Annotated in this window: 56 protein-coding genes and 1 tRNA gene (1 of these 57 only partly in view); 18 read left to right on the top strand and 39 right to left on the bottom strand. The window is 66.5% G+C overall.

The window, feature by feature from the left end; all coding sequences use genetic code 11:
• Window positions 1-1577 carry the 3' portion of a PAS domain-containing sensor histidine kinase gene (locus tag FG94_RS28520; protein WP_051995928.1) on the top strand. It extends 28 nt beyond the left edge of the window, so 1577 of the gene's 1605 nt are visible here — the last part of the coding sequence; the start codon falls outside the window, past its left edge; its stop codon occupies window positions 1575-1577.
• On the top strand, window positions 1550-1888 hold the full coding sequence (locus FG94_RS28515; protein ID WP_051995927.1) for a response regulator: 339 nt from the start codon (window positions 1550-1552) through the stop codon (window positions 1886-1888). The genes FG94_RS28520 and FG94_RS28515 overlap by 28 nt, the downstream gene beginning before the upstream one ends.
• Here FG94_RS28515 and FG94_RS00750 read toward each other — a convergent pair.
• Both FG94_RS00750 and FG94_RS00745 read right to left on the bottom strand, forming a co-directional pair.
• On the bottom strand, window positions 1885-3546 hold the full coding sequence (locus FG94_RS00750; RefSeq protein ID WP_152570794.1) for a PKD domain-containing protein: 1662 nt from the start codon (window positions 3544-3546) through the stop codon (window positions 1885-1887). The genes FG94_RS28515 and FG94_RS00750 overlap by 4 nt on opposite strands.
• A gap of 125 nt (window positions 3547-3671) precedes the next feature.
• Window positions 3672-4091 (bottom strand): DUF1810 domain-containing protein, encoded by a 420-nt coding sequence (locus FG94_RS00745; protein WP_036205854.1) that lies wholly within the window; start codon window positions 4089-4091, stop codon window positions 3672-3674.
• Between the two features lie 73 nt (window positions 4092-4164).
• On the opposite strand from FG94_RS00745, the gene FG94_RS00740 reads away from it, so the two are divergent.
• The 7 genes from FG94_RS00740 (at window position 4165) to FG94_RS00710 (ending at window position 10636) form a co-directional block, all read left to right on the top strand.
• Entirely contained in the window at window positions 4165-4377 is a 213-nt protein-coding gene (locus FG94_RS00740; protein ID WP_027863848.1) for a DUF3820 family protein, read from the top strand.
• 70 nt (window positions 4378-4447) lie between these two features.
• A complete protein-coding gene (locus FG94_RS00735) occupies window positions 4448-4846 on the top strand; it encodes a response regulator transcription factor (RefSeq protein ID WP_036205852.1) in 399 nt (132 codons plus the stop codon).
• The gene (locus FG94_RS00730; RefSeq protein WP_051995926.1) at window positions 4843-5901 is read left to right on the top strand and encodes a HEAT repeat domain-containing protein; all 1059 of its coding nucleotides are present in this window, start codon (window positions 4843-4845) and stop codon (window positions 5899-5901) included. Before FG94_RS00735 ends, FG94_RS00730 begins: the two co-directional genes overlap by 4 nt.
• The gene (locus FG94_RS00725; protein WP_036205850.1) at window positions 5898-7313 is read left to right on the top strand and encodes a glycosyltransferase family 2 protein; all 1416 of its coding nucleotides are present in this window, start codon (window positions 5898-5900) and stop codon (window positions 7311-7313) included. Before FG94_RS00730 ends, FG94_RS00725 begins: the two co-directional genes overlap by 4 nt.
• Window positions 7314-7350: 37 nt before the next feature.
• On the top strand, window positions 7351-9021 hold the full coding sequence (locus FG94_RS00720; RefSeq protein ID WP_152570793.1) for a hypothetical protein: 1671 nt from the start codon (window positions 7351-7353) through the stop codon (window positions 9019-9021).
• Window positions 9018-9782 carry an NAD-dependent deacylase gene (locus FG94_RS00715; protein ID WP_036205847.1) on the top strand — a complete coding sequence of 255 codons (765 nt, stop codon included), beginning with the start codon at window positions 9018-9020 and terminating at the stop codon, window positions 9780-9782. Before FG94_RS00720 ends, FG94_RS00715 begins: the two co-directional genes overlap by 4 nt.
• A 101-nt stretch (window positions 9783-9883) precedes the next feature.
• Window positions 9884-10636: a hypothetical protein gene (locus tag FG94_RS00710; RefSeq protein ID WP_152570792.1), complete on the top strand. Its 753-nt coding sequence runs from the start codon at window positions 9884-9886 to the stop codon at window positions 10634-10636.
• On the opposite strand, the gene FG94_RS00705 is transcribed toward FG94_RS00710, so the two are convergent.
• Window positions 10633-12921: a sensor histidine kinase gene (locus FG94_RS00705; RefSeq protein ID WP_036205845.1), complete on the bottom strand. Its 2289-nt coding sequence runs from the start codon at window positions 12919-12921 to the stop codon at window positions 10633-10635. The two genes, FG94_RS00710 and FG94_RS00705, sit on opposite strands and share 4 nt — an antisense overlap.
• A 162-nt stretch (window positions 12922-13083) precedes the next feature.
• Between FG94_RS00705 and ribA the strand changes: the two genes are divergently transcribed.
• The 6 genes from ribA (at window position 13084) to FG94_RS00675 (ending at window position 19458) form a co-directional block, all read left to right on the top strand.
• Entirely contained in the window at window positions 13084-13743 is a 660-nt protein-coding gene (gene ribA / locus FG94_RS00700) for a GTP cyclohydrolase II (protein WP_036205844.1), read from the top strand.
• 110 nt (window positions 13744-13853) lie between these two features.
• Complete coding sequence (locus FG94_RS00695; protein WP_036205843.1) at window positions 13854-15314, top strand: serine protease; 1461 nt, start codon at window positions 13854-13856, stop codon at window positions 15312-15314.
• A complete protein-coding gene (locus FG94_RS00690; protein ID WP_036205841.1) occupies window positions 15311-16273 on the top strand; it encodes an FHA domain-containing protein in 963 nt (320 codons plus the stop codon). The genes FG94_RS00695 and FG94_RS00690 overlap by 4 nt, the downstream gene beginning before the upstream one ends.
• Window positions 16274-16343: 70 nt before the next feature.
• Window positions 16344-17408: a sensor histidine kinase gene (locus tag FG94_RS00685; RefSeq protein ID WP_036205839.1), complete on the top strand. Its 1065-nt coding sequence runs from the start codon at window positions 16344-16346 to the stop codon at window positions 17406-17408.
• Window positions 17396-18115 (top strand): LytTR family DNA-binding domain-containing protein, encoded by a 720-nt coding sequence (locus tag FG94_RS00680; protein WP_036205837.1) that lies wholly within the window; start codon window positions 17396-17398, stop codon window positions 18113-18115. The genes FG94_RS00685 and FG94_RS00680 overlap by 13 nt, the downstream gene beginning before the upstream one ends.
• Window positions 18116-18228: 113 nt before the next feature.
• Window positions 18229-19458 carry an acyltransferase family protein gene (locus tag FG94_RS00675; RefSeq protein WP_036205835.1) on the top strand — a complete coding sequence of 410 codons (1230 nt, stop codon included), beginning with the start codon at window positions 18229-18231 and terminating at the stop codon, window positions 19456-19458.
• Window positions 19459-19476: 18 nt separating this feature from the next.
• Here the strand turns inward: FG94_RS00675 and FG94_RS00670 are convergent, their stop codons facing one another.
• The 34 genes from FG94_RS00670 to FG94_RS00505 form a co-directional block, all read right to left on the bottom strand.
• Window positions 19477-20055: a phasin family protein gene (locus FG94_RS00670; RefSeq protein ID WP_036205833.1), complete on the bottom strand. Its 579-nt coding sequence runs from the start codon at window positions 20053-20055 to the stop codon at window positions 19477-19479.
• Window positions 20056-20188: 133 nt separating this feature from the next.
• A complete protein-coding gene (locus FG94_RS00665; protein ID WP_229445803.1) occupies window positions 20189-21004 on the bottom strand; it encodes an ion transporter in 816 nt (271 codons plus the stop codon).
• Window positions 21005-21099: 95 nt separating this feature from the next.
• Window positions 21100-21561 (bottom strand): VOC family protein, encoded by a 462-nt coding sequence (locus FG94_RS00660; RefSeq protein ID WP_051995923.1) that lies wholly within the window; start codon window positions 21559-21561, stop codon window positions 21100-21102.
• A complete protein-coding gene (locus FG94_RS00655) occupies window positions 21551-22105 on the bottom strand; it encodes an NADPH-dependent FMN reductase (RefSeq protein WP_036205831.1) in 555 nt (184 codons plus the stop codon). The genes FG94_RS00660 and FG94_RS00655 overlap by 11 nt, the downstream gene beginning before the upstream one ends.
• 78 nt (window positions 22106-22183) lie before the next feature.
• Window positions 22184-22492, bottom strand: coding sequence for a hypothetical protein (locus tag FG94_RS00650; protein WP_036205828.1), 309 nt, complete (start codon window positions 22490-22492; stop codon window positions 22184-22186).
• A 4-nt stretch (window positions 22493-22496) separates the two neighbouring features.
• Window positions 22497-23753, bottom strand: coding sequence for an MFS transporter (locus FG94_RS00645; protein WP_036205825.1), 1257 nt, complete (start codon window positions 23751-23753; stop codon window positions 22497-22499).
• Window positions 23754-23832: 79 nt separating this feature from the next.
• Window positions 23833-24351, bottom strand: coding sequence for a 2-C-methyl-D-erythritol 2,4-cyclodiphosphate synthase (gene ispF, locus FG94_RS00640; protein WP_036205823.1), 519 nt, complete (start codon window positions 24349-24351; stop codon window positions 23833-23835).
• A 6-nt stretch (window positions 24352-24357) separates the two neighbouring features.
• Window positions 24358-25098: a 2-C-methyl-D-erythritol 4-phosphate cytidylyltransferase gene (ispD, locus tag FG94_RS00635; RefSeq protein ID WP_036205822.1), complete on the bottom strand. Its 741-nt coding sequence runs from the start codon at window positions 25096-25098 to the stop codon at window positions 24358-24360.
• A complete protein-coding gene (locus tag FG94_RS00630) occupies window positions 25095-25793 on the bottom strand; it encodes a hypothetical protein (RefSeq protein WP_036205819.1) in 699 nt (232 codons plus the stop codon). The genes ispD and FG94_RS00630 overlap by 4 nt, the downstream gene beginning before the upstream one ends.
• Window positions 25794-25796: 3 nt before the next feature.
• Window positions 25797-26354 carry an NUDIX domain-containing protein gene (locus tag FG94_RS00625; RefSeq protein ID WP_036205817.1) on the bottom strand — a complete coding sequence of 186 codons (558 nt, stop codon included), beginning with the start codon at window positions 26352-26354 and terminating at the stop codon, window positions 25797-25799.
• Between the two features lie 33 nt (window positions 26355-26387).
• Window positions 26388-26714, bottom strand: coding sequence for a DUF2818 family protein (locus tag FG94_RS00620; protein WP_036205815.1), 327 nt, complete (start codon window positions 26712-26714; stop codon window positions 26388-26390).
• A gap of 13 nt (window positions 26715-26727) precedes the next feature.
• The gene (gene nuoN, locus FG94_RS00615) at window positions 26728-28221 is read right to left on the bottom strand and encodes an NADH-quinone oxidoreductase subunit NuoN (protein WP_036205812.1); all 1494 of its coding nucleotides are present in this window, start codon (window positions 28219-28221) and stop codon (window positions 26728-26730) included.
• 27 nt (window positions 28222-28248) lie between these two features.
• A complete protein-coding gene (locus tag FG94_RS00610; RefSeq protein ID WP_036205811.1) occupies window positions 28249-29748 on the bottom strand; it encodes an NADH-quinone oxidoreductase subunit M in 1500 nt (499 codons plus the stop codon).
• A 37-nt stretch (window positions 29749-29785) separates the two neighbouring features.
• Window positions 29786-31849, bottom strand: coding sequence for an NADH-quinone oxidoreductase subunit L (nuoL, locus tag FG94_RS00605; RefSeq protein WP_036205810.1), 2064 nt, complete (start codon window positions 31847-31849; stop codon window positions 29786-29788).
• Between the two features lie 39 nt (window positions 31850-31888).
• Window positions 31889-32197, bottom strand: coding sequence for an NADH-quinone oxidoreductase subunit NuoK (nuoK, locus tag FG94_RS00600; RefSeq protein WP_027863874.1), 309 nt, complete (start codon window positions 32195-32197; stop codon window positions 31889-31891).
• A complete protein-coding gene (locus FG94_RS00595) occupies window positions 32194-32862 on the bottom strand; it encodes an NADH-quinone oxidoreductase subunit J (RefSeq protein WP_036205808.1) in 669 nt (222 codons plus the stop codon). The genes nuoK and FG94_RS00595 overlap by 4 nt, the downstream gene beginning before the upstream one ends.
• Window positions 32863-32879: 17 nt before the next feature.
• On the bottom strand, window positions 32880-33368 hold the full coding sequence (gene nuoI / locus FG94_RS00590) for an NADH-quinone oxidoreductase subunit NuoI (protein WP_027863876.1): 489 nt from the start codon (window positions 33366-33368) through the stop codon (window positions 32880-32882).
• Between the two features lie 14 nt (window positions 33369-33382).
• Entirely contained in the window at window positions 33383-34471 is a 1089-nt protein-coding gene (gene nuoH, locus FG94_RS00585) for an NADH-quinone oxidoreductase subunit NuoH (protein WP_036205805.1), read from the bottom strand.
• Window positions 34471-36801, bottom strand: coding sequence for an NADH-quinone oxidoreductase subunit NuoG (nuoG, locus tag FG94_RS00580; protein WP_036205803.1), 2331 nt, complete (start codon window positions 36799-36801; stop codon window positions 34471-34473). The genes nuoH and nuoG overlap by 1 nt, the downstream gene beginning before the upstream one ends.
• A 21-nt stretch (window positions 36802-36822) precedes the next feature.
• Window positions 36823-38118: an NADH-quinone oxidoreductase subunit NuoF gene (nuoF, locus tag FG94_RS00575; protein ID WP_036205801.1), complete on the bottom strand. Its 1296-nt coding sequence runs from the start codon at window positions 38116-38118 to the stop codon at window positions 36823-36825.
• Complete coding sequence (gene nuoE / locus FG94_RS00570; RefSeq protein ID WP_036205799.1) at window positions 38115-38591, bottom strand: NADH-quinone oxidoreductase subunit NuoE; 477 nt, start codon at window positions 38589-38591, stop codon at window positions 38115-38117. The genes nuoF and nuoE overlap by 4 nt, the downstream gene beginning before the upstream one ends.
• A 17-nt stretch (window positions 38592-38608) precedes the next feature.
• Window positions 38609-39862, bottom strand: coding sequence for an NADH-quinone oxidoreductase subunit D (locus tag FG94_RS00565; protein WP_036205797.1), 1254 nt, complete (start codon window positions 39860-39862; stop codon window positions 38609-38611).
• Window positions 39862-40458, bottom strand: a complete 597-nt coding sequence (locus tag FG94_RS00560; RefSeq protein WP_036205795.1) for an NADH-quinone oxidoreductase subunit C — start codon at window positions 40456-40458, stop codon at window positions 39862-39864. The genes FG94_RS00565 and FG94_RS00560 overlap by 1 nt, the downstream gene beginning before the upstream one ends.
• A 15-nt stretch (window positions 40459-40473) precedes the next feature.
• Window positions 40474-40950 carry an NADH-quinone oxidoreductase subunit B family protein gene (locus FG94_RS00555; protein WP_020654624.1) on the bottom strand — a complete coding sequence of 159 codons (477 nt, stop codon included), beginning with the start codon at window positions 40948-40950 and terminating at the stop codon, window positions 40474-40476.
• 3 nt (window positions 40951-40953) lie between these two features.
• Window positions 40954-41313, bottom strand: coding sequence for an NADH-quinone oxidoreductase subunit A (locus tag FG94_RS00550; RefSeq protein WP_027863883.1), 360 nt, complete (start codon window positions 41311-41313; stop codon window positions 40954-40956).
• A gap of 182 nt (window positions 41314-41495) precedes the next feature.
• A tRNA-Leu gene (locus FG94_RS00545) sits at window positions 41496-41580 on the bottom strand.
• A 224-nt stretch (window positions 41581-41804) separates the two neighbouring features.
• Window positions 41805-42296 (bottom strand): preprotein translocase subunit SecG, encoded by a 492-nt coding sequence (gene secG / locus FG94_RS00540; protein ID WP_036205791.1) that lies wholly within the window; start codon window positions 42294-42296, stop codon window positions 41805-41807.
• Between the two features lie 93 nt (window positions 42297-42389).
• The gene (gene tpiA / locus FG94_RS00535) at window positions 42390-43139 is read right to left on the bottom strand and encodes a triose-phosphate isomerase (protein ID WP_036205789.1); all 750 of its coding nucleotides are present in this window, start codon (window positions 43137-43139) and stop codon (window positions 42390-42392) included.
• Between the two features lie 203 nt (window positions 43140-43342).
• A complete protein-coding gene (locus tag FG94_RS00530) occupies window positions 43343-44329 on the bottom strand; it encodes an NAD(P)H-quinone oxidoreductase (RefSeq protein WP_036205788.1) in 987 nt (328 codons plus the stop codon).
• Window positions 44330-44398: 69 nt separating this feature from the next.
• Entirely contained in the window at window positions 44399-44917 is a 519-nt protein-coding gene (locus tag FG94_RS00525) for a hypothetical protein (protein ID WP_152570791.1), read from the bottom strand.
• A gap of 40 nt (window positions 44918-44957) precedes the next feature.
• Window positions 44958-45176 carry a hypothetical protein gene (locus FG94_RS00520; RefSeq protein WP_152570790.1) on the bottom strand — a complete coding sequence of 73 codons (219 nt, stop codon included), beginning with the start codon at window positions 45174-45176 and terminating at the stop codon, window positions 44958-44960.
• Window positions 45177-45237: 61 nt separating this feature from the next.
• Window positions 45238-46239 (bottom strand): MYG1 family protein, encoded by a 1002-nt coding sequence (locus tag FG94_RS00515; RefSeq protein WP_051995922.1) that lies wholly within the window; start codon window positions 46237-46239, stop codon window positions 45238-45240.
• Between the two features lie 57 nt (window positions 46240-46296).
• A complete protein-coding gene (fdhD, locus tag FG94_RS00510) occupies window positions 46297-47148 on the bottom strand; it encodes a formate dehydrogenase accessory sulfurtransferase FdhD (RefSeq protein WP_051995921.1) in 852 nt (283 codons plus the stop codon).
• The gene (locus tag FG94_RS00505) at window positions 47145-49448 is read right to left on the bottom strand and encodes an FdhF/YdeP family oxidoreductase (protein WP_036205781.1); all 2304 of its coding nucleotides are present in this window, start codon (window positions 49446-49448) and stop codon (window positions 47145-47147) included. The genes fdhD and FG94_RS00505 overlap by 4 nt, the downstream gene beginning before the upstream one ends.
• Window positions 49449-49718: 270 nt before the next feature.
• Between FG94_RS00505 and FG94_RS00500 the strand changes: the two genes are divergently transcribed.
• The gene (locus FG94_RS00500; protein WP_081925698.1) at window positions 49719-51083 is read left to right on the top strand and encodes an SGNH/GDSL hydrolase family protein; all 1365 of its coding nucleotides are present in this window, start codon (window positions 49719-49721) and stop codon (window positions 51081-51083) included.
• Between the two features lie 92 nt (window positions 51084-51175).
• Here the strand turns inward: FG94_RS00500 and FG94_RS00495 are convergent, their stop codons facing one another.
• A complete protein-coding gene (locus FG94_RS00495; protein WP_036205779.1) occupies window positions 51176-51787 on the bottom strand; it encodes a tetratricopeptide repeat protein in 612 nt (203 codons plus the stop codon).
• 92 nt (window positions 51788-51879) lie between these two features.
• Entirely contained in the window at window positions 51880-52665 is a 786-nt protein-coding gene (locus FG94_RS00490; RefSeq protein ID WP_036205777.1) for a GIN domain-containing protein, read from the bottom strand.
• Between the two features lie 317 nt (window positions 52666-52982).
• On the opposite strand from FG94_RS00490, the gene FG94_RS00485 reads away from it, so the two are divergent.
• Together FG94_RS00485 and FG94_RS00480 are read left to right on the top strand one after the other, a co-directional pair.
• Window positions 52983-54413, top strand: coding sequence for a pitrilysin family protein (locus tag FG94_RS00485; RefSeq protein WP_229445800.1), 1431 nt, complete (start codon window positions 52983-52985; stop codon window positions 54411-54413).
• 12 nt (window positions 54414-54425) lie between these two features.
• Entirely contained in the window at window positions 54426-55838 is a 1413-nt protein-coding gene (locus tag FG94_RS00480; protein WP_036205775.1) for a pitrilysin family protein, read from the top strand.
• Window positions 55839-55998 lie beyond the last annotated feature (160 nt).

Genomic DNA, 55998 nt, shown 5'->3' with positions numbered 1-55998 from the left:
CGTTCAATAGTTCGCCGATCGGCAAGTACCTGCTGTCGCCGACGCCCGAGGCCGTGATCCTCGCCGTGAACGATGCCTTCCTGAAAGCGTCTTCGCGCCGGCGCGAGGAGCTGGTGGGCACGAGCCTGTTCGTGGCCTTCCCTTCCAATCCCGACGACCCCGCCAGCAGCACCAACGAGGCCGAGCTGCGCGCATCGTTCGCCAAGGTGCTGGCGACCCGCGAGCCGGACATGCTTCCGGTGCAGCGCTACCCGATACCCCTGGAAGGACCCGACGGCACGGTCAGCTTCGACGAGCGGTTCTGGAGTGCCTACAGCGCACCGGTATTCGACGAAGACGGCGCCATCGCCTGCATCTCGCACACGACCAAGGACGTTACCGAGCAGATCCGTTCCGAACGGGCGCTGCGCGAAAGCGAGAGCCGGTTCCGGGCGCTGACCACGGCCGGCCAGGTGGTGTACCGGATGAACGCCGACTGGACCGAGCTGCGCGAGCTCGACGGGCGCGGCTTCCTGAAGGATACCGCGGGTCCGCGCGCGTTCTGGCTCCAGGACTACATTCCGGCCGACGAGCAGGCGCGTGTGCACGCAGCCGTGCTCGAAGCGATCCGCACCGGCTCCGTGTACGAGCTGGAGCACCGGGTGCGCCGCATCGACGGCAGCGACGGCTGGGCATTGTCGCGCGCCGTGCCGATCCAGTATGCGCACGGACGGGTGGTGGAATGGATCGGCGCGGCCAGCGACATCAGCGAGCGCAAGGCAGCCGAGGAGAAGCTGCGCGAGTCGGACCGGCGCAAGGACGAATTCCTCGCCATGCTGGCCCACGAGCTGCGCAATCCGATCGCGCCGATCAGCGCCGCGGCCGCCCTGCTGCAACGCATGAAGCCGGACGAGGCGCTGGTGCGGCGCACCAGCGAGATCATCGCGCGCCAGGTCGGCCACATGACGGCGCTGATCGACGACCTGCTCGACGTATCGCGGGTCACCCGCGGCCTGGTCGAACTGGAGCAGGCGCCGGTCGACCTGCGCGACGTGCTGCAGGATGCGGTCGAGCAAGTCACGCCGCTGGTGCGCGCACGCCGCCACGACCTGTCGCTGGCGCTGCCGCAAGGCGCGGTCATGGTCAGGGGCGACAAGAAGCGGCTGGTGCAGGTGGTCGCCAACCTCCTCAACAACGCGGCCAAGTACACGCCGGAAGGCGGACGCCTGGTGCTGCGCGCCCATGCCGCCGACGGCAATGCCTGCATCGACGTCAGCGACAACGGCATCGGCATGGCGCCCGAGCTGACCGGGCGGGTGTTCGAGCTGTTCGCGCAGGCCGAGCGCAGCGTCGACCGCTCGCTGGGCGGCCTCGGGCTGGGACTGGCCCTGGTGAAAAGCCTGGTCGAACTGCACGGCGGCTCGGTCGCCTGCGCCAGCCCGGGACTTGGACTGGGCAGCACCTTCTCGGTCTGCCTGCCCTGCTGCACCGGGAATGCCGCGCCGTGCGAAGATGCCGCCCCCATTGCCGCGGATGCGGCCGCCAGGGGGCTGCGCTGCGGGTCCTGGTCGTGGACGACAACGTCGACGCGGCCGTGACCCTGGCCATGGTGCTGGAAGCGGCCGGCCACCAGACACTGGTGGAACACGGCGCGCTGGCCGCCCTCGAACGCGCACGGGCGACGCCGCCGCAAGTCTGCCTGCTCGACATCGGCCTGCCGGAGATGGACGGCAAGGAGCTCGCGCGGCGCCTTCGCGCCGACCCGGCCACGGCGGGCGCCCTGCTGGTCGCCGTCACCGGCTATGGTCAGGACAGCGAACGCCAGCAGATCATGGCCGCCGGCTTCGACCACCACCTGGTCAAGCCGGTGGACATGGAGCGGCTCGGGGCGATCCTGGCCACCGTCTAGCGGAGCAGCTGCGTCGGCCCGTGGCCCAGCCGGGCCGCCAGGGCGCGCGCCTGCAGCTGCCGGTGCGCGGCCGCGCCCGCAGCGTTCGCAAGCGCACCCTGGCCTTGCGCGCCGGGCGTGCCGAGGTCGAGGATCGTGAGCTGCTCGAACAGCTGCGTGGCCTTGCCGGTCGAGTCCCTGACGCGCACGACGATGGTGTAGTCGCCGTTGGAGGTATAGGTATGGCTGGCGCGCACCTCGCCCTTGCCCCGGTATTCGCGCAGGCCCACCACCTGGGGGCCGCTGCCGTCGCCCCAGTCGACTGTCGCGCTGTGTGTGTCGCCCACGTTGCGGTCGCGGAAGGACAGCGTGATCTCGAGCGGCTGGTTCAGGCGCGGCTGGGCGTGCCGGATCGGCCCGAGCACCGGCGCATCGGTGCCGCCGCCGTTGGCGCGCAGGAGCACCACCCCGGCGTTGGAACTGGCCACGATATCGCCGTTGTTCGAGACCGCAAGCGCCGAGTGCAGCACCAGGCCCGTGGGCGGGTTGAGCAGGCGCGTATTCAGGTCGACCGCGCCGCCGTGGGTCCAGCGATACGCGATATTGTCGCCCGGAGCGCGCTGCCCCAGGCCGACCACCACGCCGCGCTCGTTGGCGGCATTGGCTTCGGAGACCTGGAGCCCGCGCGGGTGCAGGTCGACCAGGCCGCGCGCCCGGGAAAACAGGAAGGCGCGGGGCGCGGGGTCGGAATTCCCGCTGACCCTGCGGCCGACCACTTCGCCGTTGCCGTTCAGCCCATGCGTGATGGTGCGCGCGCCGATACGCACCGCGCCCTTGCCTGGACTCCACAGGAAGGCGCTGAGCTCGGAGCTCAGCGTGTCGAGCATCCCGGCGATCTCCCCGCGGTTGTTGCCCGTCGAAGCGAATGCGAAGCGCTTGCCGAAGGGACCGAGGTCCATCGTCCGGCCGGCGGCGTCCCAGGCCAGCACGTTCGGCGCCCCGCCCGCCGCGTCTCCGGACCCGACGGTGACGTTGCCGTCGTTGATGTGGCTGGCATAGGTCGCGCCGATGTCCGCCGGCGCGGGCAGCTGGATCAGGCGGTTCGCCGCGGTCCAGCGCACGGCGCGGTCGGCGCCGTTCTCGGCCGAAAGCGCGGATCGTCCGACGATCTCCGCGTGATTGTTGATGGCCGTGACGAAGGTGGAACCGTCGCTGCTCAGGCTCGGCAAGGGAAGCAGGCCGCGTGACGCCGACCAGCGGAACGGCCGGAACGGGGTGCCTTCAGGCATCGCCGGCTCGACGACGCTGGCCGAGAAGGCGACTTCGCCCTTGTCGTTGAGGTCGCCGAGAAAGGCGGTCCGGTTGTTCGGCGGCGAGATGTCGATCACGCGCGCACCGTCGAAATAGCCCACGTGCAGCAGGCCATCGAGGCCGAAGTATTCGAACGCGGCCTGGCCGCGGGCATTGATGTCGGCCACGAAGCCGAAGGTCCCGCCTGCAAGATTGACGATGCCATAGACGTCCCGGCCCTGGCTCCCGGCCTTGTGCCCTTCCTGCTCCCCTGGCGCGGCAAGGACCTTGCCGCTGTTCTCGCCGGCACGGCTGCCGGCGGCCACCGCGCTCGCCAGCACCACCATGCCTGTTATCGTGGAAAAACGCCCTATCGAGAAATGTCGCATTGTCTGTCTCCGGTAGTGGGCTCATGCGCCTGCATGAGGCAGGACGAATGTAGAACGCCCACCGGGCGGACAGGACGAACTACCGCAAACGCGTTCGATGGCGCGACAGGAATGGACGCCGGCGTTTACAGCCGCGCCAGGGTAGCATCGTCCGGCTCGCCATCGAAATACTTGTCGATGCAGTCCTGGAAGACCGCTTCGTCCGGCGCGACGTCGGCAAACAGGGTCATCGACGAGCGGAACTTGAGGTCGTCGGGGTGGCCAAATATTTCTTCAGCCGTCAGCCCGTCACGCTTGGCCACGATGCCCGCGCACTCGCGCAGGCGCGCGCCCAGCACCGGATGCGCCAGGTAGGCGGCGGCCTCATCGCTGGACGCGATCGCGTAGCGCTGCGCCATCTCGCTGCGGCCGAGCCCGGCAATCTGGGGAAAGATGAACCACATCCAGTGGCTGTGCTTGCGGCCGGCGCGCAGTTCGGCGAGCACCGTGGCGTACACCGGTTCCTGGGCCTGGACGAAACGTTCCAGGTCGAATTCATTGTCCATTGCATCACCTCCAGCTCCGACCATGCTACAACTTTGAGATTGTTTGCTAAAGTGCGTTCCATAGGACGCGCCAATGGACACCCATCATCTCTCTCTACTGCTCGTGCGCGACATGCCGTACGGGAAATACAAAGGCCACAAGATTGCCGACCTGCCGGGCCACTACCTGGGCTGGTTTGCCCGCGAAGGCTTTCCACGCGGCGAGCTGGGCCAGTTGCTGGCCCTGATGTACGAGCTCGACCATAATAATCTGCGCAGCCTGCTCGACCCGCTTCGTAGCCGCTGAGCAACAGCGCCAGGCACCACAGCAGTGCTTGTCGGCTATACTGGCGGCGCCACCGTCTAATCGGAATTCGATGGAAAACGAACACGCTTCCCCTCCCCTCGTGCTGGTCGTCGAGGACGACGAGCACATCGCCCAGGTCCTGCGCTTCATGCTGGAGCGCCAGGCTTACCGCGTCGTCCACCTGGCCGACGGCCGCGCCGCGAGCGAACATTTCCGCGCTGCCGCCGAGCGGCCCGACCTGGTGCTGCTCGACGTCATGCTGCCCTACGTCGACGGCTTCGAGCTGGTACAGCTGGCGCGCGAACGCAGCGACTGGGCCGGCTTGCCGATCCTGATGCTCACTGCCAAGAATACCGAACGCGACACCGTGCGCGCGCTCGACGCCGGCGCCAACGATTTCGTCATCAAGCCTTTCCAGCCGAATGAACTGCTGGCGCGGGTCCGGCGTTTCCTGAAGACGGGCCCATGACCCCGAGCGCCTTGCCCGCAGGCGCCGGCAACACCTTCATTACCGTCGCGGTCTGGACTGGGACGGTCGCCCTCGTCCTGACCCTGTTGCTGGCCCTGCAGATCGTGCTGCTGCGTATCAGCCTGCGGCGGCGCGAGCGGCGCGCGGCGCGCGCCGTCGCCCGCTGGCGCCCGCTGCTGAACCAGGCCATCGTCGGGGAAGAACCCGAGCTGCCGTCCTTGCGGCCGAACGAGCGCCTGCCCTTCCTGCACCTGTGGGCGCACCTGCAGGGTTCGCTGCGCGGCGAGGCCAACGAAGCGCTCAATGGCGTGGCGCGCCGGCTCGGCGTCGATACCCTGGCCCGCGGCATGCTCGCACGCGGCGCGCGCAATGAACGCCTGCTGGCCACCCTGGTGCTGGGACACCTGCGCGACCGCGCCGCCTGGCCGCAGCTGCTGCCGCTGGCCAGCGCCGCCGACAGCGTGCTCTCGCTCAGCGCGCTGTGGGCGCTGGTGCGGGTCGATCCGGAAGCCGCGGCCGACTACCTGACACCGCTGTTCATCGAGCGCGAAGACTGGGCGCTGTCGCACGTGGCCGGCATCCTGCAGCAGGCCAGCGGCCCGGTGGCGCAGGTGCTGGCGCGCATCCTGCCGGGCTTGCCCGAGGATCGGCTGCCGCGCGCATTGCGGATCGCCGAATCCCTGCGGGTCACCCTTCCGGCCGGGGTGCTCGCCGAGGCCCTGCGCAGCCCGTCAAGTAGCGTGGTGATCGCCGCCCTGCGCGGCGTGCTGACACCTGCCACGCTGTCTGAAGTGCGCACCCTGCTCGGCCATGAAGACTGGCAGGTGCGGGTGCAGGCCGCGCGCGCCCTGGGCCGGGTCGGCGAGCGCAGCGACGCCGCCCGCTTGACCCGCCTGCTGGGCGACCCGCAATGGTGGGTGCGCTACCGCGCGGCCCAGGCGCTGCGCGAACTGCCGCTGCTGGCACAGGCCGACCTGGACGCGGTGCGCGCCTCGCTCACCGACCGCTTCGCGCTCGACATGCTGGACCAGGTACTGGCGGAGGAGCAGGCATGACCGATTTCATCACCTGGTTCGTGTTCTGCTACTTCATCGCGCTCAACGGCGGATACCTGCTGCTGAACGCGATCGCGCTGCGGGCCCTGCGCGTCAAGGGCCAGGAACTGTTCATCGCCGACCTGCCGCGCGCCTATTCCGGCCTGGAGCCGCCAGTGAGCATCCTGGTGCCGGCCTATAACGAGGAAGCCACCATCGCCGCCTCGGTCCGCTCGATGCTGCAGCTGACCTACGCCGAGTTCGAGATCATCGTCGTCAACGACGGCTCCAAGGACGGCACGCTGGAGGTGCTCAAGCGCGAGTTCGCCCTGCTGCCCTTCCCGGAAGCCTACCGGCGCCAGATCCCGACCGCCGAGGTGCGCGGCATCTACCGCTCGACGCGCTACCCGAACGTGCGCGTGATCGACAAGCTCAACGGCGGCAAGGCGGATTCCCTGAATGCCGCGATCAACGTCTCGCGCTATCCGCTGGTATGCGGGGTCGACGCCGATTCGATCCTGCAGCGCGACAGCCTGGCCAAGGTCACCGAGCCCTTCCTGCGCGACCCGACCGTGGTGGCGGCCGGCGGCACGGTGCGGGTGGCCAACGGCTGCACCGTCAGCGGGGGCTTCCTCACCAGCGTCGGACTGCCGAAGAACATCTGGGCCCTGTTCCAGGTGGTAGAATACCTGCGCGCCTTCCTCTTCGGACGGCTGGGCTGGTCGTCGATGAACGGCATGCTGATCATCTCCGGCGCCTTCGGCGTGTTCCGCAAGGACGCGGTGGTGCTGGCCGGCGGCTACCGGCGCGACACCATCGGCGAGGACATGGAACTGGTAGTGCGCATGCACCGCCTGCTGCGCGAGAAGCGCCAGCCCTACCGCATCGAATTCGTCCCCGACCCGGTGTGCTGGACCGAGGCGCCCGAGGACTACCGTACCCTGAAGAACCAGCGCATCCGCTGGCAGCGCGGACTGGCCGAGAGCCTGAACGCCAACTGGGGCCTGGTCTTCTCGCGTAACGGCGGCGTGCCGGGCTGGGTGGCCTTCCCCTTCATGCTGCTGTTCGAGTGGCTCGGTCCGCTGGTGGAGATCGGCGGCTATGTGTTCATGATCTGGGCTTACTTCAGCGGCATGATTTCCTGGGAGGCCTTCGGCGCCTTCCTGTTCGTCGCCATCGGCCTGGGCATCCTGCTGTCGGCCTCCGGCCTGCTGCTGGAAGAGATGTCCTTCCACATCTACCCGCGCGGCAGGCAACTCTTGATGCTGGGACTGGTGGTGATCCTGGAGAACTTCGGCTACCGCCAGCTCAATTCCATCTGGCGCCTGACCGGCCTGTGGCGCTGGGCGATGCAGAAGGAGTCGAGCTGGGGCACGATGAAGCGCAAGGGCACTTGGCAAAGCCAGGACGGCCAAACGCCAAGCGGCAAATGAGCGCGGCAAGCCGGCCGTCATCGCTACACTGAAGGCCATGTTACGGCTTGCCTTACTTTTTCTCCTGTCGATGAGCGCTCCCGCCCACGCCGCGTTCCTGCACCTGTGCCCAGCGCAGTCGGCACCTAGCGGCGTCCCTTCCGCCAAGGCCCGCGGGGCCGACGGCAAGGAACTGCGCTTCGTCGTCACCGGCGCAGCAGCGCTGCCCGGCTGCCGCTCGCTCGCCCTCGGCGCCGCCCAAGTCGAAACCCTGCACGTGCTGGGCGCGGACGCGACGCCGACGCCCACCATCCTGCTCCAGGGCGAAGCCAGGGATGGAAGCTTCGCCGTCAGCGAACAGACCCTGGTGCCTGAAGGCGATGGGCAGCCATCGAAGCCGGCGTCGATGCCGCTGCGGACCAACCTGCTGGACCGGATGCAGGTCCGCGCCTATGGGGTCGAAGAGCGGGTCCAGGCGCGCCTCGACCAGGGCCGCCTGCGCATCGATTGCCGCGCCGGCTCGCGCCCGGCGGGCGTGCTGCTCACGGGCCCGTGGACCATCCCGCGCCTGCGCGCGCAGCTGGTGGCCAGGCATTCCGGCAAGGGACAGTTCACCTGGCAGGCTGCGGACGCGGCAGGGGCGGCGCGCGAATCGGCGCTCGACATGGGCCAGCTTTCCGCCAAGGGCGGCGCCGGCAGCACACGCCTGGCCCTGCCGGCCGCCCTCGACCGGGGCAACTGGCGCCACTTCGTGCTCGCCTGCCCGGCCGCCGGCGGCAGCCTGGCGCTGGATTCCCTGGTGCTGGAACCGGATGCCCCGGACGCCGCGCCGCGCTCGACCTGGATCTGGGACCGCAGCGCCTGGCTCGAACGCGGCGAGGAACTGCTCGACTGGGCCGCGCGCGAGCGCATCGGCGAGCTGTTCATCGTGGTGCCGCTGGAACAAGGCCGCATCAAGGATCCGGAGCTTCTCTCCGCCTTCGTGCGCCGCGCCGGGCAAAGGGGCATCGGCATCAGCGCGGTGGAAGGCGACCCGCACATGGTGCTGCCGGGCGAGCGCGCCGCCACCGCCGCGCGCGCCCGCGCCTATGCCGCCTACAATGCCGCGGCCGAACCGGCAGCGCGCTTGAAGAGCATCCAGTTCGACATCGAACCCTACTTGCTGCCCGAGCACGTGCTGCCGGCCGCGCGCCTCGATGCAGAGTATGTGGCCACCCTGGCGGCGCTGCGCGAAGCGGCGGGCGGCATGCCGCTCGAGTTCGTGGTGCCCTTCTGGTGGGGCGAGCGGCAGGCGCTGCTGGACGGCCTGGCGCGGCATGCCGATGCGGTCTCGGTGATGGACTACCGCACCGATCCCGAGCAGATCCTCGCCTTCGCCATCCCCTTCCTGGATTGGGGAGCGGCCAGCGGCAAGCGCGTGCGCATCGCGCTGGAAGCCGGCCCGCTGCCGTTCGAGACCCAGCGCCGCTACCGCCGCGCACCGATTGGCGCCGCGAGCGACATGCTGCTGTTCACGATCGAAGGCCAGCAGGTAGCGGTGCTGCTGCGCCAGCCGCTCGCGCATCCGCGCGCCCTGCCCTACCAGTTAATAGATAGCCGCCCGATCGACGGTTCGGCCACCAGCTTCCACAAGAACAAGGACGCGCTGCGCGCCCTGCTGCCCCGCCTGGAGGCCGATTTCGGCGCCTGGCCAGGGTTCGCCGGGATCGCGCTGCACGAGTGGCGATGACGACGACTGATGTCGATCCCAGCCTGCTCGCCGCGCTGCGCGAGGCGCGCAAACTCATGGTGCTGACTGGCGCGGGGATGTCCGCCGAAAGCGGCATTCCCACCTTCCGCGACGCCTTGACCGGCCTGTGGCGGCAGTTCGACGCGGCCTCGCTTGCCACGCCGGACGCCTTCCGGCGCGATCCCGCCCTGGTCTGGGGCTGGTACGAATGGCGGCGCATGAAAGCGCTGTCGGCCCGGCCGAACGCGGGACACGTCGCGATCGCGCGGCTCGCCAGCCGCATGGAACACCTGTCCCTGTTCACCCAGAATGTCGACGACCTGCACGAGCGTGCCGGCAGCCATGACGTGCAGCACCTGCACGGCAGTCTCCATCATCCACGCTGTGCCGACTGTGCGCGTCCCTTCTCCCTGCCGGCGGCCGCGCCCGTGGAGCCCGAAGGCGGCCGGCGCCTGGCGCCGCCAAGCTGCCCGGCATGCGGCGGCCCGGTCAGGCCCGGCGTGGTGTGGTTCAACGAAGCGCTTCCCGAAGACGTCCTCGCGCGTGCATTCGATGCATGCGCCAGCTGCGATCTGCTGATCGTCGTCGGCACCTCGGGCACGGTCTATCCGGTGGCGCAGCTTCCCGAGGTAGCGCGCCGGGCCGGCAGCCGGGTCGTCCAGGTCAATCCGACTGCCAGCGAGCTGGATCGCGTGTGCACGTGGAACCTGAGGGGAAGCGCCGCGCAGGTGTTGCCGGCCCTGCTCGACCGCACATGGTGAGCCCGGGCACGGGGCAGCGCCGTGAGATTTGGTGAACTTGTCCGACCTGTTTAGGGGTAGAGTCGAGGCTTTGCGCCCCCCCGAACGCCCCTGAGGCACCGATGCGTATTCCACCTGCCCACCCCCGCGTGGCCACGCGCGCCACGGCGGTACAACTCATGCGCGCCCGCCTGCTGCGCGAAGGCTTCCCGCGCGTCCAGATGTTCATCCTGGTGTCGCTGACCGGGCTGGCCGGTTTCGGCGCCTCGGTGGCGATGCTCGCGGCCGGGGTCGACGCGATGGCGCTGCGCTATACGCTGGCGATGGGCGTGGCCTACATCGTCTTCCTCCTGCTCCTGTGGCTGTGGCTGCGCACCAGTGCGGCGGACTACCTCGACCCCGGATGGGTCGGCAATGCCGACCGCAGCGCGGCGGCAAAGGATGGCGCGGCCGACTTCAGCGGTGGCGGCGGCAGCTTCGATGGCGGCGGCGCCAGCGGCAACGTCGACTTCGGTACGCAGGACAGCGCCATCGGCGCCATCGCGGACAATCCGCTCGGGCTCGTGGCCGAGGCCGAGGAAGCCGCGGTTCCCCTGGTCGTGATCCTGCTCGCCGTGGGCATCGCGCTGTCTTCCCTGTTCGTGATCTGGTCGGCGCCGATCCTGTTTGCCGAGATCCTGGTGGACGCCCTGCTGGCCGCGGGCCTGTACCGGCGCCTGCGGATGCTGGAGCCGCAGCACTGGATGCTCGCCGCCTTGAAACGCACCATCGTCCCCTTCGTGCTGACCACCCTCACGGTGGCCGCGGCGGGATGGGGCATGCAGGCCTATGCGCCCGAGGCCAGGTCGCTGGGCGAGGTCCTGTCCAGCCGCTAGATCGCTGCCGGCAGTTCCACCACGAAGCGCGTGCCGCGGTCGGGCGCGGTGCTAAATCCGATGGTCCCGCCGTGCTCCTCGATGATCGCCTTGCTGATCGCCAGTCCCAGGCCGGTGCCGCCGCGCGTGCGCGAGTCGGCCCCGTCGGCCTGGGCGAAGCGCTGGAACACGCGCTGCTGGAATTCCGGCGCGATGCCGGGGCCTTCATCGAGGACCAGCAGCCGGACCTTGCCGGGGGTGTGCGCCAGGCCCAGCGTGACGGACTTGCCCGCCGGAGTGAACTTGATGGCATTCGACAGCAGGTTGGTCAGCACCTGCTCCATGCGGTCGGCGTCGATGCTGGCCGCGATCGCGGCTGCGCCCGCATCCCAGTCGTGCCGCAGCAGCACCCCGGCCTTGCGGGCATGCCCTTCCATCGCCGCCAGCGCGCGCTCGGCCACCGGCAGCAGCGGCTGCGCTCGGGCCTCGAAGTGCATCTGGCCGGCCTCGATCTTCTGGATGTCGAGCAGGTCGTTGACCATGCGCACCAGCCGCTCGCTGCTCTGGCTGGCGATGGTAATCAAGCGCAAAGCGTCCGGCGGCAGCTCGCCCGCCATGCCGTCGGCCAGCATCGCCAGCGAGGCCTGGATCGAGGTCAGCGGCGTGCGCAGCTCGTGCGAAACGGTCGAGATGAACTCGTTTTTCATCTGCTCGACCCGCTTGCGCTCCGAGATATCGTGCAGGAACACGCTGAAGAAGGCGTCTTCGCCCTGGCCGGCCAGGGCCGCCGTCATCTCGATGGTGAATTCGCGCCCCTGGCGGTCGATCACCTGACGCTCCAGGCGCTGGTCGAGCATGGCCAGGTGGCCGGTCTGGCGGAAGGCACGCAGGGCCTGCCCCAGGCTGGCGCGGTAGCGCTCCGGCAGCACCAGCTCGGACAGCGGCCAGCCCACGGCCTCGTTGCGGCCCCAGCCGAACATGCGCTCGGCCGCCCCGTTCCAGTCGAGGATGATGCCGCGCTGGTCCACCGCGATGTAGGCATCCTGGGCCGCTTCCACGATCGCATTGATGCGCTGTTCGCTGGCCTGCACCGAGGCCAGCGCGCGCTCCAGTTCGCCGGTGCGTTCCTCGACGCGCTGCTCCAGCGTGGCGTTCAGGTCGCGCAGTTCGGCCTGCTTTCGCACCAGGTCGCCCACCAGCCCGTTCAGGGCGGTCGACAGCGCCTGCACCTCGAAATAGTCGTTCGCGTTCGGCGGCAGCTGGAGTGCCTCGCCGCGTCCCAGGCGTTCGGCCGATTCGGCCAGCGCCCCGAGCGGGCGGGTGATGCGGCGCGCCACCAGCAGGCCGGCCACGGAGAACAGCACCGCCAGCGCGGCACCGCTCCACAGCGCCTGCTCGCGCAGGCGGCGCACCGGCGCATAGGCATCCTCCACGTCCTGGCGCACCAGCACGGTCCAGCCGAGGCCGGGGTAGATGCCGCGGCCGACGGTGGCGCCGTAGCCGACCAGGTAGGACAGGCCGTCCGGCCACTCTTCGACCAGGTAGCCGGTGCGCCTCTGCTGCGCCAGCCGCAGGCTCTCCAACGCGATCTTCTTGCCCTGCAGTTCCGGGGGGCCGAGCAGAACCACGCCCTGCGCACTGACGATCAGGGCCTGCACCCGGCCGCGCGCCTGGACCGGCGCGATGATCGAGCGCTCGACGTCGCGCGCCCACTGCCAGGACAGGTGCACGCCCAGCACCCCGGCCGTCTTGCCGGCCAGGTCGGTAAACGGGAAGGCGACATCGACGAAGCGGCGCGGTTCGCCGTTCTCGCTCGGGAGCAGCTTGGCGAGCTTGACCGCCTCGTGCACGTCGCCGACGTTGACGCCCTCGAGGGCATTGCGGAACCACGGGCGCTGCGACACGTCCGCGCCTTCCAGCAAGCCGCGCGCCTCGACGATCACGCGGCCGTCGAGGCCGGTCAAGCCGATCCAGTCGTAGTAGCCGTAGGTCTCGCGCATGTCGGACAGGATCTGGCGGCGCTCGGCCGGTCCCAGGCCGGGGTCGCGCAGGTCGCGCCGTCCGGCCATGAGCTTGACTTCGCGGTAGCGCTCGGCCATGCCGCGGTCGAGCTTGTCGGCGGTCTGGCGCGCCAGCTCGCCCAGGCCGTGCCCGATGCTGTCCTTGACCTCTTCGTTCGAGGATTGTTCGACCACCTGCACCAGCAGCAGGGTCAGGATCACCGTCAGCAGCGAAAAGGCCAGCGCCAGCCAGGCGCCTAGGCCGCGCCTACGCTGCCGGGTCGTGGATGAAGGGAGTATGGCCATGCTGGCTCGCTACTGAAACAATTGCGCCAGCGTAACATAGGGCAGCTCAACATACTATGGCCATGGCAGCGGGCGTCGCACGGGAGAAACGGATTTCCTGTAAACTAGAAGGCTAGCGATAAGTACGATGCCGCAACAACAAGAAACACCAAGAGAAACGCCATGCCCACCCCATCCGCCACCAACGACCAGCTGCTCGATTACGTCACCTCGTGTGCCCTGCCGACCCCGTGGGCGCAGTTCACGCTGCACGCCTTCATCGAGCACTCCACAGGCAAGGAGCACCTGGCGATGATCCTGGGCGACATCGGCGACGGCGAGCCGGTGCTGGCGCGCGTGCATTCCGAATGCCTGACCGGCGACGTGCTGTTCTCGCAGCGCTGCGACTGCGGCGCCCAGCTCGAGGGCGCGCTGCAGCGCATCGCCGAGGAAGGGCGCGGCATCCTGCTGTACCTGCGCCAGGAAGGCCGCGGCATCGGCCTGGTCAACAAGATCCGCGCCTACCGCCTGCAGGAAGCCGGCGCCGACACGGTCGAGGCCAACCTGCAGCTGGGCTTCCATGCCGACGCCCGCAATTACGAGCTGTGCAAGCCGATGCTGGAACAGTTCGGCGTGCGTTCCCTGCGCCTGATGACCAACAACCCGCGCAAGATCGACGCCCTGAGCCGCCTCGGGATCGCGGTGGCCGAGCGCGTGCCGCTGCTGGTGAACCGCAACGCCTTCAACAACAGCTACCTGAATACCAAGCAGGCCAAGCTGGGCCACATGATGGGCCCGCTCGAGCCGGTCGCCGCGGCGCTGGCCGAGCCGGGCAACAGCTGAGCCACCCCTGCTTTGCGTGATCGGGTCAGCGGACCCGATCACCATAACGCGCGCGCAGCCCCGGCGTCCGGTGGCAAGATAATGCTTCCTTCTTGCCATGATCGGAATGCATGAAACGGACCGCCGCCGCCCTCCTGCTTCTCTGTCTCGCGGCGGGCGCCGCCACGGCGCCGCCGGAACAGGTCAACCGCCCGCCCCCACCGCGCGCCGCCACGGCGCCGGCGCCGCCCCCGCACCTGTCCCCGAGCGATCCGCCCGGGACCACGCCCCCGGCGCCGGCGCCGGGCGAGGCCGATGCCCAGGACGCCCTGCCGCCGCCCTCCTCGGCCGCCCAGGACCTGTACTCGTCGGCGCGCGGCGACCTGCTGCAGATCCGCATGCTGCTCAAGAACGGCCGCACCCAGTCCACCGTCGGCTCGGGTTTCCTGGTCGGCACCAAGAACCTGGTGGTCACCAACTACCACGTGGTGTCGCAGATGGCGCTCGACCCCGACGTCTACACCGCCGAATACGTCGACACCGACGGCAACAGCGGCCCGGTCGAGCTGCTGGCGGTCGACGTGCTGCACGACCTGGCCGTCCTGCGCGTCAACCGTGAAGGCAGCGGTTTCTTCAAGGTACCCGAACGCCCGGTGCGCCTGACCCAGGGGCAGCGCCTGTACTCGCTCGGCAATCCCCTCGACCTGGGCTTTGCGATCTCGGAAGGCGCCTACAACGGCGTCGTCACACGCAGCTTCTACGACCAGCTCATGTTCGGCGGGCCGATCAATTCCGGCATGAGCGGCGGGCCCAGCGTGACCGGCAACGGCACCGTGGCCGGCGTCAACGTGTCCAAGCGGCGCGACGGCGAGTCGGTCAGCTTCCTGGTGCCGGTCAAGTACGTGCAGGAGCTGCTGCGCAAGGTCGAGAGCCAGCCGGCGCCGCCGAAGGATTTCAATCCCTTGATCGCCGCCCAGCTGCTGGAGCACCAGCGCGCCATGGTCGACCGCCTGCTGGAGGAGCCGCTGGCCATCAAGAGCATGGGACCGTACCTGGTGCCGGTACGCGAATCCGGCCAGTTGCGCTGCTGGGGGCGCTCGAACGTGAAGGCCGAGACCGCGTACACCTCGGACTCGATGAGCTGCGCGATGGAATCGGCGATCTACGTGTCCTCGACCCAGCAGACCGGCCACGTGGCGATGACCCACCAGTACATCCGGTCCGACAACCTGGCCCGCCTGCCCTTCGCGGCACTGAGCAGCCGCCTGTTCGGCGCGGCCAAGCTGGGCAACGCCGGCGACGCGCGCCTGACCAAGCCGGTGTGCACCGAACGCTTCGTGCACACCCGCACCCTGCCGCTGCGCGCCGTGACCTGCGTGCGCGCCTACCGCAAGTTCGAGGGCCTGTACAACTTCACGCTGCTGACCGCCAGCACCAATGCGGCCGAGTCGAGCCTGCAGAGCCGGCTGGACGTGTCCGGGGTCTCGTATGAAAACGGCATGCGCGTGACGCGTGCCTTCCTCGGCTCCTTCGGACGCAACATCCGGCGCGCGCCCGCCGCCGCACCAGGCACGCCGGGAGGCCAGCGATGAACGGCCCCTGGACCGTCGAGATCCTGGCGCGCAACGGCGAGGTGCTGCACCGGCACCGCGCCGCCAGCCTGCCGATCCGTGTCGGCCGCGCCTACGACAACGACTTCATCCTCGACGACGAGTACGCCGCCGCGCACCACGCCGTCATCGAGCAGGGCCCGGATGGCGCACTCGTGATGCGCGACCTCGGCACCCGCAATGGCTTGAATACCGGGCGCAAGCGGGTGCAGGAACTCGCCCTCACGGGCGACACCGTGGTGCGCATGGGCCATACCTCGCTGCGCGTGCGCGCGGCCGATTTCCCGGTGCCGGCGGAACTGCGCGACCGCACCATGCACGGCTGGGAAGGGCTGGTGCCCGGTATCGTCGGCGTGCTGCTGGCCGGGCTGGTGGCCCTGTTCGTGACCTGGCTGTTCGACGCCGAGCCCTTCGAGCTGCTCAACTATGTGCTGGCTCCCGGCGCGGGGATCGGCGTGGCGCTGTTGTGGAGCAGCCTGTGGGCCTTCATGAACCGCCTGTTCGGGCGCTATACGCGGCTGGGGCGGCACCTGTTCATCTTCGGCTGCGGCATGGCGGCGCTGGTGGGCTTCCGCCTGCTGGCGGCAGTCGCCGCCTATGCCTGGTCGCTCGAATGGCTCACCCGCTACGGTTCCCACGTGGCGGTGGCCACAAGCGCAGGCATCATCTACTTCCACCTGGCGACCATCAAGCCGCCGCTGCGCCGGCGCCTGCGCGCGATCTGCGCTTGCGCGGCGGTGCTGGCGTCCGGGCTGGTGCTGATCGTGAACCAGCAGCAGCACGGCCGGGTCGCGGACGAACTGTACATGGCCGTGCTGCTGCCGCCGGAGCTGCGCGCCAGTCCCGATGCGACGGTGGCGGAGTACATGGTCGACGTCGAGGCGATGCGCACGCAGCTGGAGGAAGAACGCGGGACTGCGCCGGCGGCGGGCGGGAACTGAGCAAGGCTTTGCAGCTTTGACAAGCAGCGGCGAATGCTGGATCATCGGGCATCTTCAGCCCGGCCATCCCATGAAACCGACCCGCAGCGCCATCACCGCCGCCATCGCCTGGCTCCTGTTCTGGGCGCTGATGGTGCTGGTCGCCGTCGAGGACTACCGGCGCGACGGCGGCACGGCCTACTGGCAACCGGTGCTCTGGGAGACCTCCTCGGCCTGCGTCGCCACTTTCCTGCTGCTGCTCCAGCGCCGCGCCACCCGGCGCCACGACCACCTGATCGCCACGCCCTGGCGCTGGTTCGCCCTGCAGGCGAGCATGCTGCCGCTGTTCTGGCTCGCCTTCGTGCCGCTGGTCTTCGGCGTACGCCATGTCGTGTATGCGCTGGCCGGCACCAGTTACGAGCACGAGCCCTGGCTGCAGGTCTTCGTCTACGAGTCGCTCAAGCTCACCGTGTTCGTCGGCCTGTTCATCGTGATCGGCTTCGGCCTGCTGTCCTACCGCGAACTGCTCGGCGCGCGTCTGCGGGCCGAGCAGGCCAACGCCCTGCTGCGTGAAGCCCAGCTGCAATCGCTGGCGCGCCAGATGCAGCCGCATTTCCTGTTCAACGCGCTCAATACCATTTCCTCGCTGATGCACACCGACGTGGCGCGCGCCGACGCCACCCTGGTGCAGCTGGCGGACCTGCTGCGCGCCGCCCTGGCGCTGGGCGAACGGCCGCAGGCCACGCTCGAGGAAGAATTGCGGCTGGCGCGCGCCTATGCCGGGGTAATGGAAGGACGCTTCGATGGCCGCGCCCGGGTCGACTGGCGCATCGACAGTGCGGTGCTGGGCGTGGCGCTGCCGGCAATGAGCGTGCAGCCGCTGCTGGAGAACGTGTTCAAGCACACGGTCGAACGGCGGCGCGCTCCCACCCGCATCACGGTCAGCGCCGCGCGCGATGGCGGCGATTTCGTCCTGCGCGTCGAGGACGACTGCGGAATGCTCGGCAAGGAGGCCGACTGCGGCGCACCGGGCATCGGCCTGGCCAACCTGCGCGCACGCCTGGCGGGCCTGCACGGCGACGGCGCCCGCGTGACGCTGGCCCAGCTCCTGCCTTGCGGCGTACGAACCGAACTGAGGCTGCCATGCGCGTCCTGATCGTCGACGACGAGCGCCCGGCGCGCGAACGGCTGCGCCGCATGCTGGCGCTGGAAGCCGGCATCGAGGCCATCGGCGAGGCGTCCGACGGCATCGACGCGCTGCGGCAGCTGGCACAGTTCCGGCCCGATGCGCTGCTGCTCGACGTCGAGATGCCGGAATTGTCGGGCATCGACCTGGCGGCCTCGCTGCCGGCCCCTGCGCCCCTGGTGGTGTTCGTCACCGCCTACGACGAATACGCGCTGCGCGCTTTTGACGCGAATGCCATCGATTACCTGCTCAAGCCCTTCGACCAGGCGCGCCTGCGGCGCTCGCTCGAGCGCCTGCGCGCGCGCCTGGCGGCGCAGGCCCTGGCTGCAGCGGCGGCGCCCGGGCTGCCGCCGCGCCAGCTCCTGGTGTCGGAGCGCGGCGCCACGCGCGTGGTGCAGGTGGCGGACATCGAATGGCTGGAGACCGCCGACAACTACGTGGTCCTGCACAGCGCCGACGGAGCGCCGCTGCTGCGCCAGACCCTGTCCGGGCTGCTGGCGCAGCTGGGCAGCGGCTTCGTGCGCTGCCACCGGCGCGCGGCGGTGCGTCCTGGCGCCGTCCAGCGCGTCACTCCGCTCGACAAGGGCGACTGCGAGCTGGTGCTGCGCAGCGGCGCGCTGGTGCCCTGCAGCCGCCAGTACCGGGCCGCGCTCATGGAAGCACTCCAGGCCTGCTAGCCTGGCCCCCTCCGGTCCGATCCGCCCCATCCCGGACCCGCCTCGCCACAAAACGCTCGCCGCCGGCAGGTCGACACGCCATGCTCGCGCCATCACGTCAACAAGAGCGAGCCATGAACCCTCACCTTCCCCCATCCGCCACCCGCCTGTATTTCCTCGACTGGGTGCGCATCCTTGCCTTCTTCGTCCTGATCGTCTACCACGTCGGCATGTACTACGTGAGCTGGGACTGGCACGTGAAGAGTCCCTTTGCGGGCACCGGTCCCGAAGCCTTCATGAAGCTGTCCTCCCCATGGCGCCTGAGCCTGCTGTTCTTCGTGGCCGGCGTCGGCGCCAGCCTGATGCTGCGCAAGCTCGGCAGCGCGTCCTTCGTGCGCCGGCGCAGCCTGCGCCTCCTGGTGCCGCTGGTGTTCGGCATGCTGGTGATCGTGCCGCCCCAGCCCTATTTCGAAGTGGTCGAGAAGCTCGGCTATGCGGACGGCTATGGCGCCTTCATGGGGCTGTACCTGCAGGCCTACGACGGTTTCTGCCGCGAGGATTGCCTGAGCCTGCCGACCTGGAACCACCTGTGGTTCGTGGCCTACCTCTGGATCTATACCGTGCTGCTCGGCGGCCTCGTCGCCGTGCTCGGAAATCGCTTCGACCGCATCTCCGCGCATGCCGGCGCCCTGCTCCACGGCTGGAAACTGATCGCGCTGCCGGCCGCGCTGCTGGCCCTGGCGCGCATCAACCTGGTCGAGCACTTCCCGACCAATCACGCCGTGGTCGGTGACTGGTACAACCACGCGATGTCCTTCCTGTGCTTCCTGCTCGGGGCGCTAGTGGCCCGGGTGCCGGGATTCTGGACGCGTCCAGCGCTGCTGCGCTGGCAGGCGCTCGGCATCGCCGCCTTCGGGTGGGCGGCGCTGGTGACCTGGAGCGCGGCCTACGAGCTGCTTGCGCCGCAGGCGAGAGAGACGCTCCGGCCCCTGATGTATGCGCTGTACGCCGTACTGGCCTGGAGCGCGATCGTGGCCGCCTGCGGTTTCGCCGCGCGCCACCTCGACCGCGACGGCCCTGCGCGGCGCTACCTGAACGAGGCGGTGTTCCCGGTCTATATCCTGCACCAGACGCTCATCGTCGTGCTGGCGCACGAGATGAAGCCGCTGCGGATCGCGCCGGGCCTGGAAGCCATCCTGTTGATCGTGCTGACCCTGACCTTCAGCTTCGGCGCATTCGAACTGATCAGGCGCGTGCGCTTGTTGCGGCCGCTGTTCGGGCTGGCGCCCCGCACCCTCGGGACCGCGCCGGCAGCGGCCCCGGCGCCGGCGCAGCCCGCCCATGCGCAGGCCGCCGCCGGCTAGCATCGAAGCCGGGAGCGTTCAATGGGTCTGGGCGCCCTCCGGTCGGCCGCCCTGGCTGCTGCGGGCTTGCTGCCCGCCTTGCCCCGCGCCCTGCTGTCCGCGCTGCGGCTCGCTGTTGCCGCCCGCCGTGGCGCGCGCCTCGCCGTTGGGCCGTGCAAACGGATCGGCGACGTTGCGCATCGCCTCCTGCTGGTTGCGGATATTGCGCTCGGTTTCCTCGGCGGTGGTGCGCGCCACCTCGTCGACCAGGGCACGCGCGGTGCGCGAGGTGTTCTGCACGTGCTGCTCGGTCACGCGCGCCAGCTCGACCTGGGAGTCGGCGGCCAGGCGCGAGATGTGCTGCTGGTAGGCGCGCAGCTTCTCGGTGGTGGGCTGGGCCCGGGCCGAGGCGGCGCTGAACAGCTCGGTCTGGCGGTCGGTGCTCAGCACCTGCTGGCTCGCCAGGTTGCCCTCCTCGACCAGGGTCTGGACCAGCTGGATGTTCAGGTCGCACATCTGCTGGAAAGAGCGGAACATCGATTTGGACATATCGTTGAGAAACGCGGTCTGCGCCTCCAGGTGGGAGCGCACGGCCGGGGTGTGCGGAAAGAAGTACATGCGTTGACCTCCGTATGTGCTTGCAAGGAAAGGCACGCCAGGGCCGGCAAAGCGGTCCGTGGCACGAAGGTAGAAGGCTAAAGAGGGGGCCAGGTGCGCGTTTGATGTAAACCAAACGTGCGCCGGCCAGACTTCAGCGCCGGGCCGGCGCGGCGGGCAGTTCGGCGCCGCAATCCTTGCAAAAGTGCGCACCGGCCTCGTGGCCGCTACTGCCGCAGGCCGCGCAGGCGCGCTCGAGGCGCGCCGGGCCGTGACGGCGGTCGACCCGGCGCGCCGTCATCTCGGCGGTGACGATGCCGGTCGGCACTGCCAGGATGCCCCAGCCGAGCAGCATCATGAAGGAGGCGATGCCCTTGCCGAGCGTCGTGTGCGGCGTGATGTCGCCGTAGCCGACCGTCGTCATGGTGACGATGGCCCAGTACATGGCGGTCGGGATGCTGGTATAGCCGTGCGCCGGCCCTTCGACCACGTACATCACGGTTCCCATGATCAGCACCACCATCAGCACCACCGACAGGAAGACCATGATCTTGCGCCGGCTGGCCGCGAGCGCCTCGCCCAGGCGGGTGTATTCCTCGATGTACAGGGTCAGCTTGAAGATGCGGAATACGCGCAGCAGGCGCAGGATGCGGATGTCGAGCAGCGCCTGGCTGCCCGGCACCAGCAGCGAGATGTAGGTAGGCAGCACCGACAGCAGGTCGACCAGGCCGAAGAAACTGGTGGCATAGCGCAGCGGATGGCGCACGCACAGCAGGCGTGCGAGGTACTCGGCGCTGAACAGCAGCGTGAAGAACCATTCGAGCACGCGCATGGTCGGCGCGTAACGCACGCCGATCGCGGGCACGCTCTCGAGCACCACCACCAGGATGCTGAGCAGGATCGCGGCGATCAGCACGATGTCGAAGCGGCGCCCGGAAGGCGAATCGCTGAGGAAGATCAGGTCGTACATGCGCCCGCGCCAGCCGTCCGCGCGGCCGTAGCGCAGCAGCGCCTTGTCGGGGCGGCGGGCCGCCCCCGCCCCGGCTCCTCCGTTCCTTCCCGCTTTCATCGCGCTTGCGGCACTGCGCCCGTCCCCGGTTCGGCGACATGGTAGGCCGCGCCCTTGAGCTCGACGGTATTGCGCTCGGGGTCGAGCAGGTAGATCGAGGGACCGTCGCCTTCGGCGCCGTAGCGGGTTTCGACCGGACCGGCGACGACCCCGTGCGCCTCCAGGTGGCGCCGGATCGCCGCTTCGTCGAAGGGCTCGACACGCAGGCACAGGTGGTCCAGGTTGCGTCCGCCCACGCCCGGCGCCGCGCCGCCTTCGCGCCCGAGCCGGCTGTCCACCGGCACCAGGTCGATCAGGGAATGGCCGGCACGCAGCTGGATCAGGCCAATGTCGTCGAGGCGGCGCTCGACCCGGCAGCCCAGCACCTCGCCATAGAAGGCGATCATGGCCTCCAGGTCGGCCACGCGCAGCACGATGTGGTCGAGCCCGCGTACCGGGATCGGGTGCTCACTTGGCATGGCGCTCGACCCAGGCGGCGAAGGTGTCGATGAAGGTCTGGAAAAAGGCGCGGCTGGAATCGTCGATGAGCCGCTCACCCTCGTACTTGCCCGCCACCTGCCCGACATAGGCTTCCGGCGCCGGCATGCAGGGCATGTCCAGGAAAGGCAGCATCTGGCGCAGGTGATGGTTGGCGCCGAAGCCGCCGAGTGCGCCGGGCGAGACGCTGACGATCGCGCAGGGTTTTCCGGTCCAGGCCGCCTTGCCGTAGGGGCGCGAGCCGACGTCGATCGCATTCTTCAGTGCGCCCGGCACCGAGCGGTTGTATTCAGGGGTGCAGAACAGGATGCCGTCGGCCTGCCGGATGCGTTCGCGGAAGGCGGTGAAGGCGGCGGGCGGGTTGTCGGTCTCGTCGTCCTGGTTGTAGAGCGGCAGGTCGCGGATCTCGACGATCTCCATGTTCAGGCTGCCTGGGGCCAGCTCGATCATCGATTGCGCCACCTTGCGGGTGAACGAGTCCTTGCGCAGGCTGCCGACGATGACGGCGATGTTCCGTGTGCTCATGTTCTTCCTTTCGGGTCCGGTCACAAAACCTGATGTTAACCAGTTTTGCACGATCCCGCAGAGCGAGCCGCCTGGGTATTAGATACGCAGGCGCCTGCGCTCTTCCAGGAAGCGCTTGAGCTGGGCCGGCTTCATCACGACCACCGGATCGCCATGCCACACGTACAGGAAAGGCTCGCCGCCCTGGCGGTCGGTGAGCTTGGCCGACACCAGGAAGCGCGTGCCGACCGGATAGCGTTCAGGATCGCCGAGCGCGCGCGCGCACTGCACACGCAGGGAAGTCGCATAGGCCTGCCCCGAAACCGGACGGATGCGTACCCGGCCGCTGCGCGGATCGACGGCCGACTCGACGGCCACCTCGCGATAGGTCCAGGCTTCGCGCGCCATCCGTTCAGCCCTTCACGGCCGCCGGCGCCGGGCGTACTAGCTTCGCCTCGCGGATCGGCAGGTTGATGAGCGCGGCCGCCAGCGCCAGCAGGATGTCGGCGTACCACATCCAGGTGTAGTCGCCGAAGCGCACGAACGACAGGCCGCCCAGCCAGGCGCCGAAGAAGCCGCCGATCTGGTGCGACAGCAGGGTCATGCCGAACAGCGTCGCCAGGTAGCGCATGCCGAACAGCTTGCCCACCAGGCCGGCGGTGGGCGGCACGGTGGCCAGCCAGGTGAAGCCGAGGGCGCCGGCGAACAGGTAGAAGGTCAGCGCAGTCTTCGGGGCCAGCAGGTAGAGCACGATCAGCACGGCGCGGCTGGCATAGATGATGGCCAGCAGCGACTTCATGCGGTAGCGGCTGGCGAGTATGCCGGCGGCGAGACTGCCGCCAATGTTGAACAGGCCGATCAGGGCCAGCGCGGTAGCCGAAACGCCGGCGGGCAGGCCGCACAGCGCGACTTCCTGCGGCAGGTGGGTGACCAGGAAGGCAATGTGGAAGCCGCAGGTGAAGAAACCCAGGTGCAGGCACAGGTAGCTGCGGTCGGCCATGGCCTGGCGCAGTTGCTGGCCGAGCGTGATGCCCGGTACCGCCGCGGCGCTAGCGGCGCTCGCGGGACCGGCAGGCGCCGGCGCAACTGCTTTCTTGCTGCGCATGCCGAGCGCAAGGGGAATCGTCAGCAGGGTCGCGGCCGCCATCGTCAGCATCGCCATCACCCAGCCGGCGCCGGCGATGATCGCCCCCATCAGCGGCGCGAACACGAATTGGCCGAAGGAGCCGCCCGCATTGATGAAGCCGGACGCGAAGGCGCGGCGCTGCGCCGGCAGGCGCTGGGCGGTGGCGCCGATCAGGATCGAGAAGCTCCCTGCCCCTGCCCCGGCGGCGGACAGGATGCCCAAGGTGAGCAGCAGGCCCCACTCGGAATCCATGAAAGGCGTGGCGGCGGTGCCCGCGGCGAGCATGATGCCGCCGACGACGATGACCCTGGCTGCGCCATACTTGTCGGCGATGGCGCCGAACACGGGCTGGGATGCGCCCCACATGAGCTGGGCCACGGCCATCGCGAAGCTGATGCTGGCTACGCCTAGGCCGGTGGAAGTGTTGATCGGCGACAGGAACAGGCCCGTGGTCAGGCGGGCGCCCATCGTGATCATCAGGATCGTGCTGGCGGCCAGGATCAGCATCCAGGCCGCGCGCGGCGTCATCGTCTCTTGGTTCATGTGCGCCTCCTCGGCCGGGCGAAGTGCCCACCGAAGGAATTATAGTGCATATGCACGCACATGTCAGAGATGCATTACATCAGCCCGGTTCGACGGCGCGGATCAGCATCGCGACCGCCTTGGCCGCCATGCCCTCCTCGCGCCCGAGGAAGCCCAGCTTCTCGTTGGTCTTGGCCTTGATGTTGACCTGCTGCGGCGACACACCCAGGTCTTCGGCGATGCGCGAGACCATCTGCGGGATGTGCGGCGCCATCTTGGGTTGCTGGGCGATGATGGTCGCGTCGATGTTGCCGATCGTGTAGCCGGTGGCCACCACGCGGTGCGCCACTTCGCGCAGCAGCGTGCGCGAGTCGGCGCCGGCGAACATCGGGTCGGTGTCCGGGAAATGCTTGCCGATGTCGCCCAGGGCCGCCGCGCCGAGCAGCGAATCGATGATCGCGTGCAGCAGCACGTCGGCGTCGGAATGGCCGAGCAGGCCGAGGCGGTGCGGGATGGTCACGCCGCCGACGATGAGCTTGCGCCCTTCGACCAGCGCGTGGCAGTCGTAGCCGGTTCCGATGCGGAACGGCGGGGTGGGATTCCAGGATGCTTGTGTCATGGTCGTTCAGTTCGCTTCGTTGTTTTGATCGGTTCGGTAGGCTGCCAGGTACATCTCGGCGATCCGGATATCGGCCGGCAGCGTGACCTTCAGGTTGCGGGGATGTCCTTCCACCAACTTGGGGGCCAGTCCCAGCGCTTCAACCGCGCTGGCGTCATCGGTAATCGCCGACGGGTCGGTCGCCGCGTCGAGCGCCCGCAGCAGCAGCTGGTAGCGGAACATCTGCGGCGTCTGCGCCAGCCAGAGTCCGTCGCGCGAGACCGTCGCGACTTCGCCCGCGCTGCTCCGCTTGACCGTGTCGACCACGGGCAGGGCCAGCAGTCCGCCGGCCGGGTGTTCACCCGTTTCGACGATCAGGCGTTCGATCAGTTCCGCATCCAGGCCGGGCCTGGCCGCGTCGTGCACCAGGATCCAGTCGTCGAGCCCGATGCTGCCGTGCAGCGCGCGCAGGCCGTTGCGGATCGATTCCATGCGGGTGGCGCCGCCGCAGCGCAGGACGGTCACGCCGCTTGGCGGCACGACCGCGTCGATGAACGGGTCGTCGGCGCTCACCACCACATAGGTATGTGCGATCAGGGGACTCGAGCGGAAGGCGTCGAGCGTGTGGCGCAGCATCGGCTTGCCGCCGATCTGCAGGTATTGCTTGGGACTGTTCGCGCCCATGCGTGCGCCCACCCCGGCCGCTGGGATCAAGGCGAAATAGCGTTGCGAACGCTCTGGGGGTTTTGCTACTGCCGGGTTTGTCATTTTTGCTTGCTTCGTTGTAAAGGGCCAAGCAAAGACTGTACCTCACCTCCGCAAACCTTGCCGAGACGGGCATATTCCTGCGGCGAGTCGATTGCCGCCTGCAGAGCCTCGACCTTCGCCATCTCGCTTTTAATATAGGGCATCCAGCCGCGGTCGATTTCGCGCTGGAGCAGGCTTTGTGCCCGGCCGATCCGCGCATACAGTGGCTTGTCCTCGAAACGCCGCGCCAGCGCCAGGCGCACCCGGGCCTCGGCCTTGGGCAGGTAGTCGAGGTAGGCGTTCAGGTGGCGCATCTCGTGCGCCAGCACTTTTTCGTAGGCGCAGGAACCGGGCCGGAACTCGCGGCTGATGTAGACCACGATCGGCGGGTAGTAGAGCCTGATGTCGATGTGCGGCGCGATGCATTCGTAACCGCTGGCCTCGTCGGCCAGCAGGCGCCCGCCGACATTGATGCTCACGCGCGACTCGGTGCGGGTCAGGCCCAGCACCAGCTGCCCGGGACGCGCCCGGCCCTTCATCGCCGTCAGCGCACGGGCGCCGACGGTGTTGTCGATCCGGAAACCGTTCTGGGTGCCGGTCAGCACCGACAGGCTTTCGCCGATCGTGTCCTCGCAGCGCGCCTGGAACTCGGTACGCGCCGCCGCCGTGGCCGCCAGCGCCCAGCACCACAGCACGAGCGCCAGCAGAGCTCGCATACCTTAGGCGGGACTCCAGGTGCCGGACAGGATCTTCTCGAGCCAGAAGCTGCCGATGATGGTCTTCACGTCGGTGATCTCGCCGCGCCTGACCATCTCGAGCAGCTCGGGAAGGGTAGCGCTGAAGGTCTCGAGAAACTCGCCCTCGTCCAGCTTCTGTTCGCCGGCGCTCAGGTCTTCGGCCAGGAACAGCTCGAGGTGCTCGTCCGAATAGGCGATGGCGTTGTGGATGGTGCACACGAAGCGCCACTTGGCGGCCGTGTAGCCGGTTTCTTCTTCCAGCTCGCGCTTGGCGCAGGCCAGGTGGTCCTCGCCCGGATCGATCTTACCGGCAGGGAATTCAATGAAGACCTGGGAATTCGGATAACGGAACTGGCGCTCCAGCAGCACGCGGCCGTCGGGCAGCAGCGGCAGGATGACCACTGCGCCGGGATGGCGGATGAATTCGCGCTGGGTGATGGAACCGTCGGGGAGCTTGATGCGGTCGTTCTCGACCTTCAGGAAGTGGCCGTCGTAGACGACGCCGCCGTCGATGCGGGTCTCGCGTAAATCTGACACCATGCGGTCTCCAGTCTGGTACTGCGGTACGGGAAATCAGGCGCGGCGTTTGCGCAGGTAACGGAAGACGAAACCGGGGAACGCCAGCACCAGGAACAGGCAGCCGGTGATCGCATAGAACTCCCAGTTCTGCGCGAACACGCCGCCGATCCGGGATTCCAACATGCGAGCCAGGAAGCCGACGACGAAGTATAAAACAATTAACTCTAACAGGCGCAGCGGGAAGGACTTCGTGCGCGGGCCGTCACCGGCGGTGCTGGTCTTCAGGGGTACAAGACCGAACACGCGCTCGGTGAGGAAAGGCAGGTTGGCGGCCGCGAGCGAGATCGCGACCACCAGCCAGGCAGCGAGGGAGGAATCCACCCGGCTTGCCTGATTACTTGGCGAGGGTTGCCTGCATCGCGGTGTAGCACACCGCCAGCAGCCAGCCCGGGATGATACCCAGCACCACCACGGCCACGCCGTTGATCGACATCACGGCGCGCATGTCGGCCGAGGTGTTGATCGGGGCGGTGTCCGCTGCCTCGTCGAACCAGATGGTCTTGACGATGCGCAGGTAGTAGAAGGCGCCGATCAGCGAGAACAGCACGGCCACGACCGACAGCCACACCATGCCCGCGTTCACGACAGCCTGCAGGACCGCCCACTTGGCCATGAAGCCGACCATCGGCGGCACGCCGGCCAGGGAGAACATCAGGACGGTCATCACGACCGCGAACCATGGCGAACGCTTGCCCAGGCCCTTGAAGTCGGCGATGGTCTCGGCCTCATGGCCGGCACGCGCCAGCATCATGATCAGGCCGAAGCTGCCGACCGTGGTCAGGACGTAGGTGATGGTGTAGTACATCGCGGCGCTGTACGAGGCGGCGGCATTGCTGCTGTCGCCGTCGACGATGCCGGTCATCATGGCCAGCACCACGAAGCCCATCTGGGCGATGGTCGAGTAGGCCAGCATGCGCTTGATGTTGGTCTGCGCGATCGCGGTGATGTTACCGACGGCCAGCGACAGCACGGCCAGCACCAGGAGCATCTGCTGCCAGTCGAAGGCCATGCTTGGGAGGCCTTCGACCAGGATGCGGATCACCATGGCGAAAGTCGCCAGCTTCGGTGCGCCGCCCAGCAGCAGGGTGACGGCGGTCGGGGCGCCCTGCACCACGTCCGGGACCCACATGTGGAACGGGACCACGCCGAGCTTGAAGGCCAGGCCGGCAACGACAAACACCAGGCCGAATACCAGGATGTTGCGGTTCGCATCGACTGCGGCGCTGGCCTGGTTGATGGCGGTCAGGTCGAGCGAGCCGGTGGCGCCGTAGATCATCGACATGCCGTACAGCAGGAAGCCCGAGGACAGCGCGCCCAGGATGAAGTACTTCATCGCGGCTTCGGTCGAGATCGCGTGGTCGCGGCGCAGTGCCACCAGCGCATACAGCGACAGCGACATCAGTTCCACGCCCAGATAGATCGACAGCATGCTATTGCCCGAGATCATGATCATCTGGCCGAGCATCGAGAACAGCGCGAGCACGTAGAACTCGCCGCCCAGGTTACCGGACATCATGGCGCGGTCTTCCGCGTACTGGCGCGAATACACCAGGGTCATCGCGGTGGCCACGTAGGTCACCAGCTTGAGCAGGTTGGACATCGGGTCCGACACGTACATGCCGTTGAAGGTGTACACGGTCGCGCCGGTACCCATGTCGGCGAAGGTCAGCACGCCGCAGCCGGCGATGGCCATCAGGCTGAGCGCATACGTCAGGTTGCGCTTGCCCGCCTTCATGTACATGTCGATCAGCAGGATCGCGGAAGCCGCGATCAGCAGGAAGATTTCGGCATAGACCGGCGCCAGGTTGGCGTCGGTTGCCGCTAACATTGTGGAGTTCATTTCGTTCATGTCAGTTTATTGAGGCAGTTTGCCGGCTGCGACGTGCTGCAGCAGGTCGGTGACCGACACCTGCAGCGTCTCGGCGATCGGCGCCGGATACAGGCCCATCACCAGGGTAGCGATGGCCAGCACGCCGAGGATGGCGAACTCGCGGCCGTTCAGGTCGGTCAGCTCGGCCACGTGCTTGTGCACGATGGGGCCGAACACGACGCGCTTGACCATCCACAGCGAGTAGGCGGCGCCCAGGATCAGGGCGGTGCCCGAGGCCACGCCGGTCCAGAAGTTGAACTCGACGGCGCCCAGGATGACCATGAATTCGCCGATGAAGCCCGAGGTGGCCGGCAGGCCGGCGTTGGCCATCGAGAACAGCACGACGAAGGCGGCGAACTTCGGCATGGTGTTGACCACCCCACCGTAGTCGGCGATTTCACGCGAGTGGACGCGGTCGTACAGCACGCCGATGCACAGGAACATCGCGCCCGACACGAAGCCGTGCGAGATCGACTGCATCAGGCCGCCCTGGACGCCCAGGTCGTTGAACATGAAGAAGCCCAGGGTGACGAAGCCCATGTGGGCGATCGACGAGTACGCGACCAGTTTCTTCATGTCCTTCTGCACCATCGCCACCAGGCCGATGTAGATCACGGCGACCAGGGACAAAGCGATGACGACCGGCGCCAGGTACTGCGAGGCGTCCGGGGTGATCGGCAGCGAGAAACGCAGGAAGCCGTAGGCGCCCAGTTTCAGCATGATCGCGGCCAGCACCACGGAACCGCCGGTCGGCGCTTCCACGTGGGCATCCGGCAGCCAGGTGTGCACCGGCCACATCGGAACCTTCACGGCGAAGGCCATGAAGAAGGCGATGAAGATCAGGATCTGCTCGTTCATCGTCAGCGGCAGGCGGTGCCACTCGAGGATGTCGAAGCTGCCCGACTGGTTGTACAGGTAGATGATCGCGACCAGGGTCAGCAGCGAGCCGAAGAACGTGTACAGGAAGAACTTGAATGCCGCGTACACGCGGTTCGGGCCGCCGAACACGCCGATGATGATGTACATCGGGATCAGGGTGGCTTCGAAGAAGAAGTAGAACAGCAGGCCGTCCAGCGAGGCGAACACGCCGATCATCAGGCCCGACAGGATCAGGAAGGAACCCATGTACTGCGCCACGCGCTCTTCGATCACCTGCCATGCCGCCAGCACCACGATGATGCTGATGAAGGCGGTCAGCGGGATGAACCACAGCGACAGGCCGTCGACGCCCAGCTTGTAGAACACGTTGAAGCGTTCGATCCAGGCGGCCGACTCATAGAACTGCATGCCGTGGGCGGCATTGTCGAAGTTCATGATCAGCGGCAGCGTCGGCAGGAAGCTGACGACCGCGCCGACCAGGGACAGCAGGCGTACGAAACCGGCGTTCTTGTCACGGCCGACCGCCAGCACGATCATGCCGAACAGGATCGGGAGCCAGATCGACAGGCTCAGGTAAGGAGGGAATGTAGAAATTGACTGCATCATTTTTCGCTTTTCGCTTTTTCTCTTATCTGTGCCTGCATTAAGCGCGCCAGAACGGGAAGAACCACAGCAACGTTGCCAGCACGCCGACGATCATCACGAATGCATAGTGATAGATGTAGCCCGTCTGGAAGGTACGGGTGATCGTCGAGAACCAGCCCACCAGTTTGGCCGAACCGTTGACCAGCAGGCCGTCGATCAGGCCGCGGTCGCCCACTTTCCACAGGCCGCCACCGACGGCGCGCGCGCCACCGGCGAACACGACTTCGTTGAACTTGTCCATGTAGTACTTGTTGTCCAGCAGGGTGTGCAGGAACTTGAACTTGGCATAGAACCAGGCCGGAACGCGCGGGTTGACCATGTAGCAGTAGTAGGCAGCAACGACGCCCGCCAGTGCCAGCCAGAACGGTGCGGTCTGCAGGCCGTGGATTGCCATCGCGCCGGCGCCATGGAACATTTCGTTCAGCTCGGCCATGGCCGGATGGCTCGGGTTGACGTAGATCACGTCCTTGAAGAAGTCGCCATGCAGCATCGGGCCGATGGCCAGGTAGCCGATGATGACCGACGGGATCGCCAGCAGGATCAGCGGCAGGGTCACGACCAGCGGCGACTCGTGCGGCTTGTCGCCCGGCTGCAGCCCGTGGTGATGGTGGTCGTCACCATGCTCGTCTTCCTCGTGGTGCGCATCCGAATCGTGGCCTTCGCTATGCGGTTTCGGGTTGTTCCAGCGCGATTCGCCATGGAACACCAGGAAGTACATGCGGAACGAGTAGAAGGCGGTCACGAACACGCCGGCCAGCACGGCGAAGTTGGCGAAGCCGGCGCCCGGCAGGTTCGAGGCGTGCACCGCTTCGATGATCGAGTCCTTCGAGTAGAAGCCCGAGAAGAACGGGGTACCGATCAGGGCCAGCGAGCCCAGCAGCGAGGTGATCCAGGTGATCGGCATGTACTTGCGCAGGCCGCCCATGTTGCGCATGTCCTGGTCGTGGTGCATGCCGATGATGACCGAACCAGCGCCGAGGAACAGCAGCGCCTTGAAGAAGGCGTGGGTCATCAGGTGGAACACGGCCACCGAGTAGGCCGACACGCCAAGTGCGACGGTCATGTAGCCCAGCTGCGAAAGCGTGGAATAAGCAACAACGCGCTTGATGTCGTTCTGGATGATGCCCAGGAAGCCCATGAACAGCGCGGTGATCGAGCCGATCACGATGATGAACGAGAGTGCGCCGTCCGACAGTTCGAACAGCGGCGACATGCGCGACACCATGAAGATGCCGGCGGTAACCATGGTTGCAGCGTGGATCAGCGCCGAGATCGGGGTCGGGCCTTCCATCGAGTCCGGCAGCCAGACGTGCAGCGGGAACTGCGCCGATTTACCCATCGCGCCGATGAACAGGCAGATGCAAGCGGCCGTCAAGAGAGGCCAGCCGATGCCCGGAACCGTCATGCCGGCCAGCTTGTCGGCCTGCGCGAACACCTCGGTGTACTGCATGGTGCCGGAAGCGGCCAGCAGCAGGCCGATACCCAGGATGAAGCCGAAGTCGCCCACGCGGTTGACCAGGAAGGCCTTCATGTTGGCGAAGATCGCGGTCGGACGGGTATACCAGAAGCCGATCAGGAGGTACGAGACCAGGCCCACCGCTTCCCAGCCGAAGAACAGCTGCAGGAAGTTGTTGGACATGACCAGCATCAGCATCGCGAAGGTGAACAGCGAGATGTACGAGAAGAAGCGGTTGTAGCCTTCGTCCTCGGCCATGTAGCCGATCGTGTAGATGTGCACCATCAGCGAGACGGAGGTCACCACGCACATCATCATTGCCGACAGCGTGTCGATCTGGAAGCCGACGGCCAGCTTGAGCGTGCCGACGGTCATCCAGGTGTAGATGTCTTCATTGAAGACCGGTGCGCCGTCGAGCACGGCCATCAGGGTCTGGACCGAGATGATCAGCGCGATCAGCACGCCCAGGATGGTCGCCGTATGCGACACCTTGCGGCCGACCACATTGCCAAAGAACTTGGTGCCGAGCAGGCCGGCGATCGCCGAGCCCGCCAGCGGCGCCAGAGGCACCGCCAGTAACATTGAGGAAGAGAGTTGCCCCGCCATTGTTGAACCTTAATCGTTATTGTTAATCAGCCGAGACCATCAGCCCTTCAGGCTGTCGAGGTCTTCCACATTGATCGTGTCCAGGTTACGGAACAGGACCACCAGGATCGCCAGGCCGATTGCCGATTCGGCGGCCGCGACGGTCAGAATGAAGAACACGAAGATCTGCCCCGCCGCGTCTCCGAGGTAATGCGAGAACGCGACGAAGTTCAGGTTCACCGCCAGCAGCATCAGTTCGACGGCCATCAGCAGGATGATGATGTTCTTCCGGTTCAGGAAGATGCCGATCACCGAGATCGCGAACAGGATCGCGCCCAGGATCAGGTAATGTGCGAGCGACAAAGTCATGGTGCCTCCTTCGGTGCAGCTGCTGCCGCTGCTGCTGCTGCTTTTTCAGCGGCTGCTGCATCGATGGCGCGCTGGTTGACCGCATCCATCTTGACGATGCGCAGGCGGTCGTTACGCTTGACGCGGACGGCGGCGCCCGGGTCGATTGCTTTGGTGTCCTTGCGCTTGCGCAGGGTCAGGGCGACTGCGGCGATGATCGCCACCAGCAGGATCACGGCGGCGATTTCGAAGCCGTAGATGTACTTGGTGTAGATCAAGAGGCCCAGTTCCTTGGTGCCGCCGATGTTCAGGGCGGCAGCCTCGGCCGACAGGTCGGTCTGGCTGTACGAACGGTACAGCACGGCAGCCATCTCGAGCACGATCAGGGCGCCGATACCCGACGCCAGCGGCAGGTAACCCCAGAAGCCCTCTCGCATGCGGTCGATATTAATGTCGAGCATCATCACGACGAAGAGGAACAGCACCATCACGGCGCCGACGTAGACCAGCACCAGCACGATGGCCAGGAATTCGGCCTTCAGCAGCAGCCAGATGCCGGCCACGTTGAAGAAGGCCAGCACCAGGAACAGCGCGGCGTGGACCGGGTTCTTGGTGGTGATGACGCGCAGTGCGGCCAGCACCGTGATGGCCGCGAACGCGTAGAACAGGAAAGTGGTGAATTCCATGAATTGACAGCCTCTTCTTATCGGTACTTCGCGTCCGCTTCGCGGGCGGCGGCGATGTCGTTTTCGTAGCGGTCACCGACGGCCAGCAGCATCTCTTTGGTGTAGTAGAGATCGCCGCGCTTTTCGCCGTGGTATTCCAGGACGTGGGTTTCCACGATCGAGTCGACCGGGCAGGACTCTTCGCAGAAACCGCAGAAGATGCACTTGGTCAGGTCGATGTCGTAGCGCGTGGTGCGGCGGGTGCCGTCCTCGCGCTGCGCCGATTCGATCGTGATCGCCATCGCCGGGCACACTGCCTCGCACAGCTTGCACGCGATGCAGCGCTCTTCCCCGTTGGGGTAGCGGCGCAGGGCGTGCAGGCCGCGGAAGCGGTTCGACATCGGCGTCTTCTCTTCCGGGTACTGGACCGTGATCTTGCGCGACAGCGCGTACTTGCCGGTCAGGGCCAGGCCCTTGAAGAGCTCGGACAGCATCAGGCTGCCGACAATTTCTTTAATCCGATTCATTTTCGTTTGATTCCTTACTTCACAGGCATCCAGATGTTCCACGGCGAGTGCATCCAGATCGCGACCACCACCAGCCAGAGCAGGGTCAGCGGGATGAACACTTTCCAGCCCAGGCGCATGATCTGGTCATAGCGGTAGCGCGGGAAGGTGCCGCGGACCCAGACCATGGTCGATACCAGCATGAACATCTTCAGGAACAGCCAGAAGAAGCCGCCGATGGCGCCGAATTCCAGGAAACCGAACGGTGCCGACCAGCCGCCCAGGAACAGGATCGCTGCCAGGGTCGAGATCAGGATCATGTTCGAATATTCGGCCAGCATGAACATCGCATAGGACATGCCCGAGTACTCGACCATGTGACCGGCGACGATCTCCGACTCCCCTTCCACCACGTCGAACGGGTGGCGGTTGCACTCGGCCAGGCCGGACACGAAATAGATCACGAACAGCGGCAGCAGCGGCAGCCAGTTCCACGACAGGAAGTTCAGTCCCATGTCGGCGAAGCTGCCCATCTGCTGGCTGATGACGATGTCCGTCATGTTCAGGCTGCCGGTCACCATCAGCACCACGACCAGCACGAAGCCGATCGGGATTTCATAGGAGATCATCTGTGCCGAGGCGCGCATCGCACCCAGGAACGAGTACTTCGAGTTCGAAGCCCAGCCGGCGATGATGATGCCGTAGACTTCCATCGAGGTGATCGCCATCAGGAACAGCAGGCCGGCGTTGACGTTGGCCAGCGCGGCTTGCGGACCGAAGGGCACGACCGCCCAGGCGGCCAGCGCCGGCATGATGGTCATGATCGGACCGATCACGAACAGGCTGCGGTTGGCCTTGGTCGGGATGACGATTTCCTTGAGCAGCAGCTTGACCGCATCGGCGATCGGCTGCAGCAGGCCACCTGGGCCGACGCGGTTCGGGCCCTGGCGGATGTGGATCCAGCCGATCAGGCGGCGTTCCCACAGCGTCGCGTAGGCGACCAGGCCCATCAGCGGCAGGAGCACGCACAGGATCTTGATCAGGTTCCAGACCAGCGGCCAGACCGGGCCGAGCAGGTCAGCTCCGCCGGCGTTCAGCGTATCGATAAAACCGGGCGTTGCCATTATTTGCCCTCTCCTGCTTTCTCAACATTGATCGAACCGAACATCGCGCCAAGCGTAGCGACGGCCGGGTGGCCGGCGGCCACGCGCACTGCGTTCGACGGCAGGCGTGCGTCCACGTCGGCGACCAGCACGGCGCTGCCCGAACCCTGGGACACGCGGACCGAGTCGCCGGCCGTGACGCCGATCTGCTCGGCCACGGCCTTGGACAGGGTCACCAGCGGCGCATTCGCGTCGGCGGTGCGCTGCAGCGGTTCCGAACGGCGCGCCAGCGCGTCGGTGAAGTAGATGCCGACGTCGGCGACGCGCTCGAGCTGGCCGGCCGGTGCATACGAACCAGCGGCCGGCGCCAGGCGCGCGACGTTGTTCAGCTTGGCGGACAGGTCGGTGACGCCCTTGCCGATGGCTTCGTCGCGGATCGATTCCGAGGTCTCGTAATCGAAGCCCGACAGGCCCAGCAGGTTGCCCAGCACGCGCAGCACTTTCCAGGCCGGACGGGTCTCGCCCAGCGGCTTGACGGTGCCGTTGAAGCTCTGTGCGCGGCCTTCGCAGTTGACGAAGGTGCCGGCGGTCTCGCTGAACGGCGAGATCGGCAGCAGCACGTCGGCGAAGTCCATGCCGTGCTTGAAGGCCGACATGGCGACGACCATTTCGGCGCCGCCCAGCGCGGCACGGGCCTGCTGCGGGTTGGCCGCATCCAGTTCCGGTTCCGCGTTCAGCAGCACGTAGGCCTTCTTCGGCGATGCGAAGACGGCTTCGCCCTTGCCCGTCGCGCCGACGATGTGGCCGCCGACGGTGTTGGCGGCGTCGACCAGGTAGCCGAAGGAGCAGCCGGTCTGCTCGGCGATCCACTGCGCAGCGGCGTGGATCTTCGAGGCTTGCGGGTGGTAGGAAGCAGCGTTACCCAGCAGGACGGCGCCCGGGGTGTCGACGCCGACCAGGGTCGCGGCGATGGCCTTGCCGCCTTCGCTCGGTTCGACATTCCCGAAGCCGGCGGGGGCTGCGACGTCCTTGGCCAGGGCCACGGCAACGACGACTTCCGACAGTGCGGCCAGCCAGTCGCTCGGCGCCGCAACCATCTTGTTCGCCACCGGCATCAGCAGGTCGTCGTCGCTCGCGCCCAGCAGCGACAGCTTGGCGCCGCCCTTGGTGGCGGTACGCAGGCGGGTCGCGACCAGCGGGTGGTCCTTGCGCAGGTTGGAGCCGATGACGAAGGCGCGCTTCAGTTGCGAGAAGTTCGCGATCGGCATGCCCAGCCATGGGGTGACCTGGCCGTCCAGGGCGAAGTCGGTCTGGCGCAGGCGGAACTCGATGTTGTCTGAGCCAATGCCGCGGGTCATCTTGTTCAGCAGGTACAGCTCTTCCAGAGTCGAGTGCGGGGTCGCGACGGCGGCGATGCTGTCGGCGCCATGCTCGTGGCGGATGTTACGCAGGCCGTGGGCCACGTATTCCAGCGCGGTCTGCCAGTCGGTTTCCTGCCACACGCCACCCTGCTTGATCATCGGTTGGGTCAGGCGGTCGGCATTGTCCAGCGCCTCGTACGAGAAGCGGTCCTTGTCCGACAGCCAGCATTCGTTGATGGCTTCGTTCTCCAGCGGCAGCACGCGCATGACCTTGCCGCCCTTGACCTGGACGATCAGGTTCGAGCCGAGCGAGTCGTGCGGCGCAATCGACTTGCGGCGCTGCAGTTCCCACGGACGGGCCGAGTAGCGGAACGGCTTGCTGGTGAGCGCGCCGACCGGGCACAGGTCGATCATGTTGCCCGAGACTTCCGAGTCCACGGTCTTGCCCACGAAGGTGGTGATCTCCGAGTGCTCGCCGCGGCCGACCATGCCGAATTCCATCACGCCGGCCACTTCCTGGCCGAAACGCACGCAGCGGGTGCACTGGATGCAGCGCGCCATCTCTTCCATCGAGATCAGCGGGCCGGCTTCTTTCGGGGCCACCACGCGCTTCTCTTCTTCGTAGCGCGAGTTGCTCTTGCCGTAGCCGACGGCCAGGTCCTGCAGCTGGCATTCGCCGCCCTGGTCGCAGATCGGGCAATCCAGCGGGTGGTTAATGAGGAGGAACTCCATCACCGACTTCTGTGCCTGCACGGCCTTGTCGCTGTGGGTGCGCACGATCATGCCCGGCGAGACCGGGGTGGCGCAGGCCGGCAAGGGCTTGGGCGCCTTCTCGACTTCGACCAGGCACATGCGGCAGTTCGCTGCGATCGACAATTTCTTGTGATAGCAGAAGTGCGGGATGTAGGTCCCGAGTTTGTTTGCGGCGTCCATCACCATGGAACCTGGTGCGACTTCGACTTTTTTGCCGTCTAATTCAATTTCAACCATTTGATCGTTACCTGACCTGGTTTAAAGGTATGCGGGCACGAGGCAGTGCTTGTGCTCGATGTGATATTCGAATTCCTCGCGGAAGTTCTTGATCATCGCTTCCACCGGCATCGCGGCGGCGTCGCCCAGCGCGCAGATGGTGCGGCCCTTGATGTTGCCCGCGATGTTGTTCAGCAGGTCCATGTCTTCCGGACGACCCTTGCCGTTCTCGATGCGGTGGACCATGCGGTACATCCAGCCGGTGCCTTCACGGCACGGGGTGCACTGGCCGCAGGATTCTTCGTAGTAGAAGTACGAGAGGCGCAGCAGCGACTTCACCATGCAGCGGGTCTCGTCCATGACGATCACGGCGCCCGAACCCAGCATCGAGCCGGCCTTGGCGATCGAATCGTAGTCGAGGTCGGTATCCATCATGACCTCGCCGCGGATCACCGGCGCCGACGAACCGCCCGGGATGACCGCCTTGATCTTCTTGCCGCCGCGCATGCCGCCGGCCAGCTCCATCAGCTTGGCGAACGGGGTGCCCAGCGGAACCTCGTAGTTGCCCGGACGCTCGACGTCGCCCGAGATCGAGAAGATCTTGGTGCCGCCGTTGTTCGGCTTGCCGAGGGCCATGTAGTTTTCCGGGCCCATGTTCAGCAGGAACGGAACCGCAGCGAAGGTCTCGGTGTTGTTGATCGTGGTCGGCTTGCCGTACAGGCCGAACGAGGCCGGGAACGGGGGCTTGAAGCGCGGCTGGCCCTTCTTGCCTTCGAGCGACTCCAGCAGCGCGGTTTCTTCGCCGCAAATGTAGGCGCCGTAGCCGTGGTGGGCATGCAGCTGGAACGAGAAGTTCGAGCCCATGATGTTATCGCCCAGGAAGCCGGCGGCGCGCGCCTCTTCCAGCGCTTCCTCGAAGCGCAGGTATTCCTGGAAGATCTCGCCGTGGATGTAGTTGTAGCCCACGGTGATGCCCATCGCGTAGGCGCCGATGGCCATGCCTTCGATCAGCGCGTGCGGGTTGTAGCGGATGATGTCGCGGTCCTTGAAGGTACCCGGCTCGCCTTCGTCGGTATTGCAGACGAGGTATTTCTGGCCAGGGAACTGGCGCGGCATGAAGCTCCACTTCAGGCCGGTCGGGAAACCGGCGCCGCCGCGGCCGCGCAGGCCCGATGCCTTCAGGTCGGCGATGACCTGTTCCTGGGTGACGCCGCCTTCGAGGATCTTGCGCAGGGCCGAATAGCCGCCGCGCTTGACGTAGTCTTCCAGATGCCAGTTTTCGCCGTTCAGATCCTTGAGGATCAGCGGATTGATGTGACGGTCGTGCAGGCTGGTCATTTGTTCAGTTCCTCAAGCAGGGCGTCGATCTTCTCGTCGCTCATGAACGAGCACATGCGGTGGTTATTCACCAGCATCACCGGTGCGTCGCCGCAGGCGCCCATGCACTCGCCTTCCAGCAGCGTGAACTTGCCGTCGGCGGTGGTTTCGCGGTAGTCGATGCCGAGCGCGTCCTTGATGCGCTGGCCGGCGCGCTCGCCGCCCGACAGGGCGCACGGCAGGTTGGTGCAGACCGTGATCTTGGCCTTGCCGACCGGCTTCAGGTTGTACATGTTGTAGAAGGTCGCGACTTCCTGCACGGCGATGGCCGGCATGCGAATGTAGTCGGCGATTTCCTGCATGGTTTCCGGCGACAGCCAGCCCAGTTCGACCTGGGCGTGGGCCAGCGAGGCCATCACGGCCGACTGGCGTTGATCGGCTGGGTACTTGGCCAGCTCGCGATCGATTTTCTTGTAGGTTTCCTGCGATAACATAATTCTTTCCTACCCTCTTAGCGGTCGATACTGCCGAACACGATGTCCTGGGTGCCGATGATGGCCACGGCGTCGGCGATCATGTGGCCGCGCGACATCTCGTCGAGGCTCTGCAGGTGGACGTAGTCCGGGGTGCGGATCTTCAGGCGGTACGGCTTGTTGGCGCCGTCCGACACGATGTAGATGCCGAACTCGCCCTTCGGGTGCTCGATCGCCGCAAACGCCTCGCCTTCCGGCACGTGGAAGCCTTCGGTGAACAGCTTGAAGTGGTGGATCAGCGATTCCATGTTGGACTTCATGTCCATGCGGTTCGGCGGCACGATCTTGTGGTTGTCGATCATGACCGGACCCTGGTTCACGCGCAGCCAGGCGATGCACTGCTTGATGATGCGGTTCGCCTGGCGCATTTCCTCGATGCGCACCAGGTAGCGGTCGTAGGAGTCGCCGTTGGTGCCGACCGGGATGTCGAACTCGACCTTGTCGTAGGCCGCGTAGGGCTGCTTCTTGCGCAGGTCCCAGGCGATGCCCGAGCCGCGCAGCATCGGGCCGGTGAAGCCCATGGCCAGTGCGTCTTCCGGCGAGACCACGCCGATGCCGACGGTACGCTGCTTCCAGATACGGTTGTCGGTCAGCAGGGTTTCGTATTCGTCGACATAGCCGTCGAAGCGCTTGGTGAAGGCTTCGATGAAGTCGAGCACCGAACCCTGGCGGTCGCGGTTCAGCTCGTCGATCGCCTTCTTCGAGCGGATCGGCGATTCGCGGTGCTGCGGCATGCGGTCCGGTAGGTCGCGGTACACGCCGCCCGGACGGTAGTAGGCCGCGTGCATGCGCGCGCCCGAGACCGCCTCGTACACGTCGAACAGGTCTTCGCGGTCACGGAAGGCGTACAGGAAGGGACCCATGGCGCCGATGTCGAGCGCGTGCGCGCCCAGCCACATCAGGTGGTTCAGGATACGGGTGATCTCGTCGAACATCGTGCGGATGTACTGCGCGCGGATCGGCGCTTCGACGCCCAGCAGCTTTTCCACTGCCAGCACGTAGCCGTGCTCGTTGCACATCATCGACACGTAGTCCAGGCGGTCCATGTACGGGACCGACTGCAGGTAGGTGCGGGTCTCGGCCAGCTTCTCGGTGCCGCGGTGCAGCAGGCCGATGTGCGGGTCGGCGCGCTGGATCACTTCGCCGTCCAGCTCCAGCACGAGGCGCAGCACGCCGTGCGCTGCCGGGTGCTGCGGACCAAAGTTCAGGGTGTAATTCTTAAGCTCAGCCATTATTTCGATGTCCCGTAGGTTTCTTCACGGATCACGCGCGGGATGTTCTCGCGCGGCTCGATCGTCACCGGTTGGTAGATCACGCGTTTCTGTTCAGGGTCGTAGCGCATTTCGACGTAGCCCGTGATCGGGAAGTCCTTGCGGAACGGGTGGCCGATGAAGCCGTAGTCGGTCAGGATGCGGCGCAGGTCGCCGTGGCCGTCGAACAGGATGCCGAACAGGTCGAAGGCTTCGCGCTCGAACCAGTTGGCGGCGCGCCAGATCGGCGTGATCGACTCGACCATCGGCATGTCGTCGTCCGCGCAGAAGGTGCGCACGCGCACGCGCCAGTTGTTGGAAACCGACAGCAGGTGGACGACCACCGCGAAGCGCGGACCGTCCCAGGTGCCTTCACCGTACTGGGAATAATCGACGCCGCACAGGTCGATCATTTGTTCGAAGCGGAGCGCCGGGTCGTCGCGCAGCGCCTGCATCGTCTTGATGTAGTCGGCGGCCTTGACCACCACAGTCACTTCGCCCAGCGCCTGCTTGATGGCAGCGCCCTCGCCCAGTGCATTTTTCAGGGCGAGTTCAAGGGTTTCGAGTTTCGTCGTCATGGTGTTTCGCTGTTCTTAGCGCGCGATGGTGTTGGTGCGCTTGATCTTGTTCTGCAGCTGCATGATGCCGTACAGCAGTGCTTCCGCGGTCGGCGGGCAACCCGGCACGTAGACATCGACCGGCACGATGCGGTCGCAGCCGCGCACCACCGAGTACGAGTAGTGGTAGTAGCCGCCGCCGTTGGCGCAGGACCCCATCGAGATCACCCAGCGCGGTTCGGCCATCTGGTCGTACACCTTGCGCAGGGCGGGAGCCATCTTGTTGCACAGCGTGCCGGCGACGATCATCACGTCGGACTGGCGCGGCGACGGGCGGAACACAATGCCAAAACGGTCGAGATCGTAGCGGGCAGCGCCCACATGCATCATCTCGACCGCGCAGCAGGCCAGGCCAAACGTCATCGGGAACATCGATCCCGTGCGGGCCCAGTTGATCAGCTTGTCGGCTGTGGTGGTAATGAAACCTTCGTTTAATACGCCTTCAATTGCCATGGCTTATTCCCAATCAAGGGCACCTTTCTTCCAGATGTACCAGAAGCCCACGATGAATTCGGCGATGAACACCATCATCGTGATGAAACCGGTCCAGCCCAGTTCGCGCATCGAGACGCCCCATGGGAAGAAGAATGCCGTTTCCAGATCAAACAAAATAAACAGGATCGCCACCAGGTAGTAGCGAACGTCGAACTTCATGCGCGCATCTTCGAAGGCCTCGAAGCCGCATTCATACGGGGACAGCTTGGCTGCGTCGGGACGGTGCGGACCAAGGATGCGGCCGAGCACCTGCGGAGCGACACCGACGCCGATGCCAACCAGGATAAAGAGAAGAACGGGGAGATAATTTTCGAGGTTCACGTGAAGCCTATTTGAACGATCGGTTAATGAAACACTGCAGGGCTGCAGCGCCGAGTCGCGCGAACCTGGCCGGAGGGGAACTCCGTTGAATGCCACCAGGACCGTACAACTGATCCTCGTGAAAAAGCCAGCTCAGGCAGGAGAGCGATCGCTCATGCGCCCTTGCTGGCTCTTTCGTATATTGGTGCCGACGGCGAGACTCGAACTCGCACAGCTTGCGCCACTACCCCCTCAAGATAGCGTGTCTACCAATTTCACCACGTCGGCTGGAGACCAGTATTTTACCCTGCTTTAGCACTACTTTTCAATGCACAAATTGCGCTATCACAAGGAAATTACGCAATTACTCAACATTTCTTTTGATGCTAGCCATCTTACGGCAGGGTTGGCAGCATGGAGGGCTGCCCATCCTTTACAACAATGCGTCCCTGCCCGATAGCGAGGCGCATTCTACTCCTAATCTGGAAGGGGCGTGCGGCCCGCATCCGGATTTACTTGGTCGGAGCCGGTGCAGGTGCGGCAGGTGCCGCCGCTGCTGGTGCGGCCGGGGCCGGAGCGGCTTCGCCCGGCGCCGCAGGAACGGCAACGCCCGGGGTCTGCGGGATGTCGTTGGCCGGAACGGCGGTGGTCGGGCCCGCGTTCGGACCTGCGCCCGGGACGTCGCTCGGAATGCCGGTGGCCGGCGCCTGCGAGGAAGGCACGGTGACGCGCTCCATCACGCCGCCATCGGTGCCGGCGGCGGTGCTGCCATTGCTGTGCCAGGCCAGCGCCAGGGTCGATGCGAAGAACACGGCGGCCGCGACGGCGGTCGACTTCGACAGGAAGTTCGACGAGCCCGAGGCGCCGAACAGGCTGCCCGAGGCGCCCGAGCCGAAGGCCGCGCCCATGTCGGCGCCCTTGCCGTGCTGGACCAGCACCAGGCCGATGATGGCCAGGGCAGAAATAACCTGCACAACAATAATCAGATTGAACACGGTGTTCATTGCAATTCCATTTCCAAGTTAAACGACGTCGATTGACTGCTTTGTGAATGCTTTATCTCTAAAGCTTTTACTTCTTTTGAAACTGTGAATCTCTCAATTCGCTGAGCGAATGATGCCGAGGAAGTCGGCTGCTTTCAGCGCCGCACCACCGATCAGGCCGCCATCGATGTCCGGCTGCGCCATCAGGTCCGCAGCATTATCCGGCTTCATGCTGCCGCCGTACAGCACCAGCGTGCGTTGCGCGGCGTCGGCGTTGCAAGCGCGCAGTTTTTCGCGCACGGCTGCGTGGACTTCCTGGGCCATTTCCGGGGTGGCGGTCTTGCCGGTGCCGATCGCCCACACCGGCTCGTAGGCCAGCACGATCTTGTCGACAGCATCGGCGCCGACCGCTTCCAGCACGGCTTCCAGCTGAGCATTGACCACGTCCATGGTCTGCCCCGCTTCGCGCTGCTCCAGGATTTCGCCGATGCAGACGATCGGGGTCAGGCCGGCCTCCAGCGCAGCCTTGGTCTTTTTCGCCACCAGCTCGTCCGTCTCGCCGTGATAGGCGCGACGCTCCGAGTGGCCGACGATCACGTAGCGGCTGCCGAAATCCTGCAGCATCGACATGCACACTTCGCCGGTATAGGCCCCGACCGGATGGCAGGACACGTCCTGCGCACCCCAGGCGATCGGGGAAGCCTTGAGAATTTCTTCGCACTGGAACAGGTAAGGCGCCGGTACACAGACCGCGACCTGGGCCTTGGCATTGTCGAGACCTTCGAGGATGCCGGTCAGGAGCGCGGCATTGGCAGCGCGGCTGCCGTTCATTTTCCAGTTACCTACGACGAGCTTGGGACGCATAGAACCCCATCTTTTAATTTAACCCGCTATTCTAGCGGTCGAATATGTGGTGGTCAAACAATGGCTGAGCCATTCTTCGAACGCCACTTCCCTTTTTGATTCAATCTCTTACAGCACTTAACAAAACCCCGAGGGCAAGGCGCATCGTCGAAGACAGTACGCTAGTACGGCGAGACGATGCAACGCGGCCATCGGGGGAATTGTTAAGCGCTGCTCACTTCCAATACGATCTTGCCGACGTGAGTGCTCGACTCCATCAGGGCATGTGCCTCGGCCGCCTGGGCCAGCGGGAAGCTCCGGTAAATGACCGGCTTGAGTTTGCCCTGTTCGAACAGCGGCCACACGCGCTCGCGCAAGCTGCGCGCGATCGCGGCCTTGAAGGCGACCGGACGCGGGCGCAGCGTGGAGCCGCTGATCGAGAGGCGGCGGCGCAGCACCTGGCCCAGGTCGATCTCGGCTTTTGCGCCGCCCAGCAGCGCGATCAGGGCGATGCGGCCGTCGTCGGCCAGACAATCGATCTCGCGCGGGATGTAGTCGCCGGCGACCATGTCGAGGATCACGTCGACGCCCCTCCCGCCCGTCAGCTCTTTTACTACGGCGGCAAAGTCTTCGCTCCGGTAATTGATGCCGCGTTCGGCGCCGAGCTGCTCGCAGGCGCGGCACTTCTCGCTTGAGCCTGCGGTGGCAAACACGCGGTGCCCCATGGCCGCGGCGAGCTGGATCGCGGTGACGCCGATGCCCGAGCTGCCGCCCTGCACCAGCAGCGACTCACCCGGCGCCAGTTGCGCGCGGTCGAACACATTTGACCAAACGGTAAAAAAAGTCTCGGGCAGCGACGCTGCTTCCAGTGGGCTCAAGCCTTGCGGAACCGGCAGGCATTGCTCGGCGGGCGCGGTGCAATATTCGGCATAGCCGCCGCCCTGCACCAGCGCGCAGACCATGTCGCCCTTGGCAAAGCCGGCGGCCGCGTAGTCGCCGTCGACGACCTCGCCGGCCACTTCCAGGCCCGGCAGATCGGAGGCGCCCGGCGGCACCGGATATTTACCGAGCCGTTGCAGCACGTCGGGGCGGTTGATGCCCGCCGCGTGCACCTTGATCAACACCTCGCCGGCCCTCAAGCCCGGCACAGGCCGCTCGCACAGTTGCAGGACGTCCGGCTTGCCGGGCTGCGTGATTTCGATGGCGCGCATGGGAACTCCCGTGTTGAAAAAGCCACAATTGTAAGGGAGCCGGGGAAAAGCTGCGCGCCTCGCGTCGCGTCACCCGGCGCGTCGCGTGCTGCGCGTACCCCAGAATTCCTCGTGCGGCGTGCAGTAGCCGCGGTCCTGGCGGACGAACACGCGGCCATCGCGGGACTGCAGGCGCAGGATAGCCCGGAAGTCGGCGCCGTACTTGTGGCCGGAAGGGTAGCTGGGAAGTTTTGGCATCGGCGCCAGTCCGAACTCGAGGGACAGCGTCACTGCCGTCAGCGCGTCCGGCGCAATGCCATGCCGCGCGAGCGCTTCGCGCAAGTAGAGCGCCCAGGTACGGGCCATGCTGGTGCATGCGGGACAAACCGGCTGTATGCGGTCGTGGAGCATGTCGATCTCGACGCGTTTGTCGAAGGCGCGCGCTTCCGTGTACAGCACACCGAGCGCCCAGTAGCCGTCGAAGTCGTTGTTGCGGGTAAGAAACTTGGAGAGAAGACCTGCGGTGATGTGATTGAATTTGCGTCTGGCAATCATGCCCATGCCCCCGTCGATCGCCGGATGCCTGGCATCACGCGACAGATCGACCAAGATGGAAGGGCCAGGGAGTCAGATTAGCACAGTTGCGAACTCAGGCGCGCGTGCGCCGCTCCGGCTCCTGCATGACGCTGACACCCACCAGGGTATCGCGCCGCAGGCGCACGCGGGTATGCGGGGTGCGGATCCCGGCGCACATGCCCCAGGCCGCGGCCCAGCGCAGCGCCCGGTCCGTTTCCGGTCCGAAGGGCCGTGCTGCCGAGGCCCGGTTCAGCGCGGCCGACATACGCTGCATCGCATAAAGCTTTTTCATCGAAACAATCTTGGCCATGCGACCAAGATAAAGTTTCAGGCCGGGACTGACCGTTCCCTACCTAACTCAGTGGCGATGCCGATGATGTCGATTCGCGCGGGACAAACAGCGGGCTCAGGCCGGCGTCCACGGCCTGCAGCGCCTGCAGCGCCATCGCATACGCACCCTCGTAGGACTTTGCCGCGGCAATGAAGCGCCCGTTATGGCAGAACTTCGCATCGGGCACGCCGGTCACCGCCGCCAGGTCGGCGTCACGCAGGCCGGCCCAGCTTTCCGGCAGGTCGGCGCGGGCATCGAAGGTGTCGGTCGTGGCCGGCACGGTATGCAGCATGTAGCGGTCTTCCGACAGGCTGTGGCTGAGCACGAAGAGCACCTTCGGCATTTCCTTGCGCACCACCGAGCTCCACGGCAGCGCGGCATTCTTCAGGAACAGCAGGCGGCCATTCTCCAGCACCTGCGCCTGGCGCACCTGGGCCAGCGCCAGGATGGCGCCGACACGGTACTTGACCGAATTGACGATCACCTCGGTGAGGAAGTCCATCGCCTTGCGGAACTGGGCCAGGCGGTAGGCATCGGCCCGCTCGCCATAGCCCAGACGCTGCTCGTCCATCCAGTTCGGGTTGAAGCCGGACACCACGGCCGACATGCCGTAGCCGCCCGGCGCATTCTTGGCCGCGCCCACGTCCGACAGGTCGAGGTACTGGACGATGTCGGCATCGATGGCATAGGCCATCTGCTGCGCCGTGTCCTCGTCGAGCCCGTGGCCGGTATGCGTCATCGCCAGGTGGGCGACGCAGCGCGCGCCGTACTCGCGCCAGACCAGGCCGGCGCTGGCATAAGGCACGCCGCTCGTGCGGGCGCCGTCGAAGCCCTTCTGGTGATGGTCGAAGCGGCCCGCGGCCGGATCCCAGATGCCGCCGACGTCGACCACGAAATCGGCGGCCTCGATGATGGCCGGCTCGCGCGTCCTGACGATATCGGCGTCAGGAAAGAGGATGTGCAGGACGGCCACCGCCCATGCGTCGTCCGCATGGAACTTGCCATTGTGGGTCACGATGACCATTGTCGCTCCAATACTTGAAAATCAGGAGCGCATCATACAGGGTTCACCCCGGCGGCTTCACACCGCTTCCGGCGCGAGCCGTTGCGGATGGCTGTACAGCACATGGCGCCCTCCCCGCACGAAACCGGCCAGGGTCAGCCCTGCCCGCTCGGCCACCTGCACCGCCAGCGCGGTCGGCGCCGAGACCGCGGCCAGCAACGGAAAGCCCGCGCGCGCGGCCTTCTGCACCATCTCGAAGCTGGCGCGGCTGGTCACCACCGCGAAGCCGCCTCCCGTATCGGCCCTGGCGCGCGCCAGCGCGCCGACCAGCTTGTCGAGCGCATTGTGGCGGCCAATGTCTTCGCGCACGCATAGCAGTTCGCCCTTGCGATCGGCCCAGCCGGCCGCGTGTACGGCGCCGGTCGCATGGTGCAGGTCCTGGCGCGCCGCCATCGCCGCCATCGCACGGTGCAGGGCTTCGGGTGCGAAGCTCACCTGGGTGCTGCCGCGCAGGTCGGCGAAGGCATCGTCGTCGAAGCAGTCCAGGCTCTCGACGCCGCACAGGCCGCAGCCTGTCTTCCCGGTACGGGCGCGGCGCGTCTGCTTCAGCCGCATCATGGCGCCGGCCGCGATGCGCATCTCGATGGCGATGCCGTGCCGCGCCTCTTCCACCTCGATGTCGTGGATGTCGCGCGCGTCGCGCACGATGCGCTCGCCCAACGAAAAGCCGAGCGCGAAATCTTCCAGGTCCTGGGGCGAAGCCAGCATCACCGCATGGCTGATGCCGTTGTAGCTGAGTGCCACCGGCACCTCGTCCGCCACCAGCTCGGTCGCACTTTCCAGGCGCCCGTCGCGCCAGCGCTCGGCCGGCAGGCGGCATGCGCCCTCAGGTACGTCGTAGTGCGCGAAGAAGCCTTCGCCCGCGTTCACGACCGCCTCCCGCCGCGCTCGAGGATCACGTCGATCGCCTTGGCCGCCGGCACCTTGCTTTCCTTGGCGTGGTGCCACAGCGGGATCAAGGGATTCAGCTCTGGGAAGTAGCCCGCGATGCAGCCTTCCGGCACGTCGTAGGGCACCACCGCCAGGCCGCCGACGCGGCGCTCGACGCCGTCCTCGGCGGCGCAGCGCAGGCCCACCAGGTCGCCCTGCTTCAGCGCGTATCTGGCCATGTCGGCGCGCGCCATGAAGATCACCATGCGGCTGCCGTAGACGCCGCGGAAGCGGTCGTCGTGACTGTAGATGGTGGTGTTGAACTGGCCGTCGCTGCGTACCGTGAACAGGCGCAGCGTGCCCGCGCCGCCCTTCAGGTCCGGATTGCCCTGGAGCGCTTCCGGCACCGTGAAATTGGCCTTGCCGCTCTCGGTCTTCCAGACCCGGTTCGCGGCGCCCAGGGGTTTGCGAAAGCCGCCCGGCGTCCACATGCGCGCGTTGAAGTCGTGGAAGATCTCGGGATAGGTCTCGGCGATCGCATCGCGGATGCTCGCGTAATCCGCCACCCAGCGCTCCCAGTCGACACGCGGGTTGGGATCGAGCGTGGCCCGGGCGATGCCGGCCACGATGGCCGGTTCCGACAGCAGCGACGGCGCCACCGGCTCGGCCATGCCGCGCGAGCCGTGCATGCAGGCGGTCGAGTCCTCGATGGTGACGTCCTGCGGCCCGCTCGCCTGGCGGTCGATCTCGATCCGCCCCAGGCACGGCAGGATGTAGGAGGCCTTGCCGTGCACGAGGTGGTTGCGATTGAGCTTGGTCGAGACCTGCACCGTCAGCGGGATCGCGCGCCACGCCGCCTCCATCAGCTGGCGTTCGGGCACCGCGCGCACGAAGTTCCCGCCCAGGCCGATGAAGGCCTGCACGCGCCCCGCCAGGATGCCTTCGCAGGCCTCGACCGTGTTCATGCCGGGGTCGCGCGGCGGCGCGAAGCCGTATTGTTCCTCCAGCTTGTCGAGCGGCGCCAGCTCGGGCTTCTCGGTGATGCCGACCGTGCGCTGGCCCTGCACGTTGGAGTGGCCGCGCACCGGGCACACGCCGGCGCCGGGCTTGCCGATGTTCCCGCGCAGGAGCAGCAGGTTGACGATCATCGCCACGTTCTGCACGCCGTTGCGGTGCTGGGTCAGGCCCATGCCGTAGACCGCCATCGCGGCGGCCGAGCCACAGTACACCTGGGCCGCGCTTTCGAGGGCGGCGCGGCGCAGGCCTGATTCGCGCTCGATGGCTTCCCACGCGCAGGCACGCACCGCCGCCTCGAACGCCGCGAAGCCGTGGGTGTGCTCCTGCAGGAAGGCGGTGTCGAGCACCCGCTGGCTGCCTGCCACCCGCGTGGCGTCGTCGAAGGCGAAGATGGCCTTGCACAGGCCCATGATGGCGGCGGTGTCGCCGCCCGGCTTGACCTGGTGGTACTGGGTGCTGATGGCGGTCTCGGCTCCCGTGAGCATCTCGGCGGGCGATTGCGGATTGGTGAAGCTGACCAGGCCGCGCTCGCGCAGCGGGTTGAAGGTGATGATCGGTACCCCGCGCCGGCGCGCCTCCTGCAGCTGGTGCAGCATGCGCGGGCTGTTCACGCCCACGTTCTGGCCGAAGAAAAAAATGCAGTCGGTCTGCTCGAAGTCGTCCAGTGCTACGGTGCCGACCGGCACGCCGATGGTCTTTTGCAGGCCGACCGAGGTGCTTTCGTGGCACATGTTCGAGCTGTCCGGCAGGTTGTTGTTGCCGTACATGCGCGCCAGCAGGCCATACATGTAGGAAGTCTCGAGCGAGGCGCGGCCCGAGCTGTAGAACACCACCTGTTTGCGGTCCATGGCGCGCAGCAGCGCCCCGATCTCGGCAAACGCGCTGTCCCAGGCGATCTCGCGGTATTTGTCGGTCTGCGGGTCGTAGCGCAGCGGCACCGTCAGGCGCCCCTGGTCTTCCAGGCTGTGGTCGTCCCAGGCTGCGAGCTCGGTGACGGTGTGGCGCTCGAAGAAATCGGCCCCGATGGTCTTGCTGGTGGTTTCCCAGGCGGTGGCCTTGGCGCCGCTTTCGCAGAACTCGAAGGGATGCGGATTGGCCGGCTTGGCCCAGGCGCAGCTCACGCAGGCATAGCCGTCCGGCTTGTTCTGTTTCAGCAGCAGCCGGCTGTCCTTCAGCGGCACGCGCTGGTGCAGCAGGATGGTGGAGACTTCCTGCACCGAACCCCAGCCGCCGGCCGGCATGGTCGGGTTCTCGATCCTTAGCTCATTCGAATGCTTGCTCATGGCCGCTCCTCGTCCGTGGAAGCATCAAGCTAATCCAGTTGCCGGAGCCACTCGGTGCGCCTGCGAACAGTTGGGACGGCAAGACGGGTCAATCTGCGGACAAGATTGCTCCAGCACGAAGGGAAGATTCTTGCAGGAATATTAATCGTTTGTGGCTTCGATCCCGCGCAAATGACGCGATTGTCGCCTTCTTGTTCAGGTTCCCGGGGCTGGCTACAGTTGTCAGACGAGCTCATGCATATCGCATGGCCACTACTCGAGGAGCCGACCATGAAACGCTTCCTTCCCCTCCTGCTCGATGCCGCCCGACGCCTCAAGGACGGTTTCGCCCTCTCCACCACGGGCATGAATCCGCCGCGCCGGCGCCTGCTGCTGGGCAGCGCCATGCTGGCCGCGGCGATCGCCCTGCCGCAGCCGGCCACCGCCCAGCCCTGGACCACGGAAAACTGGACCGGCACCTGGGGCACGGCCCCGGCCGGGCCGCCGCCGGTCGGCCTACCGCCCGACCCCAGCCTGCAGACCTTCACCGACCAGACCGTGCGCCTGATCGTCCACACCAGCACCGGCGGCAACCGCGTGCGCATCCGGCTGTCCAACGAACTGGGGGCGACGCCCTTGACCGTCGGCGCCGCCCGCATCGGCCTGCGCGCCGGGGGCTCGGACGTCGCCGCCGGCACCGACCGCGCGCTGACCTTCGGCGAGCGCAGCTTTGTCACCATCCCGCCCGGCGCACCGGCGCTCTCCGATCCGGTGGAGCTGAACGTGCCGCCGCTGTCCGACCTGGCAGTAAGCCTCTACCTGCCCGGCACGGTACAGGCGACCACCGTGCACCAGCTGGCCCTGCAGACCAACTACGTGTCCCTGCCCGGCAATTTCACGGCCGCCGCCACCCTGCCGGTGCAGCGCACGATCCAGGTCTGGCCCTTCCTGACCGAGGTCGACGTCGACACCAGCGGGCCCACCATCGTCACGCTGGGCGATTCGATCACCGACGGCACCCGCAGCACGCCCGACACCAACAACCGCTGGCCCGACTGGCTGGCGCGCCGCCTGCAGACCGAGCGTGACCCGGTCCTCGGCATCAACGCGCGCTTCGGCGTGGTCAACCGCGGCATCAGCGGCAACCGTCTGCTGGGCAATTCGCCGAACACCCTGGCCGGGCGCAGCGCGCAGGAGCGCTTCGACCGCGACGTGCTGGCCACCGCGGGCGTGCGCTACCTGGTGGTCCTGATCGGCATCAACGACATCGGCAACAGTTCGGCCACCAGCCCGGTGACGGCCGAGGACCTGATCGCCGCCTACCGCCAGCTGATCCAGCGCGCGCATGCCAAGGGCATCGGCGTGATCGGCGCCACCCTCACGCCCTTCGAAGGCGCGGCCTATTACTCGCCCGAGAAGGAAGTCGTGCGACAGGCGGTGAACAACTGGATCCGCAACAACGACGAGTTCGACGCCGTGATCGACTTCGACCGCGTCACGCGCGATCCGGCGCGGCCGAGCCGCTTCCTGCCGGCCTACGACAGCGGCGACCACCTGCATCCGAATGACCTGGGCTACCAGGCGATGGGCAATGCGGTGCCGCTGAGCTTGTTCCGCAGCGCCGCGAAGGCGCCAGTATCGATACCGGCGAAATGATGTTCGTAGGGTGGGCGGGTTCCCCGCCCACCCTACGAAACCCGGTAGGCCAACACAAAGAAAAACCGCCGGTCGAGGCCGGCGGTGTTTGATCAGGAATTGTTCCCCGTACGCGAACTCGTCGGCAACGGCCGGCCCGGGCGCCAGGTGCGCGACATCGCCTGCGCCTCCTCGATCTGCTCCTGCGTCATCTGGCGCGAGATGGCCGCGCGCTGCTCGACCGCATTATGGTTGCCGCCGGCTGCCGCCAGGTTCCACAGCATATAGGCCAGCACCTTGTCTTGCGGCATACCCGCCTGGTGGTAGCGGTACATCAGCCCGAGCGCGTGCTGGGCTTCGGCATGGCCCTGCTCGGCCGCCTTGCGGAACCAGCCCACGGCATGGCGCTGGTCCTGCGGCACGGCGTTGCCGGTGTAGTACATCGCGCCGACCACGTACTGGGCGTCGGCCTTGCCTTGCTGGGCCGCCTTGTAGTGCCAGGCGAAGGCCTGCTTGTAGTCGCGCGCGACGCCGCGGCCCATGTAATACATCAGGCCCAGCAAATGCTGGGCATCCGCATGGCCGGCCTTGGCGAGCGGGACGATCTCTTTCAGTGCCAGCGCGTAGTTGCGCGCGTTATACGCGCTGGCCCCTTCCGCGAAGCCCGCATGCGCACTGGCCTGCAGGCCCAGCACGAATGCGATCGCTATCAATAGTTTTTTCATGTCTCGACCATGGAATCAGGGTCTCTGCGTACCCTTGGTCCTCGTGATGGACTCAATGTTGGTTCGTGTCGTTGTTCTTGTTCTGGTCCTGCTTATTTCCAGTTGACCTTGCCCAGGCCGTCGACGCTCACTTTGCGGTTCTGCGGCTTGCCGTGCACCGTCACCGAACCCAGGCCCGACAGCGTCAGGTTGGCGCTGTCCCTGGCGGTCACGGTCGCGTTGCCCAGGCCGGACAGCTCGAGGGTCACGTTCTCGGCCGAGAATGCCTGGGCGTCCAGGCCGCCCAGTCCGCCCAGCTCCGCCTTCAGCTTGCGGCTGCGGCCCGACAGGGTCACGTAGCCGGCGCCGCTGAGGTTCAGCTCGACGCTCTCGCTGTTGATGCCATGTATCTTCATGCTGCCGACACCGCCCAGGTTGGCGGTCATCACCTTGTAGTTACATGATACATTCATTGAGCCGGCCCCATCGAGGTTGAGCTCGAGCTCGTCACCCGAGAAACCGGTAATGGCCGTACCTCCCACGCTTTCTGAACTGACTTCACGCAGGTTCGGCAGGGTCAGCTCGGCATGCAGGCCCATGCTGCGGCCGAGGTTGATGCTGACGCCCTTGGTCTCGGTGCCGATGCTGATGGTGTCGCCGCTTTGCAGCGTGGTGGTCTTGCCGAGCAGGCGCGGGTCGCCGCTCAAGACCAGCAGCGGCGTGCTGCCCTGGCGGATCTTCAGGTCCACCACCCCGTCGAGCTTGACGCGCACCACGCGCGCATCGACCTGGCGCGTCTCGGTCGCCACATCCGGCGCCGCCTTGGCCATGCCCATGCAGGTCAACAGCCAGGTGCACAGTGCCGCGACAGCGAAGCCGGCCTTGGAAAGCTGATTCATACCATTCTCCGAATACATGTTCGTGTTGTCCGTGGGCCGCCTTGTGGGTGAACCGGTGTGCAACAGCTCAAAATTATCATGTTGCAACTATATCCGTTCGGGCCGCCATCGCCCACCAATCTGCGATGAACTGCAAAAATGGCATCCTGGAGCGGCGTATGCACGGATGGCTGGCCTGTGGCGCAGGGTGGACACGAGGCCGGGCTTCCCAAGAAAAAGATTACTTATTGGCATGCCATTGAGCTAAGATGCAGCGCATGACGGCCCTGCCGTCAGTACAGTTCCTTTCCGTACTTTTTCGAGGTCAACCAATGCGCATGCGCCAATTACCTGTATTGCTGGCCGGGCTCACGTTCTCGCTGTCGGCGTTCGCCGCCTCCGCGGACCAGTGGACCCTGCCGATCGCCGTCAAGAAGCTCGACAACGGCCTGACGGTCATCGTCACCGAAGACCGCAGCTCGCCCACCGTGGGCGTATCGGTCGTCTACAAAGTGGGCATGCGCCTGGAGCCGAAGAACCGCACCGGTTTCGCCCACCTGTTCGAACACCTGATGTTCCAGGGCACGCCGAACGCCAAGAAAGGCGTGTTCGACACCACCATCACCGCCGGCGGCGGCCGCAACAACGGCTCGACCCGCGCCGACTACACCAACTACATCGAGACCGCGCCGCGCTCGGCGCTCGAGCCGATCCTGTGGCTGGAAGCGGACCGCATGAAGACGCTCGACTTCAACCCGGCCACGCTGAAGAACCAGCAGGACGTGGTGAAGGAAGAGATCCGCGTGAACGTGAAGAACCAGCCTTACGGCGGCTTCATGTGGATCGACATCGGCCAGCATGCCTTCCAGAAGTGGGAGAACAACCATGACGGCTACGGCAGCTTCGAAGACCTCGAGAACGCCAGCCTGGACGACGTGCGCGCCTTCCACCGCGACTACTACGGCCCGAACAACGCCGTGATCGCGATCGCCGGCGACATCACCCCGGCCCAGGGCTTCGCGCTGGCCGAGAAATACTTCGGCAAGATCCCGGCCCGCCCCACCCCGAAGCCGACCGACTTCAGCGAAGGCTTGAACACCGCCGAGAAGCGCCTGGTGCAGAGCGACGCCCTGGCCCAGGTGCCGGCGATCGCCGCAGCCTGGAAGATGCCGCCGCGCGGCCACCGCGACCAGGCCGCGATGGCCGTGCTGGGCGAGCTGCTGGCCGGGGGCGACGCCTCGCTGTTCTACCAGGGCCTGGTGAAGGGCCGCGAGATCGCGCTCAACGTCGATTCCCTGTTCGGCCTGACCGGTCCCTTCGAATACGACGGCCCGACCCTCCTGACCGTGTTCGCCCTGTACAAGCCGAGCAGCAGCGCCGACGCCATGCTCAAGGCCATCGACGAGGAGCTCGCCAAAGTCGCGCAGAACGGCGTGGACGACGCGACGCTCAAACGCGTCAAGACCCGCATGCTGGCCAACTGGAACAACCAGCTGGAAAGCTTCATCAACCGCGCCGACATGATGGCCAAGATGCAGGTGATGTGGGGCGACGCCAACGTGGTCAACAAGGTCCCGGGCCTGATCGAAGGCGTGCGCTCGGAAGACATCCAGCGCGCGGTGCGCACCTACATGGTGCCGACCAACCGTACCGTCATCGACCGCAAGCCGGCCGCGATGCTCGCCGCCCCAGCCACCCCCGCTGCCGCAGCCGCACCGGCCGCCGGCACCACGCCCAACACCGCTGCGCCTGCAGGCGCAGCAAAATAAAGGAGCGCATCGATGAAAAAACTGATGCTCGCATTCGCCGTCTCGGTCGCCTTTGCGCCGATGGCCTACGCCGCGCCCGCCGCCGCGGACAACCTGCCGATGCCGGCCTACGGCAAGGACAATCCGATCCCGGTGCCGAAGATCACCAAGAAAAACCTGGGCAACGGCCTGACCGTCTGGGTCGTGCCGCGCAAGGGCCTGCCGCGCGTGGACTACGTGCTGGCGGTCCGCGGCGCCGGCTTCGCGGCCGACGCCCCGCAGTCCCCGGCCTTCGCCAACATGCTGGCCGGCCTGCTCAACGAAGGCACCGCCAAGCGCGACTCGCGCGCGATCGCCGAAGCGGCCCAGGGCATGGGCGGCGAAGTCGGCGCCAGCGCCACCTCGGACGGCATCGTGGTGTCGGCCAATGCGCTGGTCTCGCAGGCCGCGCCGATGATGCAGCTGCTGGCCGAAGTGGCGCGTACCCCATCCTTCCCGGAAAGCGAAGTGGCGCTGGCCAAGGCCAATGCGCTGCAGTCGCTGCGCGTGTCCGAGACCCAGCCGGGCTTCCGCGCCGAACGCGCCATCAGCCGCGCGGTCTACGGCGACCATCCGTACTCGCGCACCACCCCGACGGTGGAAGCCATCAACTCGGTGACCCAGGACATGCTGCGCCTTGAGCACGGCAAGCGCCTGCGCCCGGACCGCGCCTTGCTCGTGATCACCGGCCCGATCAAGGAAGCCGACGCGCTCAAGCTGGTCGAACAGGCCTTCGGCGATTGGAAGGCCAGCGGCCCGGCCCTGCCGGAAACCGCTGCCGCTCCGGCCAATGCCAAGCCGGCGCGCATCCTGCTGAACCGCGACAAGAGCGTGCAGTCGGCGGTGCGCCTGGGCAGCCCGGGCATCGCGGCGAGCGCGCAGGACCAGATCCCGCTGCGCCTGGCCAGCACCATCCTCGGCGGCGGCTTCTCGAGCCGCGTCAACATCAACCTGCGTGAGGAAAAGGGCTATACCTACGGCGCCTCGGCCGGTGCGCGCATGAACCGCGCGGGCGGCGCGATCGTCGGCGGCGCCGACGTGCGCAACGAAGTGACCGGCGCGGCGCTGAACGAGTTCTTCTCGGAGTACAAGCGCATCGGCACCGAACCCGTGCCGGCCAAGGAAATGGAAATGAACAAGCGCTACGTGGCGGGCGGCTACATGATCAGCAACCAGCTGCAGCGCTCGGTCGCCGCGACCCTGGCGCAGAACTGGCTGGTCGGCCTGCCGGCCGAGTTCCTGGGCGAGTACGTGCCGCGCATCCAGAAGGTCACGCCGGAACAGGTGCGTGAGGTGGCGAAGAAGTACTTCAATCCGGAGAACCAGTCGATCGTGGTGGTAGGCGATCCGAAGGCGGTGGGCGAGCAGCTCAAGGCCTTCGGCGAGTTCACGGTCACCGACAAGTGATCCTGCTTGCTTGATGTGGAAAGCCCCGCTGACGCGGTAATGCCGTTCAGTTAAGACTGAACGGCATTTTTATTTTGTCGTTGTAAACGCGCGGCAACGCTGTTAACCTTCGTCGCCATGTTCGACGACACTCTACATTTCCTGGCGAATCACCTCGAGG

This window comes from Massilia sp. LC238 (assembly GCF_000735635.1).
Lineage (GTDB): Bacteria > Pseudomonadota > Gammaproteobacteria > Burkholderiales > Burkholderiaceae_D > Telluria > Telluria varians.
Note: the sequence above shows the minus strand (reverse complement) of the source record. Positions and strands in the feature narration are given on the sequence as shown.

Coding starts and splice junctions, on each gene's coding strand:
- ribA (WP_036205844.1), top strand. CDS start 13,084: ATGCCCACCCCATCCGCCACCAACGACCAGCTGCTCGATTACGTCACC.
- secG (WP_036205791.1), bottom strand. CDS start 42,296: ATGAACACCGTGTTCAATCTGATTATTGTTGTGCAGGTTATTTCTGCC.
- FG94_RS00725 (WP_036205850.1), top strand. CDS start 5,898: ATGACCGATTTCATCACCTGGTTCGTGTTCTGCTACTTCATCGCGCTC.
- nuoE (WP_036205799.1), bottom strand. CDS start 38,591: ATGTTATCGCAGGAAACCTACAAGAAAATCGATCGCGAGCTGGCCAAG.
- FG94_RS00730 (WP_051995926.1), top strand. CDS start 4,843: ATGACCCCGAGCGCCTTGCCCGCAGGCGCCGGCAACACCTTCATTACC.
- FG94_RS00520 (WP_152570790.1), bottom strand. CDS start 45,176: ATGAAAAAGCTTTATGCGATGCAGCGTATGTCGGCCGCGCTGAACCGG.
- FG94_RS00650 (WP_036205828.1), bottom strand. CDS start 22,492: ATGGCGCGCGAAGCCTGGACCTATCGCGAGGTGGCCGTCGAGTCGGCC.
- FG94_RS00610 (WP_036205811.1), bottom strand. CDS start 29,748: ATGATGCAGTCAATTTCTACATTCCCTCCTTACCTGAGCCTGTCGATC.
- nuoN (WP_036205812.1), bottom strand. CDS start 28,221: ATGTTAGCGGCAACCGACGCCAACCTGGCGCCGGTCTATGCCGAAATC.
- FG94_RS00495 (WP_036205779.1), bottom strand. CDS start 51,787: ATGAAAAAACTATTGATAGCGATCGCATTCGTGCTGGGCCTGCAGGCC.
- ispD (WP_036205822.1), bottom strand. CDS start 25,098: ATGACAAACCCGGCAGTAGCAAAACCCCCAGAGCGTTCGCAACGCTAT.
- FG94_RS00480 (WP_036205775.1), top strand. CDS start 54,426: ATGAAAAAACTGATGCTCGCATTCGCCGTCTCGGTCGCCTTTGCGCCG.
- FG94_RS00555 (WP_020654624.1), bottom strand. CDS start 40,950: ATGGCAATTGAAGGCGTATTAAACGAAGGTTTCATTACCACCACAGCC.
- nuoK (WP_027863874.1), bottom strand. CDS start 32,197: ATGACTTTGTCGCTCGCACATTACCTGATCCTGGGCGCGATCCTGTTC.
- FG94_RS00655 (WP_036205831.1), bottom strand. CDS start 22,105: ATGAGCACACGGAACATCGCCGTCATCGTCGGCAGCCTGCGCAAGGAC.
- FG94_RS00685 (WP_036205839.1), top strand. CDS start 16,344: ATGAAACCGACCCGCAGCGCCATCACCGCCGCCATCGCCTGGCTCCTG.
- FG94_RS00625 (WP_036205817.1), bottom strand. CDS start 26,354: ATGGTGTCAGATTTACGCGAGACCCGCATCGACGGCGGCGTCGTCTAC.
- nuoF (WP_036205801.1), bottom strand. CDS start 38,118: ATGACCAGCCTGCACGACCGTCACATCAATCCGCTGATCCTCAAGGAT.
- tpiA (WP_036205789.1), bottom strand. CDS start 43,139: ATGCGTCCCAAGCTCGTCGTAGGTAACTGGAAAATGAACGGCAGCCGC.
- FG94_RS00530 (WP_036205788.1), bottom strand. CDS start 44,329: ATGCGCGCCATCGAAATCACGCAGCCCGGCAAGCCGGACGTCCTGCAA.
- nuoL (WP_036205810.1), bottom strand. CDS start 31,849: ATGGCGGGGCAACTCTCTTCCTCAATGTTACTGGCGGTGCCTCTGGCG.
- FG94_RS00630 (WP_036205819.1), bottom strand. CDS start 25,793: ATGCGAGCTCTGCTGGCGCTCGTGCTGTGGTGCTGGGCGCTGGCGGCC.
- FG94_RS00670 (WP_036205833.1), bottom strand. CDS start 20,055: ATGTACTTCTTTCCGCACACCCCGGCCGTGCGCTCCCACCTGGAGGCG.
- nuoH (WP_036205805.1), bottom strand. CDS start 34,471: ATGGCAACGCCCGGTTTTATCGATACGCTGAACGCCGGCGGAGCTGAC.
- FG94_RS00505 (WP_036205781.1), bottom strand. CDS start 49,448: ATGAGCAAGCATTCGAATGAGCTAAGGATCGAGAACCCGACCATGCCG.
- FG94_RS00715 (WP_036205847.1), top strand. CDS start 9,018: ATGACGACGACTGATGTCGATCCCAGCCTGCTCGCCGCGCTGCGCGAG.
- FG94_RS00680 (WP_036205837.1), top strand. CDS start 17,396: ATGCGCGTCCTGATCGTCGACGACGAGCGCCCGGCGCGCGAACGGCTG.
- FG94_RS00710 (WP_152570792.1), top strand. CDS start 9,884: ATGCGTATTCCACCTGCCCACCCCCGCGTGGCCACGCGCGCCACGGCG.
- ispF (WP_036205823.1), bottom strand. CDS start 24,351: ATGACACAAGCATCCTGGAATCCCACCCCGCCGTTCCGCATCGGAACC.
- FG94_RS00745 (WP_036205854.1), bottom strand. CDS start 4,091: ATGGACAATGAATTCGACCTGGAACGTTTCGTCCAGGCCCAGGAACCG.
- FG94_RS00485 (WP_229445800.1), top strand. CDS start 52,983: ATGCGCCAATTACCTGTATTGCTGGCCGGGCTCACGTTCTCGCTGTCG.
- FG94_RS00720 (WP_152570793.1), top strand. CDS start 7,351: ATGTTACGGCTTGCCTTACTTTTTCTCCTGTCGATGAGCGCTCCCGCC.
- FG94_RS00705 (WP_036205845.1), bottom strand. CDS start 12,921: ATGGCCATACTCCCTTCATCCACGACCCGGCAGCGTAGGCGCGGCCTA.
- FG94_RS00665 (WP_229445803.1), bottom strand. CDS start 21,004: ATGTACGACCTGATCTTCCTCAGCGATTCGCCTTCCGGGCGCCGCTTC.
- nuoG (WP_036205803.1), bottom strand. CDS start 36,801: ATGGTTGAAATTGAATTAGACGGCAAAAAAGTCGAAGTCGCACCAGGT.
- nuoI (WP_027863876.1), bottom strand. CDS start 33,368: ATGAATCGGATTAAAGAAATTGTCGGCAGCCTGATGCTGTCCGAGCTC.
- FG94_RS00595 (WP_036205808.1), bottom strand. CDS start 32,862: ATGGAATTCACCACTTTCCTGTTCTACGCGTTCGCGGCCATCACGGTG.
- FG94_RS00750 (WP_152570794.1), bottom strand. CDS start 3,546: ATGCGACATTTCTCGATAGGGCGTTTTTCCACGATAACAGGCATGGTG.
- FG94_RS00695 (WP_036205843.1), top strand. CDS start 13,854: ATGAAACGGACCGCCGCCGCCCTCCTGCTTCTCTGTCTCGCGGCGGGC.
- FG94_RS00515 (WP_051995922.1), bottom strand. CDS start 46,239: ATGGTCATCGTGACCCACAATGGCAAGTTCCATGCGGACGACGCATGG.
- FG94_RS00735 (WP_036205852.1), top strand. CDS start 4,448: ATGGAAAACGAACACGCTTCCCCTCCCCTCGTGCTGGTCGTCGAGGAC.
- FG94_RS00645 (WP_036205825.1), bottom strand. CDS start 23,753: ATGAACCAAGAGACGATGACGCCGCGCGCGGCCTGGATGCTGATCCTG.
- FG94_RS00675 (WP_036205835.1), top strand. CDS start 18,229: ATGAACCCTCACCTTCCCCCATCCGCCACCCGCCTGTATTTCCTCGAC.
- FG94_RS00690 (WP_036205841.1), top strand. CDS start 15,311: ATGAACGGCCCCTGGACCGTCGAGATCCTGGCGCGCAACGGCGAGGTG.
- FG94_RS00740 (WP_027863848.1), top strand. CDS start 4,165: ATGGACACCCATCATCTCTCTCTACTGCTCGTGCGCGACATGCCGTAC.
- FG94_RS00500 (WP_081925698.1), top strand. CDS start 49,719: ATGAAACGCTTCCTTCCCCTCCTGCTCGATGCCGCCCGACGCCTCAAG.
- FG94_RS00660 (WP_051995923.1), bottom strand. CDS start 21,561: ATGCCAAGTGAGCACCCGATCCCGGTACGCGGGCTCGACCACATCGTG.
- FG94_RS00565 (WP_036205797.1), bottom strand. CDS start 39,862: ATGGCTGAGCTTAAGAATTACACCCTGAACTTTGGTCCGCAGCACCCG.
- FG94_RS00490 (WP_036205777.1), bottom strand. CDS start 52,665: ATGAATCAGCTTTCCAAGGCCGGCTTCGCTGTCGCGGCACTGTGCACC.
- FG94_RS00560 (WP_036205795.1), bottom strand. CDS start 40,458: ATGACGACGAAACTCGAAACCCTTGAACTCGCCCTGAAAAATGCACTG.